The organism is Streptomyces sp. NPDC044002 (assembly GCF_056434525.1).
Map to the genome: position 1 here is coordinate 1 of NZ_JBWKEZ010000002.1, position 51,387 is coordinate 51,387.

At 75.7% G+C, this 51,387-nt stretch carries 34 protein-coding genes and 1 pseudogene; 22 read left to right on the plus strand and 13 right to left on the minus strand.

Annotated features, from left to right (window positions below; all coding sequences use genetic code 11):
* Positions 1-118: 118 nt before the first annotated feature.
* The 4 genes from AC07A6_RS01640 to AC07A6_RS01655 all read left to right on the plus strand — a co-directional run bounded on the left by AC07A6_RS01640 (position 119) and on the right by AC07A6_RS01655 (position 2,723).
* The gene (locus AC07A6_RS01640; protein WP_362462683.1) at positions 119-442 is read left to right on the plus strand and encodes a putative quinol monooxygenase; all 324 of its coding nucleotides are present in this window, start codon (positions 119-121) and stop codon (positions 440-442) included.
* Between the two features lie 46 nt (positions 443-488).
* Positions 489-1,229 (plus strand): class I SAM-dependent methyltransferase, encoded by a 741-nt coding sequence (locus tag AC07A6_RS01645; RefSeq protein ID WP_478775634.1) that lies wholly within the window; start codon positions 489-491, stop codon positions 1,227-1,229.
* A gap of 114 nt (positions 1,230-1,343) precedes the next feature.
* Complete coding sequence (locus tag AC07A6_RS01650; RefSeq protein WP_478775635.1) at positions 1,344-1,718, plus strand: VOC family protein; 375 nt, start codon at positions 1,344-1,346, stop codon at positions 1,716-1,718.
* Between the two features lie 243 nt (positions 1,719-1,961).
* A complete protein-coding gene (locus tag AC07A6_RS01655) occupies positions 1,962-2,723 on the plus strand; it encodes a hypothetical protein (protein ID WP_478775636.1) in 762 nt (253 codons plus the stop codon).
* Positions 2,724-2,730: 7 nt separating this feature from the next.
* Here the strand turns inward: AC07A6_RS01655 and AC07A6_RS01660 are convergent, their stop codons facing one another.
* The gene (locus AC07A6_RS01660; RefSeq protein ID WP_478775637.1) at positions 2,731-3,981 is read right to left on the minus strand and encodes a putative Ig domain-containing protein; all 1,251 of its coding nucleotides are present in this window, start codon (positions 3,979-3,981) and stop codon (positions 2,731-2,733) included.
* Positions 3,982-4,075: 94 nt separating this feature from the next.
* Complete coding sequence (locus AC07A6_RS01665) at positions 4,076-4,969, minus strand: LysR family transcriptional regulator (RefSeq protein WP_362462668.1); 894 nt, start codon at positions 4,967-4,969, stop codon at positions 4,076-4,078.
* A gap of 432 nt (positions 4,970-5,401) precedes the next feature.
* Here AC07A6_RS01665 and AC07A6_RS01670 point away from each other — a divergent pair, with 432 nt between their 5' ends.
* Genes AC07A6_RS01670 through AC07A6_RS01705 form a run of 8 tightly spaced genes read left to right on the plus strand, consistent with a single transcriptional unit; the run spans position 5,402 to position 24,186 of the window.
* Positions 5,402-12,235 (plus strand): SDR family NAD(P)-dependent oxidoreductase, encoded by a 6,834-nt coding sequence (locus tag AC07A6_RS01670; RefSeq protein WP_478775638.1) that lies wholly within the window; start codon positions 5,402-5,404, stop codon positions 12,233-12,235.
* Positions 12,228-17,729 (plus strand): beta-ketoacyl synthase N-terminal-like domain-containing protein, encoded by a 5,502-nt coding sequence (locus AC07A6_RS01675; RefSeq protein WP_478775639.1) that lies wholly within the window; start codon positions 12,228-12,230, stop codon positions 17,727-17,729. Before AC07A6_RS01670 ends, AC07A6_RS01675 begins: the two co-directional genes overlap by 8 nt.
* On the plus strand, positions 17,719-18,051 hold the full coding sequence (locus tag AC07A6_RS01680; RefSeq protein WP_362462660.1) for an acyl carrier protein: 333 nt from the start codon (positions 17,719-17,721) through the stop codon (positions 18,049-18,051). The genes AC07A6_RS01675 and AC07A6_RS01680 overlap by 11 nt, the downstream gene beginning before the upstream one ends.
* Positions 18,052-18,058: 7 nt before the next feature.
* Entirely contained in the window at positions 18,059-18,922 is an 864-nt protein-coding gene (locus AC07A6_RS01685) for an alpha/beta fold hydrolase (protein WP_478775640.1), read from the plus strand.
* A gap of 2 nt (positions 18,923-18,924) precedes the next feature.
* Complete coding sequence (locus AC07A6_RS01690; protein ID WP_478775831.1) at positions 18,925-20,106, plus strand: glycosyltransferase; 1,182 nt, start codon at positions 18,925-18,927, stop codon at positions 20,104-20,106.
* Positions 20,103-21,980: a class I SAM-dependent methyltransferase gene (locus AC07A6_RS01695; protein ID WP_478775641.1), complete on the plus strand. Its 1,878-nt coding sequence runs from the start codon at positions 20,103-20,105 to the stop codon at positions 21,978-21,980. The genes AC07A6_RS01690 and AC07A6_RS01695 overlap by 4 nt, the downstream gene beginning before the upstream one ends.
* A complete protein-coding gene (locus AC07A6_RS01700; RefSeq protein WP_478775642.1) occupies positions 21,977-22,879 on the plus strand; it encodes a galactokinase in 903 nt (300 codons plus the stop codon). Before AC07A6_RS01695 ends, AC07A6_RS01700 begins: the two co-directional genes overlap by 4 nt.
* A gap of 41 nt (positions 22,880-22,920) precedes the next feature.
* Positions 22,921-24,186, plus strand: coding sequence for an alkaline phosphatase family protein (locus AC07A6_RS01705; RefSeq protein ID WP_478775643.1), 1,266 nt, complete (start codon positions 22,921-22,923; stop codon positions 24,184-24,186).
* On the opposite strand, the gene AC07A6_RS01710 is transcribed toward AC07A6_RS01705, so the two are convergent.
* Both AC07A6_RS01710 and AC07A6_RS01715 read right to left on the minus strand, forming a co-directional pair.
* Positions 24,173-26,299: an MMPL family transporter gene (locus tag AC07A6_RS01710; protein WP_478775644.1), complete on the minus strand. Its 2,127-nt coding sequence runs from the start codon at positions 26,297-26,299 to the stop codon at positions 24,173-24,175. The two genes, AC07A6_RS01705 and AC07A6_RS01710, sit on opposite strands and share 14 nt — an antisense overlap.
* A gap of 5 nt (positions 26,300-26,304) precedes the next feature.
* Complete coding sequence (locus AC07A6_RS01715) at positions 26,305-27,933, minus strand: hypothetical protein (protein ID WP_478775645.1); 1,629 nt, start codon at positions 27,931-27,933, stop codon at positions 26,305-26,307.
* A gap of 265 nt (positions 27,934-28,198) precedes the next feature.
* On the opposite strand from AC07A6_RS01715, the gene AC07A6_RS01720 reads away from it, so the two are divergent.
* The 5 genes from AC07A6_RS01720 (at position 28,199) to AC07A6_RS01740 (ending at position 34,625) form a co-directional block, all read left to right on the plus strand.
* Positions 28,199-28,609 carry a rodlin gene (locus AC07A6_RS01720; RefSeq protein WP_362462643.1) on the plus strand — a complete coding sequence of 137 codons (411 nt, stop codon included), beginning with the start codon at positions 28,199-28,201 and terminating at the stop codon, positions 28,607-28,609.
* Positions 28,610-28,776: 167 nt separating this feature from the next.
* Positions 28,777-32,145 carry a DUF4132 domain-containing protein gene (locus tag AC07A6_RS01725; protein ID WP_478775646.1) on the plus strand — a complete coding sequence of 1,123 codons (3,369 nt, stop codon included), beginning with the start codon at positions 28,777-28,779 and terminating at the stop codon, positions 32,143-32,145.
* A 190-nt stretch (positions 32,146-32,335) separates the two neighbouring features.
* On the plus strand, positions 32,336-32,494 hold the full coding sequence (locus tag AC07A6_RS01730) for a hypothetical protein (protein ID WP_478775647.1): 159 nt from the start codon (positions 32,336-32,338) through the stop codon (positions 32,492-32,494).
* Between the two features lie 149 nt (positions 32,495-32,643).
* Complete coding sequence (locus AC07A6_RS01735; protein WP_478775832.1) at positions 32,644-34,101, plus strand: NF041680 family putative transposase; 1,458 nt, start codon at positions 32,644-32,646, stop codon at positions 34,099-34,101.
* A 128-nt stretch (positions 34,102-34,229) separates the two neighbouring features.
* On the plus strand, positions 34,230-34,625 hold the full coding sequence (locus AC07A6_RS01740; protein WP_478775648.1) for a hypothetical protein: 396 nt from the start codon (positions 34,230-34,232) through the stop codon (positions 34,623-34,625).
* A 67-nt stretch (positions 34,626-34,692) separates the two neighbouring features.
* Here AC07A6_RS01740 and AC07A6_RS01745 read toward each other — a convergent pair.
* Positions 34,693-35,356, minus strand: a pseudogene (locus tag AC07A6_RS01745) (NF041680 family putative transposase); the annotation flags it as partial.
* Positions 35,357-35,811: 455 nt separating this feature from the next.
* Complete coding sequence (locus tag AC07A6_RS01750; RefSeq protein ID WP_478775649.1) at positions 35,812-37,263, minus strand: purine-cytosine permease family protein; 1,452 nt, start codon at positions 37,261-37,263, stop codon at positions 35,812-35,814.
* A gap of 71 nt (positions 37,264-37,334) precedes the next feature.
* Between AC07A6_RS01750 and AC07A6_RS01755 the strand changes: the two genes are divergently transcribed.
* Both AC07A6_RS01755 and AC07A6_RS01760 read left to right on the plus strand, forming a co-directional pair.
* The gene (locus AC07A6_RS01755; RefSeq protein WP_478775650.1) at positions 37,335-37,973 is read left to right on the plus strand and encodes a TetR/AcrR family transcriptional regulator; all 639 of its coding nucleotides are present in this window, start codon (positions 37,335-37,337) and stop codon (positions 37,971-37,973) included.
* A 51-nt stretch (positions 37,974-38,024) separates the two neighbouring features.
* The gene (locus tag AC07A6_RS01760) at positions 38,025-39,653 is read left to right on the plus strand and encodes an amidohydrolase (protein WP_478775651.1); all 1,629 of its coding nucleotides are present in this window, start codon (positions 38,025-38,027) and stop codon (positions 39,651-39,653) included.
* A gap of 212 nt (positions 39,654-39,865) precedes the next feature.
* Here the strand turns inward: AC07A6_RS01760 and AC07A6_RS01765 are convergent, their stop codons facing one another.
* The 7 genes from AC07A6_RS01765 to AC07A6_RS01795 all read right to left on the minus strand — a co-directional run bounded on the left by AC07A6_RS01765 (position 39,866) and on the right by AC07A6_RS01795 (position 47,403).
* Positions 39,866-41,119, minus strand: coding sequence for an ATP-grasp domain-containing protein (locus AC07A6_RS01765; RefSeq protein ID WP_478775652.1), 1,254 nt, complete (start codon positions 41,117-41,119; stop codon positions 39,866-39,868).
* The gene (locus AC07A6_RS01770; protein WP_478775653.1) at positions 41,116-42,408 is read right to left on the minus strand and encodes an ATP-grasp domain-containing protein; all 1,293 of its coding nucleotides are present in this window, start codon (positions 42,406-42,408) and stop codon (positions 41,116-41,118) included. Before AC07A6_RS01770 ends, AC07A6_RS01765 begins: the two co-directional genes overlap by 4 nt.
* Complete coding sequence (locus AC07A6_RS01775; protein WP_478775654.1) at positions 42,405-43,643, minus strand: ATP-grasp domain-containing protein; 1,239 nt, start codon at positions 43,641-43,643, stop codon at positions 42,405-42,407. The genes AC07A6_RS01770 and AC07A6_RS01775 overlap by 4 nt, the downstream gene beginning before the upstream one ends.
* Positions 43,640-44,959, minus strand: a complete 1,320-nt coding sequence (locus tag AC07A6_RS01780) for an MFS transporter (RefSeq protein WP_478775655.1) — start codon at positions 44,957-44,959, stop codon at positions 43,640-43,642. The genes AC07A6_RS01775 and AC07A6_RS01780 overlap by 4 nt, the downstream gene beginning before the upstream one ends.
* Positions 44,960-44,999: 40 nt before the next feature.
* On the minus strand, positions 45,000-46,049 hold the full coding sequence (locus AC07A6_RS01785) for a PLP-dependent cysteine synthase family protein (RefSeq protein WP_478775656.1): 1,050 nt from the start codon (positions 46,047-46,049) through the stop codon (positions 45,000-45,002).
* Positions 46,050-46,201: 152 nt separating this feature from the next.
* Positions 46,202-46,822, minus strand: a complete 621-nt coding sequence (epsC, locus tag AC07A6_RS01790) for a serine O-acetyltransferase EpsC (protein ID WP_362462626.1) — start codon at positions 46,820-46,822, stop codon at positions 46,202-46,204.
* On the minus strand, positions 46,822-47,403 hold the full coding sequence (locus tag AC07A6_RS01795) for an NADPH-dependent FMN reductase (RefSeq protein WP_362462624.1): 582 nt from the start codon (positions 47,401-47,403) through the stop codon (positions 46,822-46,824). The genes epsC and AC07A6_RS01795 overlap by 1 nt, the downstream gene beginning before the upstream one ends.
* 288 nt (positions 47,404-47,691) lie before the next feature.
* Between AC07A6_RS01795 and AC07A6_RS01800 the strand changes: the two genes are divergently transcribed.
* From AC07A6_RS01800 to AC07A6_RS01810, 3 genes are all read left to right on the plus strand, one after another.
* On the plus strand, positions 47,692-49,854 hold the full coding sequence (locus tag AC07A6_RS01800) for an FUSC family protein (protein WP_478775657.1): 2,163 nt from the start codon (positions 47,692-47,694) through the stop codon (positions 49,852-49,854).
* 151 nt (positions 49,855-50,005) lie between these two features.
* Entirely contained in the window at positions 50,006-50,617 is a 612-nt protein-coding gene (locus tag AC07A6_RS01805) for a CAP domain-containing protein (protein ID WP_478775658.1), read from the plus strand.
* 111 nt (positions 50,618-50,728) lie between these two features.
* The gene (locus AC07A6_RS01810; RefSeq protein WP_478775659.1) at positions 50,729-51,292 is read left to right on the plus strand and encodes a hypothetical protein; all 564 of its coding nucleotides are present in this window, start codon (positions 50,729-50,731) and stop codon (positions 51,290-51,292) included.
* Positions 51,293-51,387: the final 95 nt, after the last annotated feature.

Genomic DNA, 51,387 nt, shown 5'->3' on the forward strand with positions numbered 1-51,387 from the left:
CCCCCCCCCCCCCCCCCCCCCCTCCCCCCCCCCCCCCCCCCCCCCCCCCCCCCCCCCCCCCCCCCCCCCCCCCCCCCCCCCCCCCCCCCCCCCCCGGGCCCGTGCCTACAATGGCTGAATGATCTTCATTGTGGTGAAATTCGCCGTCAAGCCCGAATACGTGGACCAGTGGCCGGAGGAGGTCGCGGAGTTCACCCGCGCCACCCGCGCCGAGGCGGGCAACCTGTGGTTCGAGTGGTCCCGCAGCCTGGAGGAGCCGGACACCTACGTCCTGGTCGAGGCGTTCCAGGACGACGCGGCCGAAGCGCACGTCACCTCCGAGCACTTCGCCAAGGCCCTGGAGACCATGCGTCCGCTTGTCGCCCGCACGCCCGACATCGTCAGCACCACCATCGCGGGTGCCACCGGCTGGAGCCGGATGGGCGAGCTCCAGATCGACTGAGCCCGGCGGGCCGGGCCCTCTTGACCGGCCGTCCATTATGGACGGTATGACGACCGGATCCCGCGCCCGTGCCCGTTCGTTCGGTTCCGCGGCAGCCCGCTACGCCGCCCACCGGCCCTCCTATCCGGCCGCGCTCTTCGACACCGTCGAGGAGCTGGCCGGGTTCCCGCTGGCCGGTGCCCGCGTCGCGGACGTCGGCGCGGGCACCGGGATCGCGAGCGCGCTCCTGCACGCCCGCGGGGCCCGGGTGGTGGCGGTGGAGCCCGGGGAGGGCATGGCGGCGGAGTTCCGCCGCCGCAACCCGGGGATCGCGCTGGTCCGCGGCGACGGCGACCGGCTGCCGCTGGCCACGGCGGGCACCGACCTGCTGACCTACGCGCAGTCCTGGCACTGGACGGACCCCGCCCTCGCCGGCCCCGAGGCCCTGCGCGTCCTGCGGCCCGGGGGCGCGCTGGCCGTCTGGTCCAACGACCCCGACACGGACGTGGAGTGGATCGCCGACCAGCAGGCGCGCATCGAGAAGCGCTTCGGCCCCGGCTGGTACGCCAACGAGCCGGCCCGTTCGCTGCCCGGCCTGGAATTCACCACGCGCCGGCTGCGCTGGTCGCGCCCCATCACCGTCGAGGCGCACCTCGGGAAGCTCTCCACGCACTCGCTCTTCCTGGTGGGCGAGCCGGGTACCGAAGCGTTCCTCGCTGCCGAACGCGTCCGCCTGGACGACCTGTTCCCGGACGGCCTGCTGCGCGAGCACTACACGGTCAGGCTCGCCCTGGCGGTACGCCGGTAGCCCTGCTCCCATCGGGGGTATTCCGGGCCGCCGGGCCGGTTCGCGGCGGTGTCCGGGGTCGTGCTGGTGAACACTCGTAACGCCCTGACCCGGGGGCGCGGGAGAGGACGGCACGTGTTCACCAACACCAAGGCATACAGCGGCTTCGCCGTGAACGACCTCCAGCGGGCGAAGGAGTTCTACGGCGAGACCCTCGGCCTGCGGGTCACCGAGCAGAACGGCATGCTCACCCTGCACATCGCGGGCGGCACCGAGATCCTCGTCTACCCGAAGGCCGACCACACCCCGGCGGGCTTCACCGTGCTGAACTTCCCGGTCGACGACATCGACGCGGCGGTCGAGGAACTGATGCGCCGGGGGGTCGGCTTCGAGCGCTACCCGGAATTCACCCACGACGACAAGGGGATCGTCCGCGAATCGGGTTTCCCGCAGATCGCCTGGTTCACGGACCCGGCCGGCAACGTCTTCTCCGTGCTCCAGGAGCCGTAGCACCGAGCCCCGGAGAAGCGGAAGACCCCGGTCTCCCTGAGGAGGCCGGGGCCTTCGTTCGAGCGCTGGGCAGGCCTTGCACCTGCATTCCCCCACGGGAAGTGGGGTGTCTTTCCTTGGACCACCAACGCATCGTCCCGTCCGCCGTGTTCCTCGGCGGTGGGCTCGAGATCAACTATACGGCACGCGGGCGGCCGCCAAAACCGTGTGACATGCATGGCGGCCGGACGTCAGCCTGGCCTGATGACCTACGAATTGAACGTTCTGCGGCTGTACGTCAGGAACGACCCGGCACTCGGGCCCTACGAGGACCTGGAGGTCCGCGCGCTGATCGACGGGGTGGACGTCGTCGAGGAGGCCTTCGAGGACGAGGACTACGGCGCCCAGTGCGGTGATCCCCGGGACTGGCTGCTGCCCGACGGCCCCCTGTCGGTGGGCGACAGGCCCCATTCGGTGGACTTCGCGGCGAAGTGGTGCGGCTGCCACGATCTGCTGTACCTCACGCTGCGGCGCGACGGCGACACCGTCGTGTGGAGCTGGCGGACGGCCGAAGAGGGGGTTCCCGAGCTCCCCGAGTACCGTTTCGACGCCGCCCAGTACGACGCCGAGCTGGAGCGTGCCCGCCTGGACGGCGGCTGGGAGTGGCCGGCGCAGACGGTCTCGCGGCTGGTGCTCGACGGGCTGCGCGGCGAGACCGGGTGGCTGGAACGGTGGTCGTGCGAGCTCGGCCACGTGTGGACGGACCCGAAGCACCCCGGGCAGGTGCTGGTCTACTTCCTCCGCGACGAGCGGGATCCGGAAGGATGGTACGGGCGCGCCGAGGAGTTCGGCATGGCGGCGGCGGTCACCGACGAGGACCCCGCCCACCAGGCCGACCGGATCGTACGGGCCTTCCTGGCGGGCGATCCCCGGACGGTGGACGGGTTCCGGCGGTACCCGATGGACCAACTCGGTCACGGGCATTACCACGGCGACGGGCCGCTGCCCTGGAAGCACTACCGCTGACCCCTGCTCAGAGCCACTTGACGGTGAGGGCGAAGGACGTGCCGGCGCTCGCGCCGGCGGAGTCGGTCACGGTGGCGGTGACCTGGGCCGGGCCGGTGCTCCAGGGCTTGCCGGTGATGCGGCCGGAGGCGCTGTCGAGGGTCAGGCCCCAGGGCAGGCCGGAGGCGGCGAAGCGGAGGGGCTGCTTCCCGCCGGTGGCGGTGAGCTGGACCGTGCAGGGCTGGTTGAACCGGCAGGTCTGGGGGCCTGGGTTGGCCAGCTTCGGATCACCGGGGGTGGGCGTCGGCGTGGGAGTGGGTGTCGGCGTGGGAGTGGGCGTCGGTGTCGGGGTCGGGGTCGGGGTGGTGCCGCAGCCGGGGGCGGCTTCCGGGGGGAGGGGGACCTGCCAGATCTGCGGGTCGTTCTCCGAGCCGACCAGGAGGTGCGCGCAGTCCGCGTACGTGACGGTCTCGCCCTGGGACTGGGCGGGGAGGGCCACGTCGGCGAGTTTGGTGCCCGAGGTGTCGTAGACCGAGGCCGTGTCGGCGCCCAGCGGGCCTCCGCTGCGCAGCGTGTAGGAGGCGCCCGTCGGGGAGAACGCGCCGTCCGTGGCGAAGACCGGGCCGGGCCGGACGGCGGTGAGGGTGTTGACCCGGCCGGTGACCGGCGGGAGCGGGGCCTGGTAGAGCTGTCCGGGGGTGCCGATCAGCTTGCTGGCGACGAGGATCCGGCCGGTGGCCGGGTCGGCGAGGAGGGATTCGGCGTCGTGCCTGCCGTCGGCGTAGGCGAAGCGGTACGTCACCGGGGTGACGATGGCGTCGGCGAGCCGCTCCGGCTCGGGGAAGCTGTGCACGGTGATCTCCGCGCGGCTGCCGAAGTTGTCCCCGATGTCGCCCACCAGGACGGCCGGGCCGCCCCCGGCGTCCTTGCCGATCGCCAGGGCCTCCCAGTCGGTGTTGCCGACGCCCGAGACGGTGAGGGTGGCCTTGAGCACTCCGGTGGGGCCGGTGCAGTCGACGGCGAAGACCTGGTTGGTGTTGCCGCTGTCGTTGACGGCGTAGAAGACGCCCGGGTGCCTGCGGCTCGTCGCGAGGCCGCTGATCTCGGTCATGCCGCCGGGCAGGGTGCACTTCTTCTCGGGGGCGGGGGCGGCGGCCCGGGTGGCGGGAGGTGCCGGGGCGGCGGTGGCGTCCGCCATCCAGGCCAGTGCGGGCAGGAGCGCGGCGAGGGCGGCGGTCGCGAGGGCGGCGGCCCCGGGGGGTGGCAGGAGTCGGGTCATGCGGACCATGTGAGGCCTCGGCGCCGGGCAGCACCACCCCCCGGGAAACCCCGTTCGAGCATCGTTCAATGCCGTCCCGGCATGGGCCCGGGGCTCAGCGCTCCGGTTCCCGTACCGGCGCCTTGCGGCCGGCGTGGGCGATGAAGGCGCGGGCCGCCCGGCTGAGCTGACGGCGGGCGTGCGCGATGCCCACGGGGCGCAGCAGCGCCGGGGTGAAGGAGCGGATCTCGGCCCTGCTGCCGAAGGCCCTGGCCACTACGTCCCGGTACCAGATGAGGGAGCCGCGTCCGTCGGTCACGCCCGTGACCCAGGCGAGGCGTTCGTCGACTTCCAGGGAGGGCACGGGGCGGACGCCCATGCAGCTGAACATGGCCTCCATCTCGGTGCGCCGGCCGGTGCCGGGGGTGGGCAGCACCATGGGGAGCCCGTCGAGCATGCGCAGGGGGACGGGGTTCGGCAGCCGGGTGCCGATCGGCGAGATCAGCACCACCTCGCGCTCCTGGATGAAGTGCGTGGAGAGTTCCTTGTCGACGGGGAGGTCGACCAGGGCCAGTTCGGCCCGCCCCTGGGTGAGTTCCTCGACGAGGGATTCGCGGCTGTCGTGCTTCTGGAGCCGGACGTCCACTCCGGGGTGGCGCTCGCTGAAGCCCGCCAGCAGGTCGGTGGCCAGGTCGAGCGCGAGGGTGGGGGTGGTGGCGAGGGTGAAGGCGGCCCGTGAGTCCTTGCCGTGCGGGGTGCCGATGTCGTCGATGGCTTCGACCGCGTTGAGCACGGTGCGGGCCAGCCGGACGACCCGGGCCCCCTCCGGCGTGAGGTCCACCCCCCTTCCCCGGCGGGCCAGCAGCTCGACTCCCAGGTCGCGTTCCATGGCCTGTACCGCTCTGGAGAGGGCCGACTGCGCGACGAAGACCGAGGCGGCCGCGCCGGTGATGGACCGGCAGTCGGCTACGGCGACGAGGTAGCGGAGTTGCGCGAGGGTGGGGGTCATGAGCGGACGGTAACGGCGTGGGCATGGACCTGTAAGGGCTGGTGGGTGAACAACTGACGCCGGGTCCGGGGACGGCTCCATACCGGCTCGGCGGCAAGACATGCCCGGGCGGCATGAGCCCGGCCGGACGTCGTACGCGGGCCCGTGCGCGGGGGCCGTCCGCCCGGCCGGGAAAGGCGCAGGCCAGCGGCCGGACGGGGGCTCGCGGCAGGCCCCGCGGTGGCGGCGGGCGGGTGCGCCGGTGGGCCGGGCGGGGCGAAGCAGCGTATTCCGTATGGCTGTTGACAGTGCGGGGTGCCCCCCGCACGATGCATCGCGGCGTCCGGGCGTTTGACCACGGTTCAAGCCGGTCGCGCCGCCCGTACCGGGATCACGCCCGGCGCCGCACTTCACTTCATCGCTCTCCCCCGTTCTTCCGCCCTGTACTGCGCCATGTCACACAGCACTGGAAGAGGAGCGCTCGTGACCCTCCCGCACCCGCAGTCCGCCGCCGCCCGTGAACTGGTCGTCGCGGTCAGTCCGTTCGAGGAGCCGAACCCGGCGATCGTGACCGCGGCCGAACGTGCCGGCTCCCTCGGCCTGCTCGACCTCGGCCGGGACCCGGACGCCGCGCGGCGCGCCTTCGCCGAGCTGGCCCGCCGGCTGGAGGGCGGGGGCGGCGCGGGCGGGCACGGGGGCGGGGCCGCCGGCCGCTACGGGGTGCGGGTTCCCCCGGGGTGTGCGACGGGACCCGGCGAGCTGCCGCCCGAGGTGGACACCGTGCTGCTGGCCGACCCTGCCGCCCACACCCGGGAGCAGGTGGCCGCCTGGGCCGCGGCGCCCGGCCGGCCCCGGGTCTGGGCGGAGGCCACCGGCCGGGCCGAGGCCGCGGCGGCCGTCTCCGCCGGGGTGTCCGCCCTGGTCGCCAAGGGCCACGAGGCCGGGGGCCGGGTGGGCGGGACCACCACCTTCGTACTGCTCCAGCAGCTCCTGGCGGACTCCGGGCCCGCGGTGCCCGTACTGGCCCTGGGCGGGATCGGGCCGCACACGGCGGCCGCGGCCGTGGCGGGCGGGGCGTCCGGAGTGGTGCTCGACGTCCAACTCGCCCTGACGGCGGAGGGAGAGGGGGCGCTGCCCGCCGAAGTGGCCGCCGCCCTGCGGGCCATGGACGGGTCGGAGACCCGGCTGCTGGACGGGCACCGGGTGTTCGCCCGCCCTGACCTGCCCGAACCGCCCGCCGGGCCGGTGTCCGCCCTGCTGGGCGCCCGCGGCCTGCGGGCGCAGCTGCTGCCCGTCGGCCAGGACGGGGCTTCGGCGGCCCGCCTGGCCGCCCGCCACCGCACCACCGGCGGGGTGGTCCGGGCCGTGCGGGCGGCCGTCACCGGGCACCTGGAGGCCGCCGTGCGGGCCCGGCCGCTGGAGCGCGCGCTGTCCGTCGCGCAGGGGCCGATGACCCGGGTGAGCGATCAGGCCCGCTTCGCGGAGGCGGTGGCCGCCGGGGGCGGGGTGCCGTACCTCGCCCTGGCCGTGATGGAGGGCCCGGACGTACGCCGGCTCCTGGCCGAGACCGCCGAACGGCTCGGGGACCGCCCCTGGGGCGTGGGCCTGCTGGGCTTCGCCCCGGAAGAGCTGCGGCGGGAGCAGCTGGCGGCCGTGGCCGGGGCCCGCCCGCCGTGGGCGGTCATCGCCGGCGGCACCCCCGCGCAGGCGGCCCCGCTGGAGGCCGCCGGGATCCGCACCCACCTGCACGTGCCCTCGCCCGGCCTGCTGGAGCGGTACCTCGCCGAGGGGGCGCGGCGGTTCGTGTTCGAGGGGCTGGAGTGCGGCGGGCACGTGGGGCCACGGGCCTCCTTCCCGCTCTGGGAGGAGCAGATCGAGCGGTTGCTGTCGTGTCCCGAACCTCAGGCCCTGGACGTCCTGTTCGCGGGCGGCATCCACGACGGCCGCTCCGCCGCCATGGCGGTCGCGGCCGCCGCGCCGCTGGCCGCGCGGGGCGCGCGGATCGGCGTACTGATGGGCACCGCCTATCTGTTCACCGAGGAGGCCGTGGCCTGCGGGGCGGTGCTGCCGGTCTTCCAGCGGACGGCCGTGGAGTGCGCGGACACCGTGCTGCTGCACACCGCGCCCGGGCACGCCACCCGCTGCGCGGCGACCCCGTACGCCGAGGCCTTCGAAGCCGAGCGGCGGCGGCTGCAGCGGGACGGAACCCCGCAGCGCGAGGTGTGGGAGCGGCTGGAGCGGCTCAACCTGGGCCGGCTGCGCCTCGCGAGCAAGGGGCTGCGGCGCACCCCGGACACCCCCGCGCTGGAGCCGGCCGGCGAGGAACAGCAGTACGCGGAGGGGCTGTTCATGCTCGGGCAGGCCGCCACCCTGCGCTCCGCCACCACCACGGTGGCGGCGCTGCACGCGCAGGTCACCGAGGGGGCGACCCGGCTCCTGGAGCGGCGGGCCGCCGAACTCCCGGCCCGGCCCGCGCAGGCGGAGGCGGCGCCGGACCCGCTGGACGTCGCCATCGTGGGCATGGCCTGCGCCTACCCCGGCTCCCCCGACCTGGCCGGCTACTGGGCGCGGGTCCTGGACGGCACGGACGCGGTGACGGAGGTGCCGGCCGAGCGCTGGGACCCTGCGCTCCACTACGACCCCGATCCGGCCCGCGCGGGCGAGCGCACCCCCTCCCGCTGGGGCGGGTTCCTCGGCCCGGTGCCCTTCGACGCCCTCGCCCACGGGATCCCGCCCGCCTCGCTCGCCGGGATCGAACCGGTCCAGCTGCTCGCCCTGGAGATCTCCGCGCGGGCCCTCGGGGACGCCGGGTACGGACGGGAGCGGGAGTTCGACCGCTCCCGGACCTCGGTGGTGTTCGGGGCGGAGGCCGGAACCGAGCTGGCCGGCGCGTACGGGCTGCGTTCGCTGCTGCCCGGCTACCTGGGCTCGGTCCCCGAGGGCCTGGACGAGCAGCTGCCGCGGCTGACCGAGGACTCCTTCCCCGGGGTGCTCGCCAACGTCATCGCGGGCCGGGTCGCCAACCGGCTCGACCTGGGCGGCGCGAACTGCACCGTCGACGCGGCCTGCGCCTCCTCCCTCGCCGCCCTGGACCTGGCCTGCCGCCAACTGCGCGACGGGGACAGCGACATGGTGCTGTGCGGCGGCGCGGACCTGCACAACGGGATCAACGACTACCTGCTGTTCTCGTCGGTCCGCGCCCTGTCCCCCGGCGGCCGCTGCCGGCCCTTCGACGCGGCCGCCGACGGGATCGCGCTCGGCGAGGGCGTGGGCGTGCTGGTGCTCAAGCGGCTCGCGGACGCGGAGCGGGACGGCGACCGGGTGTACGCGGTCGTCAAGGCTGTCGGCGCCGCCAGCGACGGACGCTCCCTCGGCCTGACCGCGCCCCGGCCCGAGGGGCAGCGCCGCGCACTGGAGCGGGCCTACGCCCGGGCCGGGATCTCCCCGGCCGAGGTGGGCCTGGTCGAGGCGCACGGCACCGGCACGGTGGTCGGCGACAGCACCGAACTGACCGTGCTGACCGACCTGTTCACCTCGTCCGGTGCCGCGCCGGGGTCCTGCGCCCTGGGGTCGGTCAAGTCGCAGCTGGGGCACACCAAGTGCGCGGCCGGGCTGGCCGGGCTGATCAAGGCGGCCCGGGCCGTGCACGCGGGCGTACGGCCGCCCACCCTGCACATCGACACGCCCAACCCGGCCTGGGAGGAGGGGAGCAGCCCGTTCTTCTTCGACGAGCGGGCCCGGCCCTGGGCGCTGCCGGCCCGGCGGCGGATCGCGGGGGTCAGCGCGTTCGGCTTCGGCGGTACGAACTACCACGCCGTGCTGGCCGGTTACGCGGGGGCGGACGAGCCGGGGCACGGACTGGAGGAGTGGCCGGCCGAGCTGTTCTGCTTCCGGGGCGGGGACCGGCGGGCGGCGGGCCGGGCGATGGCTCGGCTCGCGGCCCGGCTGGAGGAGAACGACGCGGCCGGGCGGCCGTGGAGCCTGCGGGACCTGGCGGCGGAGGCCGCCGCCTCGGGGGCGGGCCCGGTGCGGGTGGCGGTGGTGGCCTCCGACGCGGACGAGCTGGCCGTCCGGCTGGAGCGGGCCCGGGCGTTCGAGCAGGGCCCGGGGGTCCACGTACGGGAGGAGACGGCCGACCCGGGCCGGGTGGCGTTCCTGTTCCCCGGGCAGGGCAGCCAGCGGCCGGGCATGCTGGGCGAGCTGTTCACGGCGTTCCCCGCGCTGCGCGGGCTGCTGGACGGGGCGCCCGGCGCGGTGGTGGCGGCGATGTTCCCGCCCGCGGCCTTCGGCGCCGCGGGGCGGGCGGCGCAGCGGGCGGCGGTCACCGACACCCGGGTGGCCCAGCCGGCCCTGGGGCTGGCCGGGGCGGCCGCGCACCTGCTGCTCGGGCGGCTCGGCGTACGGCCGGACTGCGTGGCCGGGCATTCGTACGGGGAGCTGACCGCGCTGTGGGCGGCCGGGGTGTACGACACGCCGGGTCTGATGCGGCTGAGCACGCGCCGCGCCGAGGCGATCCTGGCCGCCGCCGGGGCGGATCCGGGGTCGATGGCGGCGGTGTCGGCGGCCCCGGAGGAGGTACGGGAGACCGCCGGGCGGGCCGGGTGCGTGGTGGCGAACCACAACGCGCCCCGGCAGTGCGTCGTGTCGGGTCCGACGGCGGCGGTCGCCGCGGCGGTGGACGCGCTGCGGGAGGCCGGGCTGAAGGCGGAGCCGATCCCGGTGGCCTGTGCGTTCCACAGCGGGGTGGTCGCGGGGGCGGCGGGGGCGCTGGCCGCCGAGCTGGCCGCGACGGAGGTGGCCGGGCCCTCGGTGCCGGTCTGGTCGAACACCACGGCCGGGCCGTACCCGGCGGACCCCGACGCGGTACGGGAGCTGCTGGCCCGGCAGGTGGCGGAGCCGGTGCGGTTCACGGAGCAGGTGGAGGCCATGTACGCGGCCGGGGTGCGGACCTTCGTGGAGGCCGGGCCGGGCCGGGTGCTGTCGGGGCTGGTCGGCCGGATCCTCGGGGAACGCCCGCACACGGTGGTCCCGCTGGACGTGCCGGGCGAACACGGGCTGACCCGGCTGGTTACGGCGCTGGCCGAACTGGCCGCGGCCGGGGTCCCGGTGGAGCCGGAGGCGCTGTTCCGGGGCCGGACCCGGCGGCTGCCGGAGCGGGCGCCGGGTCGGCCGGGCTGGCTGGTGGACGGGCACCTGGTGCGTACGGCCGACGGGGTGCCGGTCGCCGGGGGGCTGCGGCCGGCCCGGCGGGTGGACCTCCCGGTGCGGGCGGACGCCGCCGCGCCGGCGGGCGGGGACCGGCGCGAGGAGGCGGTGCTGGAGTACCTGCGCGGGACGCGCGAACTGGTCGAGGCGCAGCGGGCCGTGCTGCTGGGGTACCTGGGCGCGCCGGCCCCCGCGCACCCCGGGGCGCGGGCGCCGGGTTCGGCGGAGGCCCGGCCGCGCGGGCTGCCCGCCGACGGCAGTGCCGCGCCGATGCCCGTACCCATGCCCGTGCCCGTACCCGTGCCCGTGCCCGCCGCCGTGGAGCCCGCGGCTCCGCGTACGGCCGAGGAGGTGATGGACGCGGTCCTGGAGGTCGTCCACGCCCGGACCGGATACCCGCGGGACATGCTGGACCCGGAACTCGACCTGGAGGCCGACCTGTCCATCGACTCCATCAAGCGGGTGGAGATCATCGGCGCCCTGGCGGACCGCATCGGCCTCCCGCGGGAGCCGGGAGGCTCCACCGGGTCCGCCGTCGAGGAGCTGTCCCGGATCAAGACCCTGCGCGGCATCGTGCAATGGATCGTCGCCCGCGCCGCGCCCGGCACCGCCACCCCGGAGCCCGAGCCGGAGCCGGAGCCGGAGCCGCAGGCGGTGTCGGCTCCGGAACCGCTCGCGCGGCTGCGGGTGGAGGCGGTGCCCCTGGCGGCGGCCGCCGGGGACCCGGAGGCGTTGCGCGGACTGCGGATCGGGATCGTCGAGGACGGACAGGGTCTCGCGCCCGCCCTCGCCGGGGCGCTGCGGGAGCGGGGTGCCGGGGTACGGCTCCTCGCCGGGGCGGAGGCCGGCCTGGACGGGGTCGTCGACCTGTCCGCGCTGCGGGCCGGGGCCGAGCCGGTGCTGCCCGGGGCCTTCGAGGGCCTGCGGCAGGCCCTGGCCGGCGGGGCCGGGCGGCTGCTGCTGGTCACCGCGCCCGGGACCGCGGGGGCCGGTCTGCACGGGTTCGCCCGCAGCGCGGCGCTGGAGTTCCCCGGCACGCTGGTGCGCGCCGTGGAGGTCCACCCCAAGGAGGACCCCGAGCAGACCGCCCGGCTGCTCCTGGCCGAGCTGGCCTGCGGAGCTCCCGACGGGGACGGAGCCTCCGTCGGCTACGCCGCGGACGGGGCCCGGTTCGCCCGCCGGGCGGTGCCCGCCGCGCCGGCCACGTCCGGGCGGGCCCTGCCGCTCGGCCCGGACTCGGTGGTCCTGCTCACCGGCGGGGCCCGCGGGATCACCGCCCGCACCGCGCTCGCGCTGGCCCGCGCCACCGGCTGCCACGTCGAGCTGGTCGGCCGTACGCCCGAACCGCCGCCCGGGGAGGACGCGTTCGGGCAGGCCCGGGACTTGGTGGCGCTGCGGGCGGCGCTGATCGCCTCGGGGCTGCGCACCGCGGCCGAGATCGAGGCGGCCGCCTCGCGGATCCTCGCCGCGCGGGAGGTTCGGGCCGCGCTGGACGGCCTCGCCGGCGCGGCGGCCTCCGTCCGCTACCACCGCGCCGACGTCACGGACGGGGCGGCCGTACGGGCCGTCGTGGCGGACGTACGGGCCCGGCACGGCCGGCTCGACGGGATCGTGCACGGTGCGGGGGTGCTGCGGGACGGGCTGCTGCGCGAGAAGCGGGCGGCGGACTTCGCGGAGGTGTTCGCCGTGAAGGTGGCCGGCGCCCGGCACCTGGCGGCCGCGGCCGCCGAGCACGGAACGGGGCCCGCGCCCCGGTTCCTGGCCCTGTTCGGCAGCGTCGCCGGGGTGTACGGCAACCGGGGCCAGTGCGACTACGCCGCCGCCAACGACGCCCTCGACACGCTGGCGCACGCCTGGGCTGAGTCCTTCCCGGGCCGGGTGCTGTCGGTGGACTGGGGGCCGTGGGCGGCGGAGGCGGGCGGGATGGTCACCCCGGAACTGGAGCGGGCCTACGCCCGGCGCGGGATCCCGCTGATCGCGCCGGAGGCCGGGGCAGCCGCGTTCCTCGCCGAACTCGCGGACGGGGAAGGCGTACAGGTGGTCCTGGCTGCCGCCGGGGCGGAGGGGCGGGGCGATGAGTGAGCGGCAGGGGCGCGGCCCGCGTCCGACCGACGCGGCGGTCGTCGGGATGGGCGCGGTGTTCCCCGGCGCCGGGGACCTGGCGGCGTACCGGCGCAACGTGTTCGCGGGTACGGACTGCATCGGCGAGGTGCCGCCGCAGCGGTGGGACCCGCAGGTGTACTACGACCCGGACGCCGCCTCCGGTCCGGCGGCCGGCGACCGGTTCTACTGCCGGCGGGGCGGCTTCGTCGACGGCCTGGCCGGCTTCGACCCCACCCGGTTCGGGATCATGCCGGCGGCCGTGGAGGGGGCCGAGCCGGACCAGCTGCTGGCCCTGCGGGCGACGGCCGAGGCGGTCGCGGACGCGGGCGGCGAGGAGCGGCTGCCGGCCGACCGGTCCCGGATCGGGGTGGTGCTGGGGCGCGGCGGGTTCATGGGGGTGGCCACGGCCCGGCTGGACCAGCGGGTGCGGACGGCCCACCAGTTGGCGCAGACCCTGCGGGAGCTGGCGCCGGAGCTGGGCGAGCGGCGGATCGCGCAGGTGCGGTCCGCGTTCCAGGAGGCGCTGGGGCCGGAGCGGCCGGAGGCCTCGATCGGTCTGGTGCCGAGCTTCACCGCCGCCCGGACCGCGAACCGGCTGGACTTCCGGGGCCCCGCCTACACCCTGGACGCGGCGTGCGCCTCCTCGCTGCTGGCCGTGGACCAGGCGGTCGGGCTGCTGGCGTCCGGACGCTGCGACGCGGTGGTCGCGGGGGCGGTGCACCACTGCCACATCGCCACGCTGTGGAGCGTGTTCACGCAGCTGCGGGCGCTGAGCCCGAGCGAGCGGATCCGGCCCTTCGACCGGGCGGCCGACGGGACGCTGCTGTCCGAGGGCACCGGGGTGGTGCTGCTGAAGCGGCTCGCGGACGCGCAGCGGGACGGGGACCGGGTGTACGCGGTGGTCCGGGGGACGGGGGTGGCCGGGGACGGCCGGGCGGCGAGCCTGATGAGCCCCCTGGTCGCGGGCCAGGTACGGGCGCTGGAGCGGGCCTGGCGGGAGGCCGGGCTGGACCCGCGGGCGCCGGGGGCGCTGGGGCTGCTGGAGGCGCACGGCACCGGGACCCCGGTGGGGGACGCGGCCGAACTGGACACCCTGGCCCGGGTGTTCGGGCCGCCCGGGGCGGCGGCGGGGGCGGGGCCGGGGGCCGGCTCGATCGGCTTCGGGTCGGTGAAGTCGGCGCTCGGGCACACCATGCAGGCCTCCGGGATGGCCGGGCTGATCAAGGCCGCGCTGGCGGTGCACGAGGGGGTGCTGCCGCCGACCCTGCACCTGGAGGACCCCCACCCGGGCCTGGCCCGGACCCGGATGCGGCCGGTGACGGCGGCCGAGCCGTGGGAGCGCGGGCCGGCGCCGCGCCGGGCCGGGGTCAACGCGTTCGGCTTCGGCGGGATCAACGCGCACGTGGTGCTGGAGGAGGCGCCGGCCACCGGGCGGGCGGCTCCCCCGGTGCGCCGGTTCATGCCGCTGGGCGGCGGGGCCGCCGCGCCCGTGGGGGCGGGCGCGGGGGGCGGCGTACTCCTGCTGGCGGCGGACACCCCGGCGGAGCTGTCGGCCCTGCTGGCCGCGCCGTCGCCGGTGTCGGGCGGGGACGGGCCCTGCCGGGTCGCGGTGGCCGGGCCGACAGCGCAGCGGCTCGCGCTGGCCGCGAAGGCCGTGGCCCGGGGCCGGCCCTGGCGGGGGCGGGGGGACGTGTGGTTCAGCCCCGAGCCGCTGGGCGGCAAGGTGGCGTTCCTGTTCCCTGGCCTGGAGCCGGAGTTCGCCCCGGTGCTGGACGACGTCGCGGACCGGCTGGGCATGGGGCGGCCGCGTCTGACCCGGGGCGGCTCGCTGGTCGAGCGGGCCCTGGACGCCATCGCGACGGGCCGCTTCCACGCCCGGGTGCTGCCCGCGCTCGGGATCCGGGCCGACGTGCTGGCCGGCCACAGCCTGGGCGAGTGGGCGGCGATGGTCGCCGCCGGCATGTACCCCGAGGACGCGGCCGACGCCTTCCTCGACTCGCTGCGGCCCGGCTCCCTCAAGGTCCCGGACCTGGTGTACGCGGCGCTGGGCTGCGGCGCCGGGCGGGCGCGGGCGGCGCTGCACGGGCTGGAGGGGGTGGTGGTCAGCCACGACAACTGCCCGCACCAGTCGGTGATCTGCGGTGACCCGGAGCAGGTCGCGGCCGCGGTCGCGCGGCTGCGCGGCGAAGGGGTCCTGGGGCAGGAGCTGCCGTTCCGTTCGGGCTTCCACACCCCGATGTGGGAGCCCTACCTCGGGCAGGTCCGGGCCGCGTTCGGCCGGCTGCCGCTGGAGCCGGGCTCGGTGCCGGTGTGGTCGGCCACCACCTGCGCGCCGTTCCCCGCCACCCCGGAGGCCGTGCGGGAGCTGGTGGTGCGCCACCTGCTGGAGCCGGTGCGCTTCCGCGAGCTGACGCTGCGGCTGTACGAGGAGCAGGGCGTCCGCAGCTTCGTGACCCTGGGCCCCGGCAGCCTGCCGGGCTTCGTCGAGGACACCCTCCGCGACCGCCCCCACCTGGCGGTCTCCACCTCCTCCCCCCGCCTGCCGGGCCTGCCCTCCCTGACCCGCACCTGCGCCGCGCTCTGGACGGAGGGCCACGCCCCGCGCTGGGACCTCCTGACGGAGTCCCCTCCCGCCGCCACCGCTGCGCCGGCCGCCCGCGCCGGGGTCGCTACGCCGACGGCCCTGGCCGGAGCCCCAGTGGCACGGGCCGGGGGCGGCACCCGGACAGGGCAGCCCGGGGCCGGCACGCCCACGGCAGAGCCCGGGGCTCGTGCGGCTGCGGCAGAACCCGGGGCCGGCGCGCGGCCGGCCCGGGCCGGAGCCGGAACACCCATGGCACGAACCGCGGCCGGCACACCCACGACGGAGCCCGGGGCCGGTGCGCAAACGGCCCAGGCCGGGCGCGGCACGCCGCCCGCCCAGGCCAGGGACAGTACGCCGACGGCCCTGGCCGGGGCCCCAGTGGCACGGGCCGGGGGTGACACTCGGACATGGCAGACCGCGGCCGGCACGCCCACGGAGGAGCCCGGGGATGGTGCGCGGCCGGCCCGGGCCGGAGCCGGAACACCCGTGGCACGAGCCGGGGGTGGCACGCCCACGGCGGAGCCCGGGGCCGGTGTGCATATGCCCCAGGCCGGGCACGGCACGCCGACGGCGCGGGCCGGGCGCGCCGCGCCTGCGGCACCCGCCGGGGCCGCGGCGGCTGCCGCACCGGCCGGGGGCGCCGCGCCTGCGGCACCGGCCAGGGCCGGAGCACCGGCCGGGGCCGGTGGCGCCGGGCGGGTGGGGGCCGGGTCGGGGGTGCGCGGGATGAGCCTGGACCTCGGGTCGCCGCTGGTGCGGCTCGGCGAGGCGGCCCGGGCCTCCCTGAGCGGGCTCCTCAGCGCGGCCACGTCCCCCGACCCCGGCCCCGGCCCGGCTCCCGGCGCACCGCCAGTCCGGCCGCTGCTGCTGTCCGCCCTCGACGCGGTCCTCGACGACACCCGATCCGCCGCGCGCAGCGTCGCCGAGGCCTGGACGGCGGCCCGCCCGCCGCAACCGGCCGACGCGCAACCCCGGTCCGGTACGGGCGCGGGACCGGGGGCCCAGCCCGGCGCAGGTCGCAGCGCGGAGAACGGCATGAGCTCCGGCACGTCGTCTGCCGCACGTACCGGCATCGAGCCCGGCGCCCACCCCGCCGCACGCCCCAGCACGGGAGCCGACACGAGCCCCGGCACGGGACCCGGCACCTCATCCGCCGCACACCCCGGCACCGGAGCCGCCGCCCACCCCGCCGCGCAGCCCGGCACGGGAACCGGCACGGGAACCGGCACGGGACCCGGCACACCGCCCACCGCCGGGGCGGGAGCCGGGGCCGGGGGTGGTCGCGGTGGTGCGGGGAGGGCCACGGGGAAGTACACCCTGCGGGTCTCGCTCGACGCGCTGCCCGGCGTACGGGACCACTGCGTGTACCTCCAGCCCGACGGCTGGCCCGAGGACTCCGACCGGTTCCCGGTCGTGCCGATGACCACCATGCTGGAGCTCGCGGCCGATGCCGCCCGGCGCCACGCGCCCCCCGGCCTGGCGGTGACCGGCTACGAGGACGTGCGCGCCCTGCGCTGGCTGCCCGCCGAACCGGCCCTGGACGTCGAGGTCCTGGTCCACCGCGAGGCCCCCGGCCGGTTCCGGGTGGCGCTCGGGGAGTACGCCTCGGTGGTCGTCCTGCTCGGCGAGCGGTACGGGGCGCCGCCCGCCGCCGACACGAGGCCCCTGCGCGACCCCCGGCCCGCCCCGGTCAGCGCGGCCGCCCTGTACCGGGACCGGTGGATGTTCCACGGCCCCCGCTTCGCCGGCGTGCACGAGGTGCGGACCGTCGGCGCCGACGGCATCGAGGGGGTGCTGAGGGCGCTCCCCGACCCGGGGGCCCTGCTCGACGCGGCGGGACAGCTGTTCGGGCACTGGATGCAGCTCAGTCTGCCCGTGGACCGGCTGGTGTTCCCCGCCACCGTGGACCGCGTCCGCTTCTGCGGGCCGCCGCCCGCCGCGGGCGGGCTCGTCCGGGCCACTGCCCGGGTCCGGGAGGTCCGGGACGTCACCGTGCTCGGGGACGTGGAGCTGCGCCTGCCGGACGGCGGGGTGTGGGCCCGGATCGAGGGGTGGACGTACCGCCGGTTCGGGGCCGACGAACGCGTCTGGCCGATGAAGTTCACCCCGGAGGTGTGCGGCATCGGCGAACCGCAGCCCGGCGGCTGGTGCCTGGCCCGCAGGCGCTGGAGCGACCCCGCCTCGCAGGAGCTGGTGATGCGCCGCTACCTCGGCGCCGCCGAGCGGGCGGCGTACGAGCGGCTGTCGCCGCGGGCGCGCGGGCCCTGGCTGCTCGGCCGGATCGCCGCCAAGGACGCGCTGCGGCAGCTGCTGTGGGACGGCGGCGCCGGACCCGTCTTCCCCGCGGAGGTGCCAATCGGCAACGACCCGGCGGGCCGCCCGCTGGCGCTGGGGCCGCTCGCCGCCGGGTTCCGGCTGACGATCGCCCACAAGGACCGGATCGCCGTCGCCCTCGCCCGTCCGGGCCGGGCGGTGGGGATCGACCTGGAGCCGGTGGCCGCCGACCCGGACGCGCTGATCCGCGTCGCCCTCGGGCCGGGGGAACTCGCCCTCGCCGAGGCGCTGTCCGGCACCTGGGGCGGTCCCCGGGGCGCCGGCGGCCTGCCCGCCGCGCTGACCGCCCTGTGGTGCGCCAAGGAGGCCGCCGCCAAGGCGGACGGCAGCGGGCTCGGCGGCCGGCCGCGCGAGTGGCGGGTGTCCGCCGACCCGGACGGCGATCCGTTCTCCGGGGACGGCTGCCTGCTGGTGCGGTCCCCGGACGGCCGCCCGTACCCGGTGCGCACCACCCTGCTCGGATCCTCGCCGCCCGGCCACGTCGTCGCGTGGACCTGCGACGGCACCCCGCCCGACGTCCCCTTCCACCTCACGGAGACACGCCATGGGAAATGACATCCTCGCCGAGATCACCGGCATGCTGGTGGAGATCGTCGGCGACGAGTACCTGCTCGCGGACGAGGTCACGATGAAGACGACGTTCAACGAGGACCTCGCCCTGGAGAGCATCGAGTTCGTCGCCCTCGCCGAGGCGCTGCACCACCGCTACGGCGCCGGGGTGGACCTGATGGGCTTCCTCGCGGAGAAGGACATGGACGCGATCCTCGCCATGTCCGTCGGTGAACTCGTCACCCACATCGGGCGGATCACGCACGCCTCCCTCACCCGCGGCACGGCGGGCAGCGGTGCTTCCTCCTCCGCCGCCGTGGCCGGCTGAGCCCGCCGTGGCCTTCGTCCGCGCGGGTTCCCTGCGCTTCCACGTCCAGCGGCTCCCCGCCGCCCCGGCGGCCCCGGCGGCCGCTGCGGCCGGGCCCGGCCGGCCCCTGGTGGTGTTCCTGCACGGCCTGGTCGTCGACAACCTGTCCTCCTTCTACTGCCCGCTGGCGCTGCCGGCCGCCCGGGCCGGGCACGAGGTGCTGCTCTACGACCTGCGGGGCCACGGCCGCACCGAGCGCCCGGCCGACGGCTACGACAGCCGCACCGCCGTACGGGACTTGTTCGCTCTGCTCGGCTCGCTGGGGCTGGGCCGGCGGCCCGTGCACCTGGTCGGCAACAGCTACGGCGCCACCCTGGCCCTGCACGCCGCGCTGGCGCGGCCGGACCTGGTCACCGGGCTCACCCTCCTCGAACCGCCGCTCGGCGGGCCGTGGGTGGAGAACATGGTGGACACCCTGTCGGCGGCCGCGCTGAGCCTGGAGGACAGTCCGGTGCCGGCGGAGCTGCTGGCCCTGCGGCTTCGCAAGGCGGCGCACCTGACCGCCATCGCCGACGACCTCCTCAACCGGACCTCCCTGATCGACGACATCGCCGGGAGCCGTGTCTTCACCCCGGCCGACTACGCGCGGCTGCGCTGCCCGGCGCTGGTCGTCTGCGGCGAGCACTCCGAACTGGTGCCGGGGGCCCGGGAACTGGCCCGCCACGCGCCGGCGGCGGAGCTGCGGATCCTGCCGGGCCTGGGGCACGACGTCCTCAAGGAGAGCAGCGGGGTGCTGCGGGAATCCGTACTGGCGCATCTCGACGCGACGGCGGCGGCCGCCGTGTCCCGGGCGGCGGCGGTCCGGCCGCGGGCGGGAGCTCTGGTCCCGTGAGGGTGCTGTTCGCGGTGCCGCCGCTGGCGGGGCACGTCAACCCGACCGCGGCCGTCGGGGCCGAACTGGCCTCGCGGGGCCACGAGGTCGCCTGGACCGGGCCGGCGTCCGCGCTGGCCCGGCTGCTGCCCCCGTCGGCGCGGATCCTGCCCGCCGGGGACGACGCCGGGGACGACGCCGGCGGCGGGTACGCCGCGCTGCACGAGCGGTGGCGCGACCTGCGCGGGGTGGGCGCGCTGCGGTTCCTGTGGGAGGAGGCGCTGGTCCCGCTGGCCCGGGCGATGGTGCCCGGGGTGGTCCGGGCGGTGCGGGGCTTCGCACCGGACGTGGTGGTCTGCGACCAGCAGGCCCTGGCCGGTCCGCTGGCCGCCCGCCGGCTCGGGGTGCCGTGGGTGACCTCGGCCAGCACCTCGGCCGAACTGACCGACCCCTTCGCCGGATTCCCCAAGGTCGGGCAGTGGGTGGCCGGCCGGGTCGCGGGGCTGCTCGCGGAGTTCGGGGAGGGCGGCGGCGGGGACGGCGGCGGGTGGGACCCGCGCTTCTCCGAGCTGCTGGTGCTGGTGTTCTCCACGCCGGAGCTGCTGGGGCCGCCCGCGGTCTCCGCTCCGCACCACGCGTACGTCGGCCCGGCCTTCGGGGCCCGGCCGGCCGTGCCCGGTTTCCCCTGGCGGCGGCTGGACCCGGGCCGGCGGCGGGTGCTGGTGTCCCTGGGCACCCTCAACCAGGAGGCGGGCTCCCGCTTCTACCGGGCGGTGCTGGGGGCGGCCGAACGGCTCGCGCCCCAGGTGCAGCTGGTGCTGGCGGCGCCCCCCGCGCTGGTCGGGGAGGTGCCCGGTCATGTACTGCTCCGGCCGGCCGTCCCGCAGCTGGAGCTGCTGCCGCACCTGGACGCGGTGGTCTGCCACGGCGGCCACAACACGGTCTGCGAGGCCCTCGCGTACGGGCTGCCGCTGGTCGTCGCCCCGATCCGCGACGACCAGCCGATCGTGGCCCGGCAGGTCGCCGACGCCGGGGCCGGGGTCCGGGTGCGGTTCGGGCGGACCGGGGCCGAGGAGCTGCGGGACGCGATCACGGCCGTGCTGGACGATCCCGGCCCCCGCCGGGCCGCCCGGCGGATCCAGGCATCGTTCGCCGCGGCGGGCGGGGCGGCCGCCGCCGCCGACCGGTTGGAGAAGCTGATATGACGCCGCTCGCGCTCCCCCGCGTCCGCTGGACGTCCGCGGTGCTGCTGGCCGCCCTCGGTGCGGGCACCGTACGGGCCGGCCGCCGGCTGCGGGCGGTGCCGGTGCTGCCGGCCGCCCCGCCCGTGTCGGCCGGGGTGCCGGGGGCCGCCGGGTGGCGGCTGTTCACCGCCCGCGGGGTGGAACCGGACGCGGCCGTCTTCCTCGCGGCGTGCGCGTACGCCGACCGGGAGGGGCTGCGGGTGCTGGACCTGCTGCCCGGGGACCTGCCGGCCGAACGGGCCCTCGGGCTGCTGCGGCTGGTGGACCCGGCCCGGTACCGGGGGGACCGGCTCGGGGAGGGGCGGGGGGCCGGGTTCGCCGTGCTGGTCGCCGAGGAGGTGCTGGAGCGGGCCGGGGCGGCGGGCGGGGGCGGGCCGGGTCCGGACGCGGGTCCGGCGGAACTCCTGGCGCTCACCCGGCGTTTGAAGGAGTACGCCGCCGGGGCGACGGGGCTGGCCATCGCCCCGGGCCTGAGCTGCGGCCCCGGGGCGGGCGGCGCCGGCGGTGCCGGGCGGGCCGCCGAGCTGCGGGCGCAGGGGCTACCGGCGGGGGCGCTGGCCGCCGCCCAGCTGTCCGGGCTGGCGCTGCTCGCCGCCGTCGCCCTGCGCCAGGGCCGGTGGGGGGCGGCGGCGGCCGGACTGTACTGGCTCCAGCCGTACCTGGTCCTGGGCGGGCCGGGCTCCCCGCTGCGCCCCGCCGATCTGGCCCGGGCCACCGCCGCCCGGCCGGTGCGCTCCCTCGGCGCGGCCCTGCGTACCGCCGTGGCGGCGGGCGGCTCCCGGGTCGCGGACGCGGTCCGGGAGCCGGCGGCGGCCGCGGCGTACCGGGCCGAGCTGGACGCGGGGACGGGGCGGTTCTTCGAGGAGCGGCGCCCCGACTGCCCGTGGTGCGGCTCCGGGCGGCTGTCGGTCCGGGTGCGGGTGCCGGACCTGCTCCAGGGGAAGCCGGGACGGTTCACGCTGGAGCGGTGCCGGGCCTGCGGGCACGTGTTCCAGAACCCGCGGCTCACCCCGGAGGGGCTGGAGTTCTACTACCGCGATTTCTATGAGGGCCGCGGCGGCGAGGGCGCCGGCACGGTCTTCGGTCGGCTCGGCGCGTCCTACCGGCGCCGGGCGGAGATGCTGCTGCCCCACACGGTCCCGGCGTCCTGGCTCGACGTCGGCACCGGGCACGGCCACTTCTGCAACGCGGCGCGGGACGTCTGGCCCCGGACCCGGTTCGACGGGCTGGACATGGGCGACGGGGTCTGCGGGGCGGAGCGGCGCGGCTGGGTGGAGACGGGCTACCGGGGCCAGTTCCCGGAGTTCGCCCCGAAGCTGGCCGGCCGGTACGAGGTGGTCAGCATGTACCACTACCTGGAGCACACCCGGGATCCCCTCGCCGAACTGGACGCGGCGGCGGCCGTCCTGCCGTGCGGCGGGTACCTGACGGTCGAACTGCCCGACCCGGAGTCGCGGATGGCCCGGCTGCTCGGTCCGGCGTGGCTGCCGTGGTTCCAGCCGCAGCACCAGCACCTGGTCCCGGCCGCGAACCTGCGGGAGGCGCTCGCCGACCGGGGGTTCACGGTCCTCGCGGAGGAGCACGGCCCGGCCCACCAGGGCAACGACTTCTTCGGGGCGGTGGCGCTGACCGCGGCGCGGCTGGCCCCGGACCCGGACCGGCCGTGGGGGCCGCCGCCGACGACGGGCGCGCGGGTGCTGGCGGGTGCCGTACGGGTGGCGTCCGTGCCGTGTTTCGCGGCGGCGGCGGTGCTCGACGCGCTGCGCACCGCGGCGGCCCGGTACACCGACGGCGGGAACGCGTACCGGATGCTGGCCCGCAAGGACGTGCCGTGACGGGCCCGGCCGGCGGCGACCTGGCCCGCCGGGCGACCGCCGATCCGCTGTTCCGGCTCGTCGCCTACGCCCTGGAGGCCGCGCACGGGCGGCCCCCGGCTGCCGTGTGGAGCGCGCCCCACGCCTTCCACCTGGGCTCCCCCGGGCTGGTCGCGGCGGCCGGCTGGCCCGCCGCCGCGGCCGCGGCACCGCGTGAGGACGGGCTGGTCCGGCTCAGCTCCCTCGGCCACCCCGCCGACGGCTGCGACCTGCCGCTGACCCTGTCCGGGCCGCCGCCGGCCGCGCCCGCGTGGGCGGTGCGGCCGTACGCCGTGCTGCGGGCGCTGGCCCGGGCGGGCCACGGCCGCGGCGGAACGGACCTGCACGTGCAGGGCTCGCTGACGGCCGCCGCCGGGCTGGCCACGGCGGAGCCGGCCGACTGCGCGGTGGCGCTCGCCGTGGCCGGCGTACACGGCCCGCCGGGGGCGGAGCCGGACCGGGAGGGGCTGGCCCGGCTGCTGGCCGGGGCGCTGCCGGACGGGGACGACGCCCTGCGCCGGGCGGTGCTCTTCGCCCGGCCCGGCGAGGCCCTGCTGCTCGGCGCACGGGCCGGGCACCGGCGGTACGTCGCCTTCGACCCGGCCGCCTCGCGGGCGCGCCTGGTGCTGGCCGCCGTACGCGGGGAACCGGCGGACCGGCCCGCGGAGCTGGCCCGGACCGTCGCCCTCGCCCGCCGGGCGGGGGCCCTGAGCGCCTGGCCGCCCGGCGGGCGGCCGGAGCGGAGCGTGCTGCTCCTGCTGCCCGGGGCCCGGGTGGCGGCGGTGCGGGCGGCGGTCGCGGAGGACTTCCGCGACCGGGGGCGTCCCGTACCGCGGTTCCTGAACATCTCCGTGGCCGGGGCCGCCCGGCGCGAGCACTGACCCGTCGGGCCCCGTCCGACCCGTATCGAGGAGGAACACCCATGCCCCTTCGCCCACCGAGATCCCGGCGTCCGGTCACCACGGCCGCGCTCGCCGCGTTCAGCGCGCTCGGCCTGCTCGGCGCCTTCACGGTCGCCGGCTCCCAGGCCGCCGAAGCCGGTTCCGCGGCTCCGGCGGCGGCGGCCGCCGGGCTGCCGTCGTACGACCACGTGGTGGTCGTCGTGTACGAGAACAAGCAGTACGGGGAGATCATCGGCAGCGGCAACGCCCCGTACATCAACCAGCTGGCCGCCGGCGGCGCGAGCCTGACCGGGATGAAGGCGCTGACCCACCCGAGCCAGCCGAACTACTTCAACCTCTTCTCCGGCTCCACCCAGGGCATCACCGGGGACGGCTGCTACACCCCGCAGTCGATGACGGCCGCGAACCTCGGCCAGGAGCTGATCGCCGCCGGCCGGACCTTCGCCACGTACAACGAGGACCTGCCGTCGGAGGGGTCCACGGCCTGCACGAACGGCCAGTACGCGCAGAAGCACAACCCGTGGTTCGCCTTCAAGAACGTCCCGCTGAACACCGGGAAGACCTGGGCGCAGTTCCCGCGGAACGACTTCTCGGCACTGCCGGACCTGTCCTTCGTGGTCCCCAACCAGTGCAACGACATGCACTCGTGCTCGGTCGGCACGGGCGACACCTGGACGAAGAACAACATCGACGCGTACGCGCAGTGGGCGAAGGCCAACAACAGTCTGCTGGTGCTGACCTGGGACGAGGACAACTATCTGGGGTCGAACCAGATCGCCACGGTCTTCTACGGGGCGAACGTGAAGACCGGCACGTACGCGACGGCGTTCAACCACCACCATCTGCTGCGGACCTTCGAGGACCTCTTCGGCACGGCCACGCACGCGGGCAACGCCGCCAACGTCCAGCCGATCACGGAGGTGTTCACCGGCTCCACCACCCCGACGCCGACGCCGACCCCGACGCCCACACCGACGCCCACCCCGACCCCGACCCCGACACCCACACCCACACCCACACAGGGTGACCTGAAGCTGGTCAACCCGGGTCCGCAGACCTGCAAGTTCAATCAGTCCTGCACCATCCAGCTCACCGCCACCGGCGGCCGGCCCCCGGTCCGGTACGCGGCCACCGGCCTGCCGTGGGGGCTCGGAGTCGACGCGGGCACCGGGCGGATCAGCGGGAAGCCGTGGGGCAGCGGCACGGTCCAGGTCACCGCGACCGCGACCGACGCCGCGGGAGCCACCGTCACCGCCGCCTTCCCGCTCACCGTCAACTGGTTCTGACGGCGGCCTCCGCGGGGCGGCCGGCCGGCGGACCGGCCTCCCGCGGTGCCGGGCGGGGGCGGCGGAAGGGGCGGGGGCCCCACCAGTTGGCGCGGCCGAGGAGGGTCATGGTCGCCGGGACCAGGAGGCAGCGCACGAGCGTGGCATCGACCACGACGACCAGGGTCAGCGCGGTCGCCAGCTGCTTCATCACCAGCACCTCCCCCGTCGCGAAGCCCGTGAAGACGATGCACATCAGCAGCGCCGAGGAGCTGATGATCCGGGCGGAGCGCTGTACGCCCGCCTCGACGGCGAGGTCGTTGCCGGCTCCGGCGCGGTACGCCTCCTGGATGCGGGAGAGGAGGAACACCTCGTAGTCCATGGACAGCCCGAACGCCAGGGCGAACACGACCACCGGCAGCCAGTAGCCCAGCCCGCCCAGGGTGTGGACGCCCAGGAGCCCCGCGCACCAGCCGTCCTGGAAGACCAGGACGAGCGCGCCGAACGAGGCGCCGAGGGACAGGGTGTTCATCACGATCGCCTTGAGCGGCAGCAGCACCGAGCCGGTCATCGCCAGCAGCAGGACGTAGCTGGTCAGGGCGATCAGGGCGGCGGCGCGGGGTGCGTACCCGACGACCTCGGCCCTGAAGTCGGCGTCGAGCGCGGCCCGTCCGGTCACCCGGACCGGGAAGTCCGCCGGCCGGTCGGCCCGGAGCCGTTCCACGAGGCGGGTGGCGGTGGCGGCATCCTCGTCGGGCACCGGTACGAACCGGACGACGGCGACCCCGGGGCCCGCCGCGGTGGCGGGTTCGAGCCGCTGCACCTGCGGGGCGTCCGCGAAGCGCTCCGCCCACGCCGTGAGGCGGCCCGGGTCGGTACGGGCCACGACCACCACGGCGTCGGGCCGGTGCTGGGGGAACCGGTCGCTGACCAGGTCGGCGAAGCGCCGGGCCTCGGTGCCCGGCGGCAGCTGCAGTTCGCCGACCGGGCTGACGAGGTGGACGCGCAGGAAGGGCGCGGCGGCGGCCAGCAGCAGCACCCCGACCCCCGCCGCGACGGCCGGGGCCCGGCGGCGGGTCCAGCGGGCCAGCGCGGCGAACGCGCCCTCGTCGGCCTCCCGGCAGGCGCGGGCCCCGATCCGCCCGCCGCACGCCACGAGCAGCGCCGGGGTGAGGGTGACCGCGGCGGCGAGCGACAGCAGGACGGTGCCCGCGGCGGCCAGGCCGACGGAGGCGTAGAAGTCGCTGGGGAAGGCGGCCAGGCCGCTGAGGGCGGCGGCGACGACCAGGGCGGCGAAGAGGACCGAGCGGCCCGCGCTGCCCATGGTCCGCACCACCGCCTCCGGGACGTCGTGGCCCGCGGCGCGTTCCTCCCGGAACCGCCCGACCGTGAGCAGGGAGTAGTCCACGGCCAGGCCCAGGCCGAGCATCGTGGTCGTGGACAGCACCGGGGAGGTGAGGTCGTACCAGCGCGACAGCAGCAGGAGCCAGAGCATCCCGGTGCCGACCGTGCTGACGGCCGCGACCAGGGGCACGGCGGCCGCCACGAGGCCGCCGAAGAGGAGGTACACCACCACCAGGGTGACGGGCAGGGTGATCAGCTCGGCGCGCCGGGTGTCGGCCAGGGACCGCCGCGCCACCTCGGCGCGGGCCCGGTCGCTGCCGCCGAGGGTCACCGCGGCGCCGGGCAGGGCCCGGTGGACGGCGCGCAGCCGGGCTTCCACGGCCCGCTCGCAGCGCCGCCGGTCCTCCCCGGCCAGGTTCCGGTCCAGCCGTACGGAGAGCAGGACGGCCCGGTGGTCGGCGGCGTACGCCGCCGCGGTGAGGGGGGTGACGCCGTGTACGCCGGGGACGGCGGCCAGGTCCCGGCGGGCGGCGGCCAGTTCCCGCGTCAGGGCGGTGTCGGTCACCGGCACGCCGGACACCACGGCGTCGATCTGGCCCCCGTACGCGCGGACGCCGTCCAGGAGCCGGTTGCCCCGCACCGACTCGTGCGCGGCCACGCTCCAGGGACGCCGGTCCAGGCCTTCCATCACCGGTCCGGCGGCGGCCGCCCCCGCTCCGAGGAGCAGCAGCCACAGCAGCAGGACGAGGAGGTGGCGGCGTACGCAGAACAGGGCGAGGCGGGCGGGCATCGCCCTCAGGGTGCGCATCGGCGGCCTTCGGAGAGGTAGGCGGAGCCGATGGTGACGTCGCCCGGCCGCCGTACGGTCAGCCGGACGAAGCCGTCGCCGCGGGTGCCCCGCATCGGTTCGAGGCATCCGGCGTCCGCCGTCAGCCAGGGCGAGTCGACGATCCGGACGGTCACCGTGCCGGGGCGGGGCACCCGGACGGTGATCGCGGCCGCGTCGGAGCTGCGGACGCGGGCCGGCGGGTCGACGAGGGGGACGGCGTCGCGGACGCGGTAGATCCGCCAGTTCCGGTCCTGCCACACCGGCTCCAGGTAGGCGGGCGGGTCGGCGACCAGGGCGCGTTCGGCCTCGGAGGCGGCGTCGGGCGGGCCGTCGTGGACGACGACGAGGCCCACGGCCCACCGGTCGAGCCAGGCCCGGTAGGCGGCCGGGGTGAGGCCGCCGTCCCCGTAGAAGAGGCGGCCGCGTTCCACGTCCGCCTGCCGGTTCCAGCCGCGCGCCAGGGTGACGTACGGGGCGAGGACGGCGGCCTCGCGGTGGCTGCGCGCCATGACGGCCTCCACCCGGGTGCGCTCGGCCCCGAGGCGGCCGAGTTCCGCGAGGACCCCGTCCGTCCGGGCGGCCCAGGCGGGGACCCGGACGGTGTCTCCCAGGTGGGCGGCCGTGTTCCCGCCGACCCAGAGCAGGCAGAGGGCGAGGCCGGCTCCGGCCACGGTGCGGCGTGCGCGGCCGGCCGCCGTCGCGGTGGCGGCGGCGAGCAGGAGGGCGGGTGCGGCGAGGTCGGCGAGCCGCCCGACGTTGGTGCCCATCGGGGAGGGGACGGCGTAGCTGAGCAGGACGGCCGCCGCGTACAGGGCGGCGGCGCGTCTGGCCCACCGCCAGGCGGGGGGCGCCGCCGCGAGGACGGCCAGTGCCGTCAGCAGCGGGGGCCAGATCCGCTCCGGGGGCATGGGCTGTTCGCCGAGGAAGGGGAAGAGGCGGGCCGTCAGGGCGAGGACGGCGCAGGGCGGTACGAGCAGGGCGGCGGCCGCGGCGGCCCGGCGCCGGGGGGCGGGCAGCAGTGCCGCGCCGGTCAGGGCGAGGAAGAGGCCCGCGACGGGGCTGGCCATGGCGGAGAGGGCCGCGCAGAGCGCGGTGGCCGCGAGCCGTCCGCCCCGGGTTCCGCTCCCCCGGGGCAGGGCGGCCGGCAGCGCCGCGAGTCCGAAGGCCACGCCCAGGACGAACGTCGTGCGCCCGGAGGCCGTTTGGCACCACAGCGCGAGGGCCGCGGCCAGCGCGGGCCGTTCGGGCGCCCGGACCCCGCTGCGCACGCACAGCAGCGCGGCGAGCCAGGTGGCGGTCAGGCCGGCCGCCACGGTGACGGGGACCACGCCGAAGACGGCCATGGCGTAGGGGGACACGAGGCTGTAGGCGGCGGTGTGCAGCCCGCCGTGCCAGGCGAGGTCGTAGGCGGAGCCGGGGTGGCGGGCGGCGAAGTCCGCCCATGCCGTCTGGGCCGCGAGGTCCCCTCCGCCGGTGGCGAGGACGGCCGCCCACACCGCGTACAGCGGCAGCGCGCAGCCGGTCGCGGCCAGCGGGACCCGCAGGGTGAGGGGTACGGCTGCCGGTGCCCGCCGGGTCAGGGCGACAGAGGTCATGGGCGGCTCCGGTCGAGGCTGCGCTTCGGCGCTGGTGGGGGGAGGGGCCCGGGCGGGGGGCCGCACCTTCCAACGACGGGCGGCGGCCGGTGTGTCGGTGTTCCGGGCACCCGGCACCCGGTCGGCGTCCCGGCCGCCGGGGTGCGGCGCGCCCGCGCTCTGCCATTCGGGTGACCCACCGCCACGTCCCCGGCCGCACTCCCGTTACCAGCACGAACTCCCCGATCCGGGGCTCGTTTCGGCTACAGCGAAGGAAAGTTCTCGAATGCTGAAGAAGATGATGGTCACCGCAGCAGCCACCGCCGCCGCCGTCGGCGCGGGTGCCGCCGTCGCCGCCCCGGCCATGGCCATCGGCAACGACAACGGGATCAACACCGTCAACGGCAACGGCGCCCAGCAGATCTACGGCAACCAGAAGACCACCGGTGACATGAGCCCGCAGCTCAGCGTCGTCCAGGGCACCCTGAACAAGCCCTGCATCGGCCTGCCGGTCAAGGTCAACGCCCAGTCGCTGATCGCCCTGCTCAACATCGGCGTCCAGGACATCAACGTCCTGTCCAACCCGCAGAACCAGCAGTGCACCGAGAACTCCACGCAGGCCAAGGGCGACGAGCCGCTCTCGCACATCCTGAGCAACATCCCGGTCCTCTCCGGCAACCTCTCCGCGGGCAGCTGATCACCGGCAGCCGCCGCTGAGCGGGCCGGCCGGGGACGTCCGCACGAACGTCCCCGGCCGGCCCATCTGCGTTCCCGGGGGCCGCTCCCCCGGCGCCCGCCCCTGCCGGTTGTCAGTGGCTCCCCCTACTGTTCGACCGACCGGTTGTTGAACAAGGGGAGGGCGTCATGGGGCGCGGGGAGCACGTCGACGGGCCCGGGACGGCCGCCGTACCAGGGGGTGAGGACTTCTTCGCCCTGCCCGAGGCATGGAAGCGGAACCTGCACCCGAGGCGCGGTGGGATCGCCGTGGAGGTCCCGCCGGCCGACGCGGAGGCACCGGGGCGGCTGCGCGAGTGGCTCGAAGCCGATGCCGAGACGGTCGAGCGTGCCCTCGACGCTCCGAAGAGCGAGCCCGAACTGGTCGGGGCGGCCCGCGCCCATCAGGCGGGCAGCCCGAGCCCCCTGGGCGCCGCCGTGCTGGCGGAGGCGCTGCCGGGGCGTGCGGGAGTGGACGGGACGACCGCGGACGCCTGGGCCGTGGCGTACGGCCTGCCGTTCGCGGCGTGCGCCGCCGTCGAGGCGCTGGAGCTGTGCACCACGTCGGTGGTGCAGCGGAGCCGGAGCGTGGTCGAGGGCATCTCCTTCCGTCCCGAGGACGGCGGCAACGGCTGGAGGCAGTACGGTGCCGTCCGCGTCCTGCACCGGGTGCGCGCCCTGCTCAGCGTGGCCGACGAGGCGGTTTACCGGGACGCGGTGGAGGCCCTGGCCCGCCACCGCAGCAGCCCCCGCCGACGCGTGGCGAGCGCCTTCCTCGTCCCCACCGAGCAGGGGTGGGTGGACGACTGCTGCGCGGACCCGGCCGCGCGCGAGCACCACGAACGCCCGGTACGGGAGCTGCTGGTGTGCTCCCTGGGGTCCGCGCGTCAGGCCGCACTGTTCGGGGACCGGGTGGACCTGAGCTGGACCGGCTGGAGCCCGGCCGCCATCGCCACCGCGGGCGAGGGCGTCGGTGTGGTCATGGCCCCCTGGCTGGCGGCCGACCTGGACCGGGACAACGCCGGCACCGACGACGTCAGGAGGCTGGCCGGCGCCCTCGCCGAGCTGCCCACGGACGAGGCCTTCGGCTTCCTCCTCGACCGCGTCGGGAACAAGTACGTCCGCGCCGCCCTGGTCACCGCGGCCCGGCGGTACCCGCTGCGGGCGCTGCGCATGCTGGCCGGGGCCTCGCTCGGCCGGGGCCGGACGGCGACGACGGCCGGACTTCTGCTGAAGGCCCATGTGGCCGCGCACCGGGAGGAGGCGCTCGCCGCGCTGCCCGGTCTGGCGGAGCCGCTCGCCGGGGCCGTGGGGCCGCTCGTGCACCGGGAACTGGTCGAGGAGGCCCCGGCCGGGTCGCTGCCGCCGCTGCTGGCCTGCCCGCCCTGGCAGGGCCGGCGCAAAGCCGTGAAGCCGAGGGTGGTCGGCGGGCTGGTGGCCGAGCCGGTCACGGCCGTGGACTGGCGGCCGGGCGAGCGGGAGGCATGGGCGGGGGCCGAGTCCTGGCTGACGGGATGGCAGCCCCACGCTCCGATGGAGCAGTTGCTCAAGCAGCTCCGGGCGGGCCGGCTCCACCAGTGGAACGCGCTCGCGGTGTTCGTCCACGGCCCGCTGGACGAGGTCCGGCCGCTGCTGCCCGGATGGCACGGTCCCGCGTACGCGCAGGAGGGGCTGGCGGTGTTCAAGCCGCTCGTGGCCCGGCACGGGGAGGCGGCGCTCCCGGTGGCCCTGCGCATGGCGGGCGCCAACCCGGCGACGGTGGGGCCGGTGCTGGCGCCCTTCCTCGACGCGGACGTGGCCCGGCTGATGGCGGACTGGCTGGTGCGGCTCAAGGCCGCGGGCGAGACGGCCCGTACCTGGTTCGTCCGGCACGGGGCCGGCGCGGCCCGGCTGCTGGTCCCCGCCGCGGTGGGCCCGCTCGGGCCGGAGCGGACCGCCGCCGAGCGGGCCCTGACGGTGATCGCGTCGGCGCACGGCGCGGACACGGTGCGGGAGGCCGCGGCGGCGTACGGGCCGGAGGCGGTGGGAGCCCTGGAGGCCCTGCTGGGCGTCGACCCGCTGGTCGCCGCGCTCCCGGCGAGGATCCCCGGGCCGGCGGCCTGGGCGACGGTGCCGGCGCTCCCGCAGATCTTGCTGAGGTCGGGCGGGGCGCTGCCCGCCTCCGCCGTGGAGCACGTCGTCACCATGCTCGCGCTGACCACGCCCTCCTCGGAGTACCCGGGGCTGGAGCAGGTGCGGGAGCTGTGCACGCGGGAGTCGCTGACGGCCTTCGTGTGGGAGCTGTTCACGCAGTGGCAGCTGGCGGGCATGCCGCCGAAGGAGACCTGGGCCCTGCACGCGCTGGGCCGGTTCGGGGACGACGGGACCGTGCGGGCGCTGACCCCGGTGATCCGGGCCTGGCCGGGCGAGGGCGCGCACCAGCGCGCGGTCGACGGGCTGGAGGTCCTCGCGTCCATCGGCAGCGACCTGGCCCTGCTGGGCCTGCACGGGATCGCGCAGCGGGTGAAGTTCAAGGCGCTGAAGCTGCGCGCCCAGGAGAAGATCGCCGCGGTCGCGGCGGAACTGGGGCTGACCGCAGAGGAGCTGTCGGACCGTCTGGTGCCGGACCTGGGGCTGGACGCGGACGGGAGCACGGCCTTGGACTACGGCACGCGCCGGTTCACGCTCGGCTTCGACGAGCGGCTGCGGCCGTACGTGCTGGACGGGGACGGACGCCGGCTGAAGGAGCTGCCGAAGCCCGGTGTCCACGACGACGCGGAGCGGGCGTCCGCCGAGCGCAAGCGGTTCGCCGCGCTGCGCAAGGACGTGCGGGCGGTCGCCCCGGACCAGGTGCGGCGGCTGGAGGCCGCGATGGTGGACGGCCGGTCCTGGACGGGTGCCGCGTTCCGGCAGCTGTTCGTCGCCCACCCGCTGGTGTGGCACCTGGTGCGGCGGCTCGTCTGGCAGGTGCGAGACGGGGAGTCGGCGACCGCGTTCCGCGTCACCGGGGACCGTACGTACGCGGACGTGTCCGGCGGGGCCGTGGAGGTCGCGGACGGGGCGGTCGTCACCCTGCCCCATCCGCTGCACCTCGCGGACGAAGTGGCGGCCTGGTCCGTACTGTTCGCCGGTCTGGGGACCGTCCAGCCGTTCCCGCAGCTCGGCCGGCCGGTGCTGGCCGTGACGGAGGAGGAGGCGGGCGGTGAGCGGCTCACCCGCTTCGAGGGCGTGACGGTGCCGGTCGGCAGGCTGCTCGGGCTCCAGAAGCGCGGGTGGGAGCGGGGCGTGCCGCAGGACGCGGGCGTGGAGCGCTGGTTCTCCCGCCGGCTGGGTCCGGAGCGCCATCTGGTGATCGGGCTCGAAGAGGGCATCGCGGCCGGGCTGGTCGGCGAGTTCCCGGACCAGACACTGGAGACCGTCTGGCTCGACACCACGCCCTGCGACTACTGGCACTCCCGTACGTACCCGCTGAAGTTCGCCGACATCGACCCGGTCCGGCTCTCCGAGGCGCTGGCCGACCTGACGGAGCTCACCTCCTGAGCTTGTTCTTTTCTTCCGGCCTCGACGCCGAAGGTCAGGCAGGCAGCCGCGTGACCGTTGATCTGTGACGTGCCACGGCGCGCTGACCTGGCAAGATGCTCACATGGAAACTGGGTTCCCCTGGGGGGCTACACCAACCGTCGATCTCCGCCTGTGGCGTGCTGACGCGATCGTGCTGTTCGACTGGCTGATGAGCACCGACTTGAACACCGTACCGATCACGCACCCGGCTCAGAAGCAGGCTCTCGCGGACCTGCTGGCACGCCTGGAGGAGGTGGACATCATCGAGTCCACCGATGAAGAGATCGCCGCAGCCCAGGCCGAGGTGGCCAAGAACATGGGTTGGTAGGGACCCGCTTGAGGTTCGTGATCGCGGATCCCCTCGAAGGGCGCCTCGAACTGAGTCACTCACATGGAGAATCACCGGACGTGGGGGCGGCCTTCGTCTGATCATGTGCTCCGACCAAGGTGCACGTGACCACGACGAAGGCCGTGAGGGTGAGTCTGCTCCCTGATGCTGTTCGGAGGGAAGCGTTCGCGGAAGCGTCACCCTTCCGGGGCGAGTTCTACGAGTGTCTGACCGCTCGGCGCGACGAACTGTTCGAGTTGGTGGACGCGGTGCTGTGCGCGGACGGCCCGGTCAAAACGCCGGTGGATCTGACCTTGGTACCCGAACACCGCCGTGGGCACGGTGCGCTGTACGGCGCCCTCAACCGCGGTGGGGTGGACGTCACCCGCCTGCGGGCGGTGCTGGCCGGGTTGCCGCTGCCGCGCTTCGAGGGCGGACGCCTGGTGCTCGCAGTCGACGTGTCGCCGTGGCTGCGCTCGGACGCGCCGTGCTCGGCAGACCGGCTGTTCTGCCACGTCTACGGACGGGCGAAGTCCGCCTCGCAGTTCATCCCGGGCTGGCCGTATTCCTTCGTCGCCGTCCTCGAACCGGGAGCCACTTCGTGGACGTCGGTCCTGGACGTGGTCCGGCTCGGACCCGAAGACGATGCGACCGCCGTCACCGCCGCCCAGCTCCGCGCCGTGGCCGAGCGGCTCATCTCAGCCGGCCAGTGGGCGCCCGGCGACCCGGACATCACGATCGTCATGGACGCGGGATACGACGTCACCCGCCTGGCCTGGGTCCTGCGGGACCTGCCCGTCGAGCTCGTCGGACGCGTCCGCGGTGACCGGGTGATGAGGCTGCCGAAGCCCTCGCCCAAGGAATACGCCCTGGTCTGTCCCCAGGGCGGCAGGCCGCCGAAGCACGGGCCGGAGTTCCGCTTCAACAAACCAGAGACCTGGCCCGACGCGGCGATCACCACCGTCACCGACACCGCCAACTACGGCAAGGCCGAAGCCCAGGCGTGGGACCGGGTCCACCCGAGGCTGACCCACCGCTCGGCCTGGCTGGAGCACGACGGTGAACTCCCCATCATCGAGGGCACCTTGGTCCGACTGAAGGTCGAGCACTTGTCGAAAGACCGGGAGGCCCCGCCGGTCTGGCTGTGGTCATCCAAGACCGGCGCCACCCCGGCAGACGTGGACCTGTGGTGGCAGGTGTTCCTCAGGAGATTCGACCTGGAACACACCTTCAGGTTCACCAAACAGACTCTCGGCTGGACCACCCCGAAACTGCGTACGCCCGAGGCCGCGGACCGGTGGACCTGGCTCCTGGTCGTTGCGCATACCCAGCTCCGCCTGGCCCGGCCGCTGGCCGCCGACCTCCGTCGACCCCGGGAGAAGCCTGCCAAGCCCGAACGCCTCACCCCGGCCCGGGTCCGCCGGGGGTTCAGGAACATCCGCGCCCACCTGCCCTGCCCGGCCCGTGTTCCCCAACCCCGCGGCACCGGCCCCGGACGACCACAGGGGACAAAGAACCGCCATCCCGCACCCCGCTACGACGTGGGCAAGACCGTCAAACGACCCGAGACCCTCAAGGCCATCGGCAGACCCGGCAGGTCCTGGTAGATAAAAAACAAGCTGAGCTTGTTCTTTAACCACCGGGCTCGAACTGGATCGGTCTTCGCCGCCTGAAGTGCCACCAGCGTCAGCTGATCGGGTGGCACCGCCCGCCTGCCGGTCACTACGGTCTGTGCATGACCAGCCAGAACGAGCACCCAACCCGGCCCGATCTCGCCGCCATGCTCACCGGCCAGACCGCCGCCTGCGCCCCGGCCCGCGAGGCCCTCTTGGCCGGCGGCAAGCTGCGGCTGTTCGACGGTGCCGCGCCCGACTGGATGGTGCGTGGCATCGCGGCCACACGGCTGCGCCGTTCACGGCGGATCGGCCTGACGACGCTCGGCCTCGACGAGTCGGTCGAGATCCTCTCCCGACACCGCGACGTATCGTTCCGCACCGGCCTCCTCGACGCGCCGGACCGGTCCTGGTTCTACACCCTCTACTTCGACGCCACCGGCACCGAACTGCTGGCCTGCAGCGCCGTCAAGAACCAGCCTCCGACCCGGAAGCACGCCCGGCGGCCCGGCACGTAGCGGCTGCTTGCTCCTTCCTCCGCATTATCAGTTCAGGTCAGGATGATGTTCCCCGCGAGTTCGGCCGTTATAGCCTGATCCGGTCGCGTTCGCTGATCGTTTCGGGGCGTCGGACGGTTTTGCCTACGTCGTAGCGGGTGGCGGGCTGCTGGTTCTTCGATCCGAGCGGGTCTGCCGGGGCCGGGTCGGGTGGGTTTGGGAACACGGGCCGGGCAGGGCAAGGTCGGGCGGAGGTTCCTGAACCCCCGCCGGACCCGGGCGGGGGTGAGCCTGTTCGGATAGGCCGCTCTCTCCCAGGGCCGGCGGACGTCCTCGGGGAGCGGCCGGGCGAGACGGAGGTGGGCGTGCGCGACGATGATCAGCCATGTCCACCGGTCCGCCGCTTCTGGTGTTCGGAGCTTCGGCCGGGTCCATCCGAGCGTCCGCTTGATCATCCGGAACGTGTGCTCCAGGTCAAAGCGCCGGAGGAACGCCTACCAGCGCAGATCGACATCGGCACCGGTCATACCGGTCGCGGAGGACCACAGCCACAGTGGCAGCGGGTCTCCGCCGCCTGGCAGATGGTCGACTACCAGCCGGATCAACGTCCCCTCGATGATGGGTAGTTTGCCGTCGTGGTCGATCCACGCGGAGCGGGTGGCGAGGCGGGGGTGGATGCGGTCCCAGGCCATCGCCCGGGCGGTGCCGTAGCGGTCAGTGGCCTGGACGGTCGCGGTGTCGGGCTCGCCCCAGCGCGGCGACGAACGAGTACGGCCAGCCCGGCGATTCGATGCACGGAGTTCGGGCAGCCCGCCTGAAACCGTGAGCGGAGGGAGTGGTAGTGAACGGAACGTGGTGGCTCGCACAGGGCGACACGCGGATCGGCGAGCTACAGCAGTACGCAATTGATCAGCCGACGTTCCTCTGTCACTTCATCCCGGGGCCCTGATGGGAAGGGGTCCGTGCACTGTTCGAGAGCTGGGCGGCCTTGAACGGCCCGGATCCCGACGGGTCTCGAACAATGCAGGCCATCGAGCCCCTCATGGACCTCGGACTAACGCTGGTTGCCCAAGACGAAGGTCAGCACATGGCGCTCTTCAAGGAGTGCATCGTCCGTATCGACGGTGACACCGCCCGGGTGCGCTGCTGACCTCCGCCGACCATAAAGAACAAGCTGAGCGGCGGCGCCCGCCCGGGCCCCTCACGCCTAGCGGCGGGCGGCCCGCACGGCCGGGTCGTGGCGCATCAGGGTGGCGTAGAGGGCCGCGGAGACGAGCATGCCGGCGGGCAGGGACAGGTCGACGCCGCCGAGGGCCCCGGCGACCGGGCCGGTGTAGAGGGTGTTGACGCAGACGGCGGCCGCGGCGACGCCCGCGAGGAGGGCGAGGGCGCCGGCCCGGTTGACGCCGCCGGTGTACCAGAAGGGGCCCCCGGGGGTCTCGTCGCAGAGCGCGGCCCCGTCGTAGCGTCCCCTCCGGAGCAGGACGTCGGTGGCGTAGACGGCCATGAGCGGGCCGATCAGGACGACGATCACCTGGAGGGCGTTGCTCACGGTGTCGAGGAAGCGGGAGACGAGCAGCCCGTACAGGGTGAGGGCGACGGCGACGGCGCCGTCGAGGAGGACGCTGACGGAGCGGCGGATGCGCAGGCCGACGGCCTGGAGGGCGAGGCCTGCGCTGTAGGCGGTGAGGGCGTTGACGGCGATCGTGCCGAGGACCAGGGCGAGCAGGAAGACCGGGTTGAACCAGCCGGGCAGGAGCGGCTGGAGCGCGTTCTGCGGGTCGGTCATGTCGACGGCGGTGGCGGCGAAGGCGCCCAGGGCGGAGACGAGGACGCTGGGCAGGAAGGCGCCGAGGGCGGTCCAGCCGGCGACCGCCGTGCGGGGGGCGGTGCGGGGCAGGTAGCGGGAGAAGTCGGCGCTGGTGGTGTAGGACAGCGGGGCAGAGGCGATCAGGGTGGTCCCGGCGAGGAGGGCGGTCCACAGGGCGGTCCCCGAGAGCGGCTCGGCCGGGCGGTGGGAGAGGTCCGCGTGCCCGGCCACCACGACGGCGACCACGGCGAACGCGGCCGTGAGGACCAGGGTGATCGGGAGGTAGAGCTTCATGATCATCGCGTGGCCGTAGACGCTGATCGCCAGGGTGAGGGCGGCGATGAGCAGGATGACGGCCACCTTGACGGCGGTGCCGGCGGTGAGTCCGGCCTCCTCCACGAGGGCGAAGGCGGCGGTGGAGGCGGCGGCCAGGTTCAGGGCGAAGTAGCAGACGGAGACCAGCCAGCCGCCGACGGCGTTGTTCAGGCGGTTGCCGAGGACCCCGTACAGCGCCCGGGTGATCACCTCGCTGGGTGCCCCGGCCGCCGGCCCGGAGGTGGCGACGAGGCCGGTGAGCAGCCAGAACAGATTGCCCACGAGGATCACGGCGAGGGACTGCCACAGGCTCAGGCCCATGAGCACCAGCGCGCCGCCGATCACCAGGCTGAGGTAGTTGACGTTGGCCGCCGCCCAGACGGCGAAGAGGTCCCGGGGGCGGCCGTGGCGCTCGGATTCGGGGATGCGGTCGATGCCGTGGGCCTCGACGCGGCCCGCGCGCTCCGGGGCGGGGCGGGCCGACTCGGGCGCGCCGCCCTGAGCGGGCTGCGGGTCGGGGTGCTTGGACGCCATGAGGCCCTCCGGTGTGCTGCTCGGATCCCACCTGCTTGCTTATTGGTCGCACACTCAATAGCATCGCCGGTATGTCGTCAAGCGTTCAGCGCCCACGAGTCCGCAAGTCCCCGGAAGCCCGTCGGGCGGAGATCGTCGAGGCCGCGACCGGGGTCGCCCTCACCGAGGGGCTGGAGTGCCTCACGCTCCGGCGGATCGCGGACGAACTCGCCGTCCGGCCGGGTCTGATCAGCCACTACTTCCCCTCCGTGGAGGATCTGGTGGCCGAGGCGTTCGGCAGCGCCGCGAGCGCGGAGCTGGACCGCCTCGTCCCGGCCGGCAGCGACGGCGAGAGCCCGACGCTGCGGCTGGCCCGGTTCCTCGCCCACACCGCCGGGGACTCCTACGACGCCATCAGCCGGCTCTGGATCAACGCGCGCCACCTCAGCCGCTACCGGCCCGTCCTGCGCGACCGGGTCGCCGTCCAGGAGGCGGCCTGGCGCGGAGCGCTGGAGCGGCTGGTCCGTGAGGGCGTCGACCGGGAGGAGTTCCGTACGCCGGACCCGTACGTCACCACCATCCAGATCCTCGTCGTGCTCGACGGGCTCGGGGCGCACGCCAACACCGACACCGCCGACCGCCCCGCCGCGGTCACCCGGATGGCCGTCACCACGGCGGAACGCGAACTCGGCCTGCCGCCGGGCACCCTGGACCTGCCCGAGGGCCCTTAGGGGCCTCCCCCGCCACCACCGACCGAGACCCCGTCCCCCCGAGGAGCCACCGTGCACGCCCGTCTCGTCCTGCTCTCCGCCCGTCTGCTCGACCCCGCGACGGGGCGGTTCCTGCCGCAGACCGCGCTCGCGGCCGGGGAGGACGGGCGGATCCTCGCCCTGGGCGACGACCGCGAGGTGCGGGCGCTCGCCGGCCCCGCGACCACCGTCGTCGGACTCGACGGGGCCGTGGTCACCCCCGGGCTCGTCGACGGCCACCTGCACCCGGTCTCCGGCGCCGAACTGACCCACGGCCTCGACCTGTCGGGCTGCGCCGGCCTGGACGACGTACGGCGGGAGCTGGCCGCCCGGGTGCGCTCGCTCGCCCCCGGCGAGTGGCTGTTCGGCTGGGGTCTGGACCCGAACGTCTTCGGGGACCGGCCGGTGGCGACCGCCCCCTTCGACGCGGTGCTCGACGGCGTGCCGGCCTTCCTGCTGCTGTTCGACGCCCACTCGGCGCTCGCCAGCCGCCGCGCCCTCGAACTGGCCGGTGTCGACGGCCCGCGCACCTTCGCCCAGGCCTCCGCCGAGGTCGTCTGCGACGCGGGCGGACGCCCCACGGGCCTGCTCCAGGAGGACGCCGCCTGCGAACTGGTCGAACGGGTCGCCCCGCGGCCCACCCCGGAGCAGAGCCGGGAGCGGCTCGCGGCCGCCCTGCGGTCCATGGCCGCCTCCGGGCTGACCGGCGGGCACGCCATGGACGCGAACGGCGACAGCCTCGCGCTGTACGGGGAGCTGGAGGCGGCCGGGCAGCTCCCGCTGCGGCTGCGGGTCGCACCCTGGTGCCAGCCGGGGACCGGCGCGGAGGGGGTGCGCGCCCTCATCGCGCAGCAGGGCACCGGCGGGGACCTGTGGCAGGTCGCGGGCGTGAAGCTGTTCATGGACGGCACCATCGACAACGGCACCGCCTGGCTGGAACACCCCGACCGGCACGGCGAGTCCACGCACGCCTTCTGGCCGGACCCGGCCGCTTACACGCGGATCGTCGGGGAACTGCACCGGGCGGGCGTGCCCACCGCCACCCACGCGATCGGCGACGCGGCCGTCCGGCACGTGCTCGACTCCGTCGAGGAGGCGCGCGCCGGCGGCCCGGCCGGGGTGCGCCACCGGGTGGAGCACATCGAGACCGTCCCCGACGACACCCTGCGGCGCTTCGCCGAGCTGGGCGTCATCGCGTCCATGCAGCCCACCCACTGCTGCGACTTCACCCGCGCCGACCACACCGACAACTGGTCCCGCCGTCTCGGCGAGGAGCGGGCCTCGCGCGCGTGGCGCTGCCGCGACCTGTGGGACGCGGGGGCCACGGTGGTCCTCGGATCCGACTGGCCGATCGCCCCGTTCCCACCGCTCGGGGTGATGGCCGGCGCCCGCCACCGCCGCCCGAGCCGCGACCTCGCCCTGCCGCCCCACGGCCCCGAGCAGGCGCTGACCGCCCTGGAGGCGCTGCGCGGGATGACCACCGGCCCCGCGTACGCGGCGGGCGCCGAGCACGAGTCGGGCCGCCTCGCACCCGGGTTCCGCGCGGACCTCACGGTCTTCGCCGCCGACCCGCTCACCACGGCCGCCACGGACCTGCCCGAACTGCCCGTGCTGCTCACGGTCCTGGACGGGCGGCCGACCCACCGCGCGGCGGGCCTATGACAGAAGGCCCCGGTCTCCGTGAGGAGGCCGGGGCCTTGATCGAGCGCTGGGCAGGCCTTGCACCTGCATTCCCCCACGGGAAGTGGGGTGTCTTTCCTTGGACCACCAACGCATCGTCCCGTTCGCCGTGTTCCGCGGCGGCGGGCTCGAGATCCACTATAGCCCATCACCGCAGGTCGGCGCACGCGCCGGCCGGTCGGCGAGCGCGTCGGTCAGCCGATCACGATCTCCGCCTCGAAGCGGGCGCCCAGGGCCCGCAGCCGGCGCTCGCACTGGCGCCGGGTCGGCGCCGACAGCACCGCCGCCGCGAGGAAGTCCGAGGAGAGGGCCGCCTCCGCGAGGACCTCGCCCGGCTCCGCGTAGACGCCGTAGTAGCGCACCCAGGGCTCCTCCGGGGTGACCGGGATGCCGCGCACGGTGCCGGGCCGCTTCATCATCAGGACCTGGCCAGCCATGCGGACGGGCTCCAGCCGGGCGCCGTCCGCGAGCCTGGCCAGGACGGGCAGCCGCAGTCCCGTCTGGGCCCGCGTCGCCAGCTCCACCGGGTGCACCTCGAACACGGCGTCCAGCACCTCGCGGATCCGGGCGCCGGCCGGGCGGGAGGCGACCTCGCAGACGACGAGGCGGTCGTCGGGGGTGTGGAAGACCTCGGCGTGGAAGGCGTAGTCCGCCGGGCCGCCGAGGGCCGCGAGCGCGCTGTCCGCCAGCTCCAGCAGACGCGGGGTCAGCGGGTCCGTGGGGTCCAGGGTCAGGTCCACCCGGGCGCCGGGGTCGGCCTGGAAGGAGGAGAGCTCGTACTGGTACTGGGACGGCCAGGCCATCACCGTGCGGCCGCCGACGACGACCCCGTCCACGTGGCACATCCGGCCCGGCACGTACGCCTCGGCCAGCAGGTCCTCGCGGGGGGCCGCGCCCGGCGCGAAGGCCCCGGCCAGGTACTCCTCCAGTTCCCCGGGGGTCCGTACGATCCGCAGCCCGATCGAGCCGAAGCCGTCGCGGGCCTTGAACACCAGCGGCAGTCCGTGCTCGTCCGCGAAGTCCCGGGCGTCGTCGGCCGTGGCGGGCAGGGTGTGCGGGGCGACCTCGATGCCGGCCGCCTCCAGCCGCCGCTTCATCAGGGCCTTGTCCCGGAAGGGCAGGACCTCGTCGGGGAGCTGGCCGGGCAGGCCGAACTTCTCGCGGAGCCGGGCCGCCCGCATCAGGTCCGCCTCGTGGGGGGCGATGACATGGGTGACCCGGTACTCCTCGGCCAGTTCGAGGGCGGTCCGGTCGAGGAGTTCCTCGTCCTCGAAGTCGTCGAGCACCACCAGCCGGCGGTAGCCGCCGTCCCCGGCGGGGACCTGCTCGCGGGCGCCCTCGATCCGGTCGCGGGCGGCGATCAGCACCACCCCGCCGTCGAGTTCCGCCAGCCAGCGGTCGTAGGGGAACGGGCCGAGCGGGAAGCGGTGCAGTACGAGGGCGGTCACGCGGCGGCCTCCAGGTCCAGGGCGTCCGCCGGCGCCCCGGCCGGGGTCACGTCGATGCGGATCTGCTCGGTCAGCCGCTCGCACAGGGCGATGGCGGCGTCGGTGTCGGCGGCCGTGACGGCGGCGAAGCCGAGCCGGTCCCAGTTGTCCCGCAGCGGGCGCACCGGGTCGCCGGGCGCCACGGACACCTCCACGGCGAGCACGTCGGGGCGGGCGGCGACCTCCGCCACTCCGGAGACGGCCGTGACCGTGCCCGGGTCGCGGAGCACGAAGCGGGTGCAGGCGCCGGCGCGGGCCTTCGGGGGCTCCGGGAGCGCCTCGACGAGGCCGAGCGGCCAGGCGACGCCGTAGCCGAGGAGGTCGATGCCGTAGGCCGCCTCGACCAGTTCGTTGATGTGGCCGCCGCCGACCCGGTTGTGGGACTCGATGACGACGGGGCCCCGGGAGCCGAGGCGCAGTTCGGTGTGGCTGGGTCCGTCGGTGACGCCCATCGTGTCGAGGAAGTCCTCGACGGCTGCCGTGACCCGGGCGTGCGCCTCCGGTGCCAGGCGGGCGGGCAGGGCGTGGCCGAGTTCCGCGAAGTGGGTGTCGTCGACGAGCTTCTCGGTCACGGCGATCACCACGTGGCGTCCGGCGAAGCTGAAGGCCTCGACGCTGAACTCGGGGCCGTCGAGGTAGGACTCCATCAGGAACTCGCTGACGGTGTAGAGGGTCGAGCCGCGGTCGCTGCGGCGGCCGCGCAGCTCCTCGATCCGGTCCCAGGTGGCGTCCAGTTCTCCGGGAGCGGAGACGCGGATCAGGCCGAAGCTCGCGGTGGCGTCCGTGGGCTTGATGATGAAGGGGTAGCCGGCGCGGGCGGCGAAGGCGTCGAGGGAGGCGCGGTCGGTGACCCGGTCCCAGTGGATCGACAGCTTGCCGCGTTCCGTGAGGTGCTGCCGCATCAGGAACTTGTTGCGCATGCGGCGGCTGGCCTCGGGGCCGGTGCCGGGGAAGCCGAAGTGGGCGTTCAGGCGGGCGGCCATGTCGAGTCCGGCCTCGGTGAGGGAGGCGACGGTGTCGAAGCCCCACACCTCGCGGGAGGCCTCGGCGAGCGGCCGTACGGTGTCCCAGTCGGTGTAGTCGACCATCAGGAGGACGTCGGCCAGCCCGGTCTGGTACGAGGTGATCTTGTCGGGGTGCTGGAGGAGCACCACGCGGACGCCCAGTGCCTTGGCCCGTTCGAGGTGTTGGTCCGTGGCGCCGACGAGCAGCAGGGTACGGTCCGCGGCGCGCGCGGTCGGGGCGGTCATCGCAGTGCTTCCTTCGGGGTCTGGGTGGTCGTGGTGCGCAGGGCGGTGCGGGCCGCGGCGATCCGGTCGGCGGCCTCCGCGGGGGTCGGTGCGTCGACGACGGCGTAGCCGTGGCGGGTGCCGGAGTCGGTGGTGCGGGGCAGGACGTCGCCGGGGGCGTACGGGAAGTGCACGCCGTGCACGTGGTCCCGGGCGCGCAGGCCGTCGAGGCCGTCGACGGACTCCAGGCGTCCGGCGGGGAGCTGGAAGAAGCCGATGGCGGCGTACCGGTGGGGTGCGGGGGCGGTGACGTCCTCGCCGGCCAGGCCCCGGAATATGGCGGCCTCGATGTCGTATCCGGTGGCGACCTCCACGAGCAGCGGGATCCGGTCGCCGCCGAGGCGGGCCTGGGACTCGACGACGCGCGGCCCGGCGGGGGTGAGGATGACCTCGGTGTGGGCGGGGCCGAAGGCGTAGCCGGCGAGGCCGAGGAGGGCGGTGACGGTGTCGCGGATCGCGGCGGCGTCTTCCGGGTCGAGGGGGGCGGGGTGGATGTGCCCGGTCTCGACGAAGCCGGGGGCTCCGGTGGTCTGCTTGGCGGTGATGCCGACGACGTGGTGGGTGCCGCCGGCGGTGAGGGTCTCGACGCTGAACTCGGGGCCTTCGAGGTAGTCCTCGATGATGAAGGGGCCCTCGAAGCCGCCCGCCTTGACCCGTTCGGTCCATTCGGCGAGGTCGGCGTCGGTGCGGACGAGGGCGATGCCGCGGCTGCCGGCCGTGTTGGTGGGCTTGACCACGGCCGGCAGTCCGAACTCGGTGAGCAGCGGCTCGACCTCGCCGAGGGTCTCGGCCCGGCGGGCGCGGACGGCGGAGACGCCGTGGGCGTTGAGCAGGCCGCGCATCGCGTGCTTGTCGTTGAGCAGGCGTACGGATTCGGCGGTGTTGGGTGACAGGCCGAGGGCTTCGGCCTCGGCGACCACGGGGGCCATGGTGGCCTCGCTGCCCAGGTGCAGGACGTGGTGGACGTCGTGCCGGCGGGCCAGCTCGGCGACGAGGGCGCGCAGGGCCGCCTCGTCCGCGAAGTCGACCAGGGCCAGTTCCCGGGAGTGGGCGGCGACCTTGTCGAGGTATTCGGGGGTGCGCAGTGCGGGGTCCCAGATCGACCAGACCTCGAAGCCGGCTTCGACGGCCTTGCGTACGAGCTGCTCGTACGGCATCACCATCAGGATGCGGCCGGGCTCGCGGGGCGGGGTCATGACGTGGCTCCGTTCTGGGCCGGCACGGGCGCCGGCGTGGCGGCGGCCAGCGGCGCGGCCTGGGTTTCGTGCTCCGGGGCGGTGCGGCGGGAGGCGCGCAACGGCAGCAGGGAGCGGTAGACGAGGATGGCGCCGAGGCCGAAGGCGCCGTAGAGGAGGCTCATGCCGACCGGGGAGAGGAAGGCTCCGACGGTCACGCACACCGAGCCGATGAGCAGGCCGACGCGCGGTACCAGGCCGTAGGCGGCGAGGTACTTGGTGCGGGCGGCCGGGTCGACCAGGTCGGCGAGGATGGCCTGCTTGACCGGGACGTTCGCGATCTCCCCGAGGGTGAACACGACGGCGGCGGCGATCAGGACCCAGCCGCTGTTGCTGACGGCCAGGACCATGTGGCCGGCGGTGAAGACGGCGATGCCCGCGTAGAGCCTGGTCCGGTCGGACAGCCGGCGGAACATGCTGCCGGTGAAGAGGGCGAAGCCGACGACGAGGACGGTGTTGACGGCCCGCAGGATGCCGAGCATGGCGACCCCGTCCACGGAGGGGAACCAGTGTTCCAGGCCGGCCAGTGCCTGCTCGGGGAAGTCGTCGGCGAGGCGGACGGCGATGTAGTAGCCGATCTGGACCTCGATGGCGCGGGTGAGGATCGCGGCGCCCACCAGCCTGAGGAACACCCGGTCCCGGGAGACGGCGAGGTAGCCGCGGAGCATGGCGGGGACGCCGGAGGCCCGGTCCTTGGCGGATTCGGGGGCGCTCTCGGCGATCCGCCACCAGGTGACCAGGGCGGTGGCCAGGGACAGTGCGGCCGCGCCGGCCAGCAGCAGGGCGAAGTGCTCCCCGTAGAAGAAGCCGCCGATCAGGGCGCCGGCGGTGAACGCCATGTTGATCGACCAGTAGTTGACCGTGTAGACGAGCTGCCGGTTCTCGGGGGTGGAGACGTCGATCATCATCGCCTCGGCGGCGGGGGTGGCCGCGCCGGCGAGGCTCGTGTTGAGGAGGAACAGCACGAAGGTGGCCGCTCCGGACTGCCACCAGGGCGAGTTGGCCAGGGCGAGCAGTGCGAAGGTGAGCGTGGCCCCCACCTCGCCGGCGACCATCAGCGGCTTGCGGCCGTGGACGTCGGCGAGGTGGCCCCCCACGAAGTTGGCGGCGATGCCCGCGGCGGCCACGACCATGGTCAGCACGCCGGCCGCGGCCGCGCCGTACAGCGTGGCGAGGTGGATGACCATCAGCGGCATCAGCATGATGCCGAGCATCCGCTGGACGAATCCGATGCCGAGCCGCAGCTTGATGTTCGGATGGAGCTGACGGAAATTCACGCCGGGTTCCTTCGCGGTGTGGGGGGACGGGCGGGAGGCGTCAGGACTTCGCGGCCAGTACCTGGGCCGGGGCGGCCGCCGGTGCGGGGGCGGGGGCGGGGGCGGGGGCCGCCGCGGGGGCCGGGGCCGACTGCCGGGCGGCGGGCGCGGGGGTCTCGTTCCACAGGCTGAGGTAGCGCTCGCCGGTGTCGGGCAGGATGGTGACGATGGTGGCGCCGATGTAGTCCGGGTGGGCGGCCAGCCGGGCGCAGGCGTGGGCGACGGCGCCGGAGGAGACGCCGACGAAGACGCCCTGCCGGCGGGCGAGGGAGCGGGCGGCGGCCATGGCGTCCTCGTCGGAGACGGTCACGACGTTGTCGATCAGCGCGACGTCGGTGGTGGGGGCGACGAAGCCGCCGTTGAGGCCCGGGATCCGGTGCAGGCCGCCCTCGCCCTGGGTGAGCACCGGGGAGTTCTCCGGCTCGACCGCGACGACGCGGATCCGCGGGTCCTGCTCCTTGAGGTACTTGGCCGTGCCGCTGAGGGTGCCGCCGGTGCCGACGCCGCAGACCAGTACGTCGATCCGGCCCGCCGTGTCGGCCCAGATCTCGGGGCCGGTGGTCTCGTAGTGGGCGCGGACGTTGTCGTCGTTCTCGTGCTGGCAGGCGAACCAGGACCCGGGCGTCGCCGAGTGCAGCTCCTGGGCCTTGGCGATCGCGCCGGGGTAGCCGGCGTCGCGGGGGGTCTGCACGACCTCGGCGCCCAGCGCCTTGAGCAGGGAGACCCGTTCGGCGGTGGCGCTGTCGGGCAGCACGATGACGCAGCGGTATCCGCGGGCCGCGGAGAGGGCGGCCAGGGAGATGCCGGTGTTGCCCGAGGTGGCTTCGATGACGGTTCCGTTGCCGCGCATCAGGTCGCCGCGGTCCTCGGCGGCGCGCAGCATGTAGAGGGCCGCCCGGTCCTTGCTGGTGGACATCGGGTTGGCGGCCTCCAGCTTGGCGAGCACTTCGCCGCCCGGGGCGGAGTCGTCGAAGCGGAGGCGGATCAGCGGGGTCGAGCCGACCAGGTCGGCGATGCTGTCTGCGATGCGGCGCGTCTCACGGCTTTCCACGTGTGGTTCCTCACAAGTCGGTTCGTGCGGCTGCGGGCCGGGCGGGCGGAGCTGGTCCGGCCCGGTGCGGCCAGGTGTGGGGGGACGTCGTTCGGGGCGGAGCGGGTGCGCGGCGGGCGGGGCCGGGGCCGGCTCCGTGCCGCGCGGCCGGGCTACCAGGAGCCGGCCGAGGCCGTCATGGCGTACAGGTCCTCCATGGGCTGCGGCCGCTGGCCGACGGGCTTGATCACCGCGGTGGCGGCGAGCACCCGGGCGCCCGCGGGCACGTCCTTGTTCACCAGTGCCTGGGCACCGATGACGGCGTGCGAGCCGATGGTGACCGGCCCCAGTACGGTCGCGTTGGTGCCGAGCACGACGTGGGCGCCCACCACCGGGTGTCTGCGGTCGCCCTCGGGCCGGTTGTTGTCGCTCCACCAGCCGACCGCTCCCAGCGTCACCTGGTGGTAGATGGTCACGTCGTCCCCGACCACGGCGGTTTCACCGATCACCACGGCGGCGCCGTGGTCGATGAAGACCCGGCGGCCGAGCACGGCGCCGGGGTGGATCTCCACGGAGGTGCTGCGGCGGGCGCGCCAGGCGATGGTCCGCGCGATCATCCGGTGTCCGCGCCGGTGCAGCCGGTGGGCGATCCGGTGGGCCCACAGCGCGGGCAGGGCCGCGTGCAGCAGCGCCTCCCGGCGGTTGCGCATGGAGGGGTCGCGGGCGACGACCACCTCCAGGTCCTCCTTCATGATCTGGAACAGGCTTGGGGCCGGGGACGCCAAGGACGCCATCAGACGAGCACCTCCACGCGCTCGCCGGCCGCGGCGAACTCGGCGATCAGGGCCCCGGTGAGGCTCTCCAGCCGGGCCACGACCTCCGCGTCGGTGTAGCGGCCGTCCTCGGTGGCGAGCGTGCCCGTGGAGCCGATGGCGACCGGCTCGTGCTCGACGACCCGCACGCCGCAGCGGGCGAGCAGGCCGGTCAGGCCGGGCTGCGCGTCCACGGCGCCGCGCGCTCCGGGGGAGGCGCTGGTGACGGCGGCCACCTTGCCGGTGAGCGGGCTCGGGTTCTCGCCCTGGGCCCGGGACAGCCAGTCCAGGGCGTTCTTCAGCACGCCGGGCATCTCGCTGTTGTAGGCGGGGGTGCTGATGAACAGCGCGTCGGCGCCGGTGACCAGCTCCTTGGCCGCGCGGACGGCGGGCGAGCCGTCGGTGCGTTCCAGTTCGGCCTCGTAGTGGGGCAGTTCGCCGACGGGGAGCAGCACGCTCTCGTGCTCGCCGGGCAGGTCGTCGAGGATGTGGCGCACGGTGGCGAGTACGGCGGTGTTCACCGAGTCGCCGCGGGTGCTTCCGGATATCAGAACGATCTTCATGGGTGGAACTCCTTCTCCTCGGCCTTGCGGTCGGCAGGCCTTCGACCGGTCGGGAGCCGTGCCTGGGTTGCGGGGCTCCCGGCCCCTGCCGCTGCGCCGTGCGGTTCCCCGGGCGCATCGGCGCGTGGCCGGGCACCGGGATGCTCCGGCGGTACGGTCCGGCCCGCGTCCTGGTCGTAACCGTGTCAGCTCGAACCGATGCGCTGCTGGACCGCGACTCGTGCCCCGGCTGAGGGCGGCTCCAGGCCGTGGCGTGCCGGGCGGGCGGCGGCGGGTGATGCTGGTGGCATGGGAGGCGTTCCCGGGGTGCGGCTGCCGGCCGGCTGGGCGGCGGCGGGGCGGCGCTCGGTGCGGGTCACGCTGGCCGGCGGCGCGGGGTTCTACCTGTTCCTGTACGGCTTCGGCTCGACCGTGGCGGCGACGTACGCGCTGTTCGCCGCGGTGGCGCTGGCGGGCCTGTCGCACATCCCCGGGACGGGCCGGCAGCGAGCCGGGGTGGTGCTGCGGCTGGTGCCGGCCTGCTGGGCGCTGATCACGATCGGCACGTTCCTGTCGGTGCGGACCTGGAGCGCGGTGCTGGGGATGCTGGTGGCCGGCTTCGTGCTGGCGTTCGTCGCGGTGGGCGGGCCGCGGGCGGCGGGGGCGGGGCCCGGGCTGCAGCTGATGTACATCCTGCCGTCGTTCCCGCCCTACGATCCGGGCTCGCTCGGGGAGCGGCTGGCCGGTGCGACGGTGGGGCTCGCGCTGCTGGTGCTGGCGGAGGCGTACGTGCTGCCCGATCCGCCGGCCGTCCCGTACCGGGAGCTGGCCGCGCGGGCCGCCGAGTGCGCGCGGGGGTGCGCGGCGGAGCTGGCGGGGCCGCCGTACGCGCTGTCCGCGGCGTCCGGGCTGCGGGCGGAGGAGGCCGGGCCGGCGCTGCGGCCCTCGCGGGTGCCGGAGGCGGAGCGGCCGGCCGGGCCGGGGCTGCGGGACCGGGCGCTGACCCACACCGGGCTGGCGGCCCGCACCCTGCTGGTCCGGCTGGCGGGGCTGCCGCCGGTGGCGGGGGCGCCGTCGGCGGCGGACCGGGAGGTGCTGGGCGCGGTACGGGACACCGCGCGGGAGACGGCGGTGCTGCTGCGGGGGCGGGGCCGGGGCCCCGAGCCGGGCGGGGACGCGCACGCGGAGCTGCTGCGGGCCCGTGCGGCCCTGGCGGCGGGCCCGGACGACGGGGAGGGGCCGGCGGTGCTGCGGCGGCACGCGGCGGTGCTGGAGGTGGCGGACGCCGCGCTGGCGATGTCGACGGCGGCCGGGATCGCGGTACGGGGGCGGGCGGGTGCGGAGCGGGCGGCTCCGGGCCGGTTCTGGTATGCGCGGATGGGCACGGCGCGGCTGTGGTGGCACCGGCTGGCGGGGCACGCCGTGCGCCGGTCGGTGTTCTTCCAGAACGCGGTGCGGCTGAGTCTGGCGCTGGCGGCGGCACGGGTGATCGCGGGCGAGGACAGCCTGCCGCACGGGTTCTGGGTGCTGCTGGCGACGCTGACGCTGACCCGTACGACGGTACGGGAGACCCGCCGGACGGTACGGATCGCGCTGACGGGGACGCTGGTCGGGGCGCTGGCCGCGGCGGGGCTGCTGGCGCTCGCGGGGTCGGACACCGCCGTGTACGCGGCGGCGCTGCCGCCGTTGATGCTGGCCGCGTTCACGCTGGGGCCGGTCAAGGGGGTGGGGTGGGCGCAGGCGCTGTTCACGGTGGTCATCGCCCTGGTGTTCGCCCAGCTGGCGCCCGCGACCTGGCAGCTCGCCGAGTTCCGGCTGCTGGACGTGCTGACCGGCAGTGCGATCGGCGCGGTGTTCGGGCTGCTGGCCTGGCCCCGGGGTGCGCAGGACGAGCTGCGGCGGTCGGCCGCGGTGCTGTTGCGGGGTGCCGCGGAGATCGTGGTGGCGACGGCGGCCCGGCTCGCGGCGGGCGGGGTGCGGGAGCCGGTGGCCGGCGTGCCGGGGCACCGGTCGCTGCTGCACTCGCTGGTCCTGGCCGAGTCGGCGTACGCCCAGTTCCAGAGCGAGCCGCGGCCGCACGGGCCGGCCGGGGCCTGGCCGGCGTCGGCGGCGGGCGGGCAGGACTGGCAGGCCGCGCTGCTGGCCGGGCACCACACGCTGTGGGGCGCGGACCGGCTGCTGGCGGTGCCCGCGCGGGTCCTGGTACCGCCGCTGGAGCGGGAGCCGGCCGAGGCGGTGACGCGGCTCGGGGACCGGGTGGCCGGGCGGATGCTGTTGGTGTCGGCGTGGCTCGACCCGGGCGGCGACACCCCGCGGACGCCGGTCGCGCTGCGGGACCCGGCCTTCGACGGGTTCGAGGCGGAGCCGCCGGGCGCGCCGAGGCAGTACTACGCGGCGGTGTTGTGGCTGGACTCGCTGATGACCGACCTGGAGCGGATCACCGGGGAGGCCGGGGAGGCGCCGGAGCGCTGAGGAGTGCGTGCGGCGGCGCAACTCGCCCCGCTCCGCGGGCCGGATGGCGATCAGCGGGGGCGGGTGCCAGGCTGGAGGGAGCAGCCACAGCGCTGGGCTCCTCCACACCGCTCGCAACGCCCCGTTCCGAGTCCGCAGGAGGTGGAAGCCCGTGAGCAGCCGCACTTCACGTACCCGTACCCGTTCCCGTACCGCGGTCTCCCTGGCCGTGGCCGCCGTCCTGTCCGCCGTGCTCGTGCCGGCGGCCGCGCCGTCCGCGACGGCCGCCGGCTGCGACGCCGCGGCGGCGGCCCGGCCACCGGGCGGGGGCGTCGCGGAGCGGGACGCCGTCCTGTGCCTGATCAACGCCCAGCGCGCGCAGCGCGGTCTGCCCGCCCTGACGGCGAACGCGGCCATGACCAACGCGGCCCGGCAGCACGCGGCCGCGGCCGTGCAGCTCAAGTGGTGGGGGCCCTGGAAGGATTCGCACACCGACCCGCGGACCGGGTCCACCCCGCAGAGCCGCGTCATGGGCGCCGGCTACTGCCCCGACCCCCGGTCCTGGGCCGTCTCCGAGATCACCTACAACGGCTGGGGCGGCTCGGGCACCCCGGACTCCGCCGTCAAGTGGTGGATGAACAGCCCGGGTCACCGCGCGGTCATCCTCGACGCCTCGCTGCGCGACTTCGGCGGCTGGGCGCAGCCCGGAGCGGCCGACCCGGCCGGGGCGGTCTCGACCGGCGCCGGCACGTACGTCGTGGACTTCGGCCGCTGCCAGCGATAGCGGTGGCGGGGCGGCGGGAAGACCCGGTACGCCTCCCCATAGGGGTGATCGGCGGCGGCGGGCGGTGCGCCTGCGTGAACCGGTGCGGCGCGCCCGCCCAGGATGGCGCGCATGCTCCCTTCCTCCGCCGCGTTCCTGCGCCGCGCCCTCGTACCGTTCCTCGCCTCGGTCGCCCTGCTCGCGCCCGCCGCCGCCTCCGTCGCCACCGCGGCGGAGGCATGCGGCTCCGTCATCACCGCTCCCCTGGCCCGGCCGGCGGCCGCCGACGACCCTTGTCCCAGCGCCGATCCCGTGGTGTGCCGCATCCGCGTCATGCCGATGGACGAGAAGGTCGAGGCCCAGCGGACCCGGATGCGCTACCACGGCCTGCTGGAGGACATGCACCGCACCGAGGCGGCGATGCGCGAGTCCGGGGCCTCCGACGAGGAGGTCGCTCGGGAGATGGTCGACATGCGCAACCAGGCCAAGGAAATCACCCGCGCGGGCATGACCCCGGAGGAGGTCCGGGTCCTGGAGGAGCGCAACCAGGCCAAGTACGGCAACCCGCTCGGACCGACCGCCGAGCAGCTCTACGCGAAGTACGGTTCCTGGCAGAAGGTCACCGAGGCGTCCATGCGCACCAGTTACGCGGTCGACCGCGAACTCAGCCTGGAGTACCGGCCCTGCCCCGTGTGAGGTGGAACGGGCCGTGCCCCCGGCCCCGTGGGGGGGGGGGGGGAAGGGCCGGGGGGTGGGGTCGGTTCGACAGGTGGTCCCACCCCCCCCGCAAG

What these genes read in the sequence shown, in the direction of transcription:
- AC07A6_RS01800 (WP_478775657.1), top strand. Translation starts at nt 47,692, where the DNA reads ATGGGAGGCGTTCCCGGGGTGCGGCTGCCGGCCGGCTGGGCGGCGGCG.
- epsC (WP_362462626.1), bottom strand. Translation starts at nt 46,822, where the DNA reads ATGGCGTCCTTGGCGTCCCCGGCCCCAAGCCTGTTCCAGATCATGAAG.
- AC07A6_RS01715 (WP_478775645.1), bottom strand. Translation starts at nt 27,933, where the DNA reads ATGACCTCTGTCGCCCTGACCCGGCGGGCACCGGCAGCCGTACCCCTC.
- AC07A6_RS01725 (WP_478775646.1), top strand. Translation starts at nt 28,777, where the DNA reads ATGGGGCGCGGGGAGCACGTCGACGGGCCCGGGACGGCCGCCGTACCA.
- AC07A6_RS01705 (WP_478775643.1), top strand. Translation starts at nt 22,921, where the DNA reads ATGCCCCTTCGCCCACCGAGATCCCGGCGTCCGGTCACCACGGCCGCG.
- AC07A6_RS01660 (WP_478775637.1), bottom strand. Translation starts at nt 3,981, where the DNA reads ATGACCCGACTCCTGCCACCCCCCGGGGCCGCCGCCCTCGCGACCGCC.
- AC07A6_RS01770 (WP_478775653.1), bottom strand. Translation starts at nt 42,408, where the DNA reads ATGACCGCCCCGACCGCGCGCGCCGCGGACCGTACCCTGCTGCTCGTC.
- AC07A6_RS01640 (WP_362462683.1), top strand. Translation starts at nt 119, where the DNA reads ATGATCTTCATTGTGGTGAAATTCGCCGTCAAGCCCGAATACGTGGAC.
- AC07A6_RS01740 (WP_478775648.1), top strand. Translation starts at nt 34,230, where the DNA reads ATGACCAGCCAGAACGAGCACCCAACCCGGCCCGATCTCGCCGCCATG.
- AC07A6_RS01670 (WP_478775638.1), top strand. Translation starts at nt 5,402, where the DNA reads ATGTCACACAGCACTGGAAGAGGAGCGCTCGTGACCCTCCCGCACCCG.
- AC07A6_RS01680 (WP_362462660.1), top strand. Translation starts at nt 17,719, where the DNA reads ATGGGAAATGACATCCTCGCCGAGATCACCGGCATGCTGGTGGAGATC.
- AC07A6_RS01755 (WP_478775650.1), top strand. Translation starts at nt 37,335, where the DNA reads ATGTCGTCAAGCGTTCAGCGCCCACGAGTCCGCAAGTCCCCGGAAGCC.
- AC07A6_RS01750 (WP_478775649.1), bottom strand. Translation starts at nt 37,263, where the DNA reads ATGGCGTCCAAGCACCCCGACCCGCAGCCCGCTCAGGGCGGCGCGCCC.
- AC07A6_RS01695 (WP_478775641.1), top strand. Translation starts at nt 20,103, where the DNA reads ATGACGCCGCTCGCGCTCCCCCGCGTCCGCTGGACGTCCGCGGTGCTG.
- AC07A6_RS01795 (WP_362462624.1), bottom strand. Translation starts at nt 47,403, where the DNA reads ATGAAGATCGTTCTGATATCCGGAAGCACCCGCGGCGACTCGGTGAAC.
- AC07A6_RS01655 (WP_478775636.1), top strand. Translation starts at nt 1,962, where the DNA reads ATGACCTACGAATTGAACGTTCTGCGGCTGTACGTCAGGAACGACCCG.
- AC07A6_RS01665 (WP_362462668.1), bottom strand. Translation starts at nt 4,969, where the DNA reads ATGACCCCCACCCTCGCGCAACTCCGCTACCTCGTCGCCGTAGCCGAC.
- AC07A6_RS01645 (WP_478775634.1), top strand. Translation starts at nt 489, where the DNA reads ATGACGACCGGATCCCGCGCCCGTGCCCGTTCGTTCGGTTCCGCGGCA.
- AC07A6_RS01730 (WP_478775647.1), top strand. Translation starts at nt 32,336, where the DNA reads ATGAGCACCGACTTGAACACCGTACCGATCACGCACCCGGCTCAGAAG.
- AC07A6_RS01810 (WP_478775659.1), top strand. Translation starts at nt 50,729, where the DNA reads ATGCTCCCTTCCTCCGCCGCGTTCCTGCGCCGCGCCCTCGTACCGTTC.
- AC07A6_RS01675 (WP_478775639.1), top strand. Translation starts at nt 12,228, where the DNA reads ATGAGTGAGCGGCAGGGGCGCGGCCCGCGTCCGACCGACGCGGCGGTC.
- AC07A6_RS01720 (WP_362462643.1), top strand. Translation starts at nt 28,199, where the DNA reads ATGCTGAAGAAGATGATGGTCACCGCAGCAGCCACCGCCGCCGCCGTC.
- AC07A6_RS01710 (WP_478775644.1), bottom strand. Translation starts at nt 26,299, where the DNA reads ATGCCCGCCCGCCTCGCCCTGTTCTGCGTACGCCGCCACCTCCTCGTC.
- AC07A6_RS01775 (WP_478775654.1), bottom strand. Translation starts at nt 43,643, where the DNA reads ATGACCCCGCCCCGCGAGCCCGGCCGCATCCTGATGGTGATGCCGTAC.